We start from the raw sequence: 56104 nt of genomic DNA, 5'->3' as shown, positions 1-56104 counted from the left end.
GCATTGATCTCGCGATGCTCGCCGTAGTCCTTGTCCTCGGCCGGCCCGGCCTCGATGCCGAAACCACCCGCGATCACCGAGATGAACGACCGGTTCATGGCCTTGCACATGATGTAGGACAGGTACGCACCGGAGGAGCCCACCAGGGCGCCGGTGATGATCAGCAGGTCGTTGCCGAGCAGGAAGCCGGAGGCGGCCGCGGCCCAACCCGAGTAGCTGTTGAGCATCGACACCACGACGGGCATGTCGCCGCCGCCGATCGAGGCGACCAGGTGCCAGCCCAGCAGCAGCGCGAGCACGGTGACACCGACCAGGAGCCACAGGTTCGGGGAGATGCAGAACCACACGGTCAGGGCGGCGAACAGCACGAGCGAGCCGACGTTGAGGAAGTTCTTGCCGGGCAGCATCAGCGGCGCGGACTTCATCCGGGCGGACAGCTTGAGGTTGGCCACGATCGAGCCGGTGAAGGTGACGGCACCGATGAAGACACCGATGAACACCTCGGCGGAGTGGATGCCGAGCATGCCCTCGCCGGCGAGTTTGGCGGCCTCGGCCCCGGCGGGATCGCCCTCGACGTGCAGGTAGCCGTTCCAGCCGACGAGGACCGCGGCCAGACCGACGAAGCTGTGCAGCAACGCGATCAGTTCGGGCATGCCGGTCATCTCGACGACCTTGGCGCGCCAGAGGCCGATCGCGGCGCCGATGATCATGGCGACGACCAGCAGGCCCAGGCCCAGCGGCTCGATCTTGTGCTCGAAGGCCAGGGCGATGGTGGCGACCAGGGCGATCGTCATGCCGGCCATGCCGAAGGCGTTTCCGGCCCGCGACGTTTCGTGCTTGGACAATCCGGCCAGAGCCAGGATGAAGAGCAGTGCCGCGACGACGTAGGCGGCGGTGGCAACGTTTTCTAGGGTGAACATGGAATCCATTCCAAAGTCTTTGTGGGCACGCAGGTTCTAGCTGCGGGAGAACATCGCGAGCATGCGGCGGGTCACCGCGAAGCCGCCGAATACGTTGATGCTGGCCAGCAGGATGGCCGCGGTGGCAATTCCGGTCACCAGGGCATCGCCGTGGCCGATCTGCAGCAGCGCGCCCACCACGATGATTCCCGAGATCGCGTTGGTCACCGACATCAGCGGGGTGTGCAGCGCATGGTGCACATTGCCGATGACGTAGTAGCCGATCACGATCGCCAGCGCGAACACCGTCAGGTGGACCTGCAGCGCGGCCGGTGAGATCGCGATGAGGGCGAAGATCGCAGCGGCAACCGTGAAGGTGACCCCGAGCCGGCGCCCGGTGGACATCGGCGGCTTCTCTTCCTTGACCACCGGAGCGGCAACCGGCTGTGCGGCCGGGGCGGCGGAGACCTGCACCGGCGGCGGGGGCCAGGTGGTCTCGCCGTCGCGCACCACGGTCACCGAACGCTGCACGACGTCGTCCCAGTCGAGGACGACCTTGCCGTCCTTCTCCGGGGTCAGCAGCTTGAGCAGGTTCACCAGGTTGGTGCCGTACAGCTGGGACGCCTGGGCGGGCAGGCGGCCGGCCAGGTCGGTGTAGCCGATGATCGTCACGCCGTTGTCGGTGACGATCGCCTGGTCCTTGACGGTGCCCTCGACGTTGCCGCCGTTGGCCGCGGCCATGTCGACGATGACGCTGCCCGACTTCATCGAGGCCACCATCTCGGCGGTGATGATGCGCGGCGCGGGCTTACCGGGGATCAGCGCCGTCGTGACGATGATGTCGACGTCCTTGCACTGCTCGGCGTACAGCTGCGCCTCGCGGGCCTTGTAGTCGTCGTCCATCTCCTTGGCGTAGCCCGTGGCGGAGACCTCAGCGGCCTCGTTCGCGACGGACAGGTACTCGCCGCCGAGCGAGGCGACCTGATCGGCCACCTCGGGCCGCGGGTCGGTGGCGCGCACGATGGCACCCAGGCTGCCGGCGGCGCCGATGGCGGCGAGGCCGGCCACTCCGGCGCCGACCACGAGAACCTTGGCCGGCGGCACCTTGCCCGCCGCGGTCACCTGTCCGGTGAAGAAGCGGCCGAATGCGTGGGCGGCCTCGACGACGGCGCGGTAACCGGCGATGTTGGCCATCGAGGACAGCACGTCCAGCGACTGGGCGCGCGAGATACGCGGCACCGCGTCCATCGCCAGCACCGTGATCGGCCGGGTGGACAGCTTCTCGACGAGCTCGGGCTTGAGCCCGGGTGAGATCAAGCTCACCAGCGTCGCTCCGTCGCGCAGCTTGGCGATCTCGGCATCATCAGGTGCATTGACCTTCAGTACGACGTCGGCGTCCCACGCGTTACCGATCTCGGCACCGGCGTCGGCATAGGCGGCGTCGGAGAAGCTCGAGGCAGTACCGGCGCCGGTTTCTACGACTACCGTGTAGCCGAGCTTGATGATCTGCCCGACCGTCTGAGGTGTGGCGGCGACGCGCGTTTCCCCAGGTAGGGACTCGTGCGGGATCCCGATGAGCATCGAATCCGCTCCGTTTCTGTCTGTTAGGCCTCTTGGTTCAGCCTGGAAGAGTGTCGCATTTGTGTTCAGATAACGCCCATGCCCCTTTTGGGGGATGTGACCCGTGGCGCAGTTTTGCTACAGCCAGTCCCGGCGTTTGAACATCACATACAACAGGATGACGAGCACAACAATCAAAGCGGTACTCGCGATGAACCCGAAAAAACTGTCGATGCCGGGGTACAGAACGTTCTGGCCGTAGAAACCGGTGATGGCGGTGGGCACCGCGATGATGGCGGCCCAGCCGCTGAGTTTCTTCATCACCGTGTTGAGTCGTGCGTCCTGCAACGACAGGTTGGTCTCGAACACCGTGGTGACCATGTCGCGCAGGGATTCGGTCCACTCCGAGGCGCGCAGCACGTGGTCGTAGAGGTCGGCGTAGAGCGGATCGAGGTCGGGCGACGTGGACGTGTCCAGCCTGCGGTGCTGGATGGTGCTGACCACCTCGCGCATCGGCAGCACTGCCCGGCGCAGTTCGACCAGGTCCTTGCGCAGCTGGAAGGTGCGTCGTTGCAGGCCGCGCCGCGGGCCGCCGTCGGTGAACAATTCGTCCTCGAGCGCATCGATGGCGTCGTCGAGTGCCTCCACGGCCTCGAAGTGCCCGTCCACCACGACGTCGAGCAGACCGTGCACCAGGGCGCCGACGCCGTGCCGCTGGCCGCCGAGTTCGTCGAAGCGCCGTGACACCGCGCCGATGTCGAACTCGGTGGCCGCACCGTTGAGGCCGGGCAGTCGGACGGTGATCAGGCCACGCGGCAGGACGAACGCCGAGATGCGGTGCTTCATCAACAGCGAGGTGTCCGGCGGCGCGTCCGCATCGGGCTCCCGGGCGTCGACCGCATACACCGTGAAGAACGTATGTGTTTGATACACCGAGGTTTTGGTGCGTTCCTTGGGGGCGACGGCGTCTTCGACGGCCCACATGTTGAGCCCGAGTTCGTCGGCCAACTCGGCGAGCGCCTCATGGTCGGGGTCGAAGATGTCGGCCCACACCAGGGTGTCCTCGTCGGCCAGACAGTCCGAAATGTCGGAGAACGCGAAGCCGTCGACCGGCATTCCGGAGCGCCACACCCGTCCCTGCACGTGTCTCACGAGGATCCAGTCAAGCACCGCGGGCCCGTTGTCGCCCGGATTCCTTCCGGCGGGCCACTCGGCTGACCTCGGTACTCTCGATGAGGACCTGCCCGATCGCGAACACGAGGCCCACACCCCCATGAAGGATTCCCCACTCGATGGACTGATGGCGCGCGTCGGCGGTGTCAGCGGCATGGTCTACTCGGCGTTGCCGGTGACCGTGTACGCGACGGTCTCGGCGCTCTCGGGGCGGGTGCCCGCGATCATCGCCGCGCTGGTGACGGCGGCCGCCGTGTTCGGCTGGCAGCTGCTGCGTCGCGAATCTGTCCGGCCTGCGCTGTGGGGATTCGTCGGTGTGGCGGTCTGTGCCCTGCTGGCCCTGGTGACCGGCCAGGCCAAGGACTTCTATCTTCCGGGCATCTGGATTTCCCTGACCTCGGCCATCGTGATGACCGGCTCGATCCTCGTCGGGCGGCCGCTCGTCGGGGTCCTCTGGGCCTGGGCCACCGGAAACGACAGCACCTGGCGTCAGGTCCCCGGGGTGCGGCTGGTGTTCACCGTCGTCACCGCGGTCCTCGCGGCGGTGTCCTGGTCGCGGTTCCTGGTGCAGAACTACCTCTACGACACGGGGCAGGAGGGGCTGCTCGCGGTGGCCCGGCTGGCGATGGGCTGGCCGCTGTTCGTCGTCACCACCACGCTGGTTCTGCTCAGCGCCCGTTACGCGATCCGGGCACTGCCGCGCTCGCTTGCGGATGCGTCGTAATTGCCACTGGCTCAGTTGTACTTGTAGAAGCCCTCGCCGGTGGCGAGGCCCAACTTGCCCTTGTCGATGTAGTTCTCCTTGAGCCACGCGGCGAGCTTCTGAGCTTCGGCGTCTCCGTGGGCCATGATGTTGTACGGCGTGGTCAGGCCGATGATGTCGTAGATCTGGAACGGGCCGATGGGCGCTCCGGTGGCGATCCGCCAGGTGTCGTCCACGGCACCGGGGTCCGCGTAGCCGCCGGCTGCGAGCTCGGCCGCCGCGTTGAGGAACGGCACCAGAAGCGAGTTGAGGACGTAGCCGGCCTTCTCCTTGTGCAGCTCGATCGGCACCATCCCGATGGCCTTGGCGAACTCGACCACCTCGGCGAAGACCGCCGGGTCGGTGTCGGTGGTCCCCATGATCTCGGCGGTGTTGAACTGCCACACGCGGTTTGCGAAGTGCAGGGCCAGGAACTTGTCGGGCCGGCCGGTGGAGTCCTTGAGATCACTGGGCAGCAGCGTGGAGGAGTTGGTGGCGAAGATCGTCTTGGCCGGCGCGAGCTCACCGAGCTTGCGGTAGGTCTCCTGCTTGAGGTCGAGGATCTCGGGGATCGCCTCGATCACCAGGTCGGCGTCGGCCACGGCCGCCTTCAGGTCTGACGTCAGGGTCAGCCGGTTCAACGCGTCCCGGGCCTTGCCGTCGCGGGCGTCGGGCACCTCGTTGGCATAGGTTTCGGCCAGCTTGCCGAAACGATCCTTGGCCGCTTCGAGCACCTTGTCGTTGATGTCGTAGGCCGTGACGGAGAAGCTTTTGAACGCGCTCTGGAACGCGATCTGGGAACCGAGTACTCCGGTCCCGAGCACGGTCACCGTCTTGATGGAGGTCGTCACGATGTTTCTCCTTCCACGACAGCGCGCCCGCTGTCGCTGCGGAAACGGAATGAAGGCGCGCCCGGTATCACCGGCGCGTGAGGAGTGGGAAGACTGACGGCCGGTCCTGATTACACCGGGGGATAGGCCGGCGGCGGGTAGACGCCGCGCAGACCCCAGGCGAGCCACGGAAAGAAGAAATCGCTCTCGTCGCTGAGGTCGTAGTCAGGATTCGGATCCATGTCCGCAGTCTAGACGCAGTCGACACGCCGGGAACAGGGTCGTGAAGGGAATTGCCTACACTGTTCAACCATCTAGTTGATTGATTTCCTGGGCAAGGTCCGGGTCATGCTGATAGTGAGTGTGCTATGTCTTCCGATGCAGAGGGCGGCCGGGGCCGCGGAGGCGCGGCCGCCAACGGGACTTCCCGCCGCGACGAACTGCTGAGCGTCGCGGCCAAGCTGTTCGCCGCCCGCGGCTATCACGGCACCCGCATGGACGATGTCGCCGAGGCCGTCGGGCTGAACAAGGCCACGGTCTATCACTACTACTCGAGCAAGTCGCTGATCCTCTACGACATCTACAAGGGCACCGCGGACTTCACCGTCGAGGCGCTGCACGACGACCCCACCGCCTCGGCCCGGGAAACCATCTACAACTTCACCCGCAGGCTGTTGGTCGGCATCGCCAACGACCTCGAGCGCGCCGCGGTGTACTTCCAGGAAGGCCCGTACATCGCGGAGTGGTTCACCGAGGAGCAGGTGGCCTACATCCGACGCGCCGAGACCCAGGTCTACGAGCATGTCCGCGACGTGATCGACCGCGGCGTCGCCAGCGGCGAGTTCTACGACTGCGACTCCCACGTGCTGGCCCTCGGCTACATCGGGATGACGCTGGGGTCCTACCGCTGGCTGCGACCACACGGCCGGCGCACCGCCCAGGAGATCGCCGTCGAGTTCAGCACGGCGCTGCTGCGCGGGCTGATCCGTGACGAGGGAATCCGCAACGAATCTCCGCTCGGTGTCGAGGTCGACGAGAGGGCCTGGAAACATGACTGATCTGTTCCGACTGGACGGCAAGGTCGCCGTCGTCACCGGGGGCGGTCGTGGCATCGGCCTGATGATGGCCCGCGGCCTGCTGCAGGCCGGGGCATCGGTGTACCTGTCCAGCCGCAAAGAGGCCGAGTTGGCCGCCGCGGTGGACGCGTTGTCCCCGCTGGGCCGGGTCGCCGCGGTGCCCGCCGACCTCGGCACTGCCGACGGGGTCGCGACGCTGGCGAGCGCCGTCGCCGAACGTGAGGACGCCGTCCACGCGCTGTTCAACAACGCGGGCGCGGCGTGGGGCGCACCGTACGAGGAGTTCCCGGAATCCGGGTTCGACAAGGTCTACGACGTCAACGTCAAAGGCGTCTTCCTGCTGACTCGCGCGCTCACCCCGTTGCTGAATTCCGCTGCCACCGAAGATGATCCGGCCCGCGTGATCAACACCGGCAGTATCGACGGCATCGTCGCCCCCGGTAAGGGCCGCGACAACTTCTCCTACAGCGCCAGCAAGGCCGCCGTGCACATGCTGACCCGTCACCTCGCGGGCGAACTCGCCCCGAGGATCCTGGTCAACGCGATCGCACCGGGCCTGTTCGAATCGCGGATGACCAAGGAGATGCTGCGGGCCGGGTCGGAAGAGGTAGGGGCAGTTCTTCCCTTGGGCCGCATCGGGCAGCCCGACGACATCGCCGGGATCTCGGTGTTCCTGGCCAGCCGGGCCAGCGCGTACATCACCGGTGCGGTCATCCCGGTCGACGGCGGCGTGAGCACGATCAGCTGACGGGCAGGGTGAACCAGCCCCAGGCCAAGAAGGCGAACACCCCGAGATAGACGATGTCGCCGGCCATGTAGAGCCACTCGCTGCGACGGAATCTGGTCGTCGTCGCACCGGCCATGAACAGCGCCAGGCCGCACGCGGCGACTGGCGTCAGCACCGGTGCGATACCCGTCGCGACGGGTAGCACCAGGCCGATCGCGCCGACCAGTTTGATGGTCCCGATCACCTTGAGGTGGCCGGCACCGAACTCGTCGACCCAATGCTGGGTCGTGCCGATCGACCGGTACCTCTCCCGCGACATCAGGAGCATGGTGCTCCCGCCTGCGGCATAGGCCGCCGCGGCGATGATGGTGATGATCCAGAGGGTGGTGTGCATTTCTCGCTCCGTTTCGTGGTTACGTTCGGGCCTGTTGGTTACGTGGAGCCCCGCGGACTCGTCACTCTTATGACGGATCCGCGCGAGGAGAGGTAACTCATGACGCCCGACGCATCACTGGCCGAGACATTCGAAGAGCAGCGCCCGCGGCTGCTCGCGGTTGCCCACCGGGTACTCGGCTCACGGGCAGACGCCGAGGACGCGGTCCAGGAGGCATGGCTGCGCCTGTCCCGTCAGGACACCGGCTCGATCGAGAACGCTGCCGGGTGGCTGACGACCGTGGTGGGCCGGATCTGCATCGACATGCTGCGGTCGCGGACCAGCCGCGCCGAGGTGTCCCCCGCCGCCGATATTTCTGAACTCGTCGTCACCGAGGATCTGGACACCCCGGAGGACGCCGCGGTGCTCGCGGACTCGGTCGGGCTGGCGATGCTCGTCGTGCTCGGATCGCTGCGCCCCGACGAACGTCTCGCGTTCGTCCTGCACGACATGTTCGCCGTGCCGTTCGCCGAGATCGGGCAGATCCTCGACAGGTCGGGCGATGCGGTCAAGATGCTCGCCAGCCGCGCGCGCCGGAAGGTGCAGGACGTGCCGCCGCCCGCCGGGGACCGCCGCCGCAAGCAGGAGCAGCGCGAGGTCGTCGACGCCTTTCTGGCCGCCGCACGCGACGGTGACTTCGACGCGCTGTTGCGTGTGCTGGACCCCGACGTCAGTTGGCAGCGGTACACGGCCACCGGCGTGACCGTCGGGACCGGATCGGACGCCGTCGTCGCTGCGGTCCGGCGCGGTCAGGGGACCCGCGTCCTGGCCCGCCGGGTGTCGGTGAACGGCGAGCCGGGGATCCTGGCGTGGAGCCCGACCGGTCGTCCGCTCAGCGTGATGGCCTGCGTCGTCGACGGGGGCCGGCTGGTCGGGATCGTGTCGATCCTCGATCCGAAACGGCTGGCTCGGATGTCACTGCCGCAGCCGCCCGCTGACGATTAGCCTGGCCGCATGAAATCGACCATCCTGTCGCGGCGCGACCTGGAGTTCCTGCTCTACGAGTGGTTGGACGTCGAAAAGCTCACGGCGATGGACCGGTTCACCGAGCACTCCCGCGAGACCTTCGACGGGGTGTTGGATCTGTGCGAGCAATTGGCCACCCGGTATTTCGCGCCGCACAACAAGCTCAGCGATGCCAACGAGCCGACGTTCGACGGGCAGAGCGTCACGCTGGTCCCCGACGTGAAAGCGGCGTGGGACGCGTTCGCGGCAGCCGACCTGATCGCCATGGGGATGGACGCCGAGCTCGGCGGCGCGCAGTTGCCGGTCACCGTCGCGCAGGCCGCGTTCGCGTGGATCGCCGCTGCCAATGTGTCGACCTCGGGTTATCTGATGCTGACCATCGCGAATGCCAACCTGCTGGTCCGCTTCGGCTCGGCCGAGCAGATCGAGACGTTCGTCAAACCCATGCTGGCGGGCCGGTTCTCGGGCACCATGGCGCTGTCGGAGACCCAGGCCGGATCCTCACTGGCCGACGTCACCACGCGGGCCGAACCGCAATCCGACGGCAGTTACCGGGTGTTCGGCTCGAAGATGTGGATTTCCGGGGCCGAGCACGAGCTCACCGAGAACATCGTCAACCTCGTGCTGGCCAAGATTCCCGGCGGTCCGGCCGGCACCAAGGGCATCTCGTTGTTCATCGTGCCGAAGTACCTGGCGGACGGAAGCCGCAACGGGGTGGCCATTTCCGGGCTGAATCACAAGATGGGACAGCGCGGTATCACCAACACCGTGCTCAACTTCGACGGCGCGGTCGGCTATCTCGTCGGGGAGCCGCACCGCGGCATCGTCTACATGTTCCACATGATGAACGAGGCCCGCCTCGGTGTCGGGATGGGTGCGGTCGCGCTCGGATACACCGGTTATCTCAAGTCGCTGGAGTATGCGCGCGAGCGTCCGCAGGGCAGGCCGCTGGGCGTCAAGGATCCGACCACCCCGCAGGTGCCCATCATCGAACATGCCGACGTCAAGCGAATGCTGTTGGCGCAGAAGTCCTATGTCGAGGGGGGACTCGCGCTGGCACTCTATTGCGCCAGGCTGGTGGACAGCGGGTCGGCCGATGACACCGCCGTGCTGGACATGCTCACCCCGATCGCCAAGAGCTGGCCGTCGCAGTGGTGCGTGGAGGCCAATGATCTGGCGATCCAGGTGCACGGCGGTTACGGCTACACCCGCGAGTACGACGTCGAGCAGCACTACCGGGACAATCGGCTGAACCCGATCCACGAGGGCACCCACGGCATCCAGAGTCTGGATCTGCTGGGGCGCAAGGTGACCCAGAACGGCGGGACCGGTCTCGTCGCATTGGGGGATCGGATCGCAGCGACGGTCTCGGCGGCTTCGGGTGCGGCGCCCGAGTTGGCCGCTCAACTCGACGCGGCCTGGCAGCGCCTGGTCGCGGTGACGGCCGAGATGTTCGCCCCGGGTGATGTCGAGGCCGCGATGGCCAACAGTGCGGTGTACCTCGAGGCGTTCGGTCATATCGTCGTCGCCTGGATCTGGCTCGAGCAGGTCCTGGCCGCCTCAGGGCATGACGGCGATTTCTACGACGGCAAGCGGCAGGCCGCCCGGTACTTCTTCCGTTACGAACTGCCCAAGACCGCACCGCAATTGGACCTGCTGGCCAGCCTGGACCGCACGACGCTCGAGATGCGGGACGGCTGGTTCTAGCCGAATTCGATGATCTGCCGCACCGCCCGCCCGTCGGACAGTGCGTCCATGCCGGCGTTGATCTCGTCGAGAGTGATCGTGTCGGACACCAGGGTCTCCACGGGTAGCCGGCCGGACCGCCAGAGTGCGACGAAGTGCGGGATGTCGCGGGCCGGCACCGCCGAGCCCAGGTAGCTGCCGATCAGTGACCGCCCTTCGGCTACGAAACCCAACGGCGACACCGAAATTCGGGCGTCCGGCCGGGGCAGGCCGACGGTGACGGTGCGCCCGCCGGGTCCGGTCAGCGCGATCGAGGTCTCCAACGCGGCCGGGTGGCCCGCGGCCTCGATCACCACATCGGCCTTGAGGTCGGCGGCCTGCTCGGGGGTGTAGGTCTCGTGGACGCCGAGCGCGCGGGCCTTGGCGAGTTTGTCGGGCAACTGGTCCACACCGATGACGCGGACGTCGTCGTGGGCCAGGGCGGTCAGGACGGCGGCCATGCCGACGCCGCCGAGACCGACGACCGCCACGGTCTGACCGGGGCGCGGTGCGCCGACGTTGAGCACCGCGCCACCGCCGGTCAGTACCGCACAACCCAACAACGATGCGACAACGGGGTTTACGTCGGAGGGAACGGGCACCACCGACCGGCGGTCGACGACCGCGTGGGTGGCGAATCCGGAAACTCCGAGGTGATGGAACACCGGTTCACCGTCGCGGGTCAGCCGGATGTCGCCGTTCATCAAGGTGCCCGCGCCGTTGGCGGCCGATCCGGGACCGCACGGCGTCAGGCCGTCGGTGGCGCACGCCGGGCACGCGCCGCAGCGCGGCAGGAACGTCATCACGACCCGCTGGCCCACCGGCAGATCGGTATCGCCGGCCTCGACGATCCCGGCGGCCTCATGGCCCAACAGCATCGGGACCGGGCGTACCCGGTTGCCGTCCACGACCGACAGATCGGAGTGACACAAGCCCGCGGCCTCGATGCGTACCAGCAGTTCGCCCGGGCCGGGTTGGTCGAGTTCGAGGTCGCTCACCCGGATCGGGCGGGACTCGGCGTAGGGGCGGGGGAGGCCGATGTGCTCGAGGACGGCGCCGCGGATCAACATGTCACCAGCCTGCACCTGCTGTCAGACTCCAGGTATGACCGACCTCACCCCGGATGACTTTCCGTTGCACTGGCCGGTGCTCACCCGATGGACCGATAACGACATGTTCGGGCACCTCAACAACGCGGTGTACTACGAGTTGTTCGACACCGCGATCAACGCGTGGATCAACACCAACTGCGATGTCGATCCGGTGACCGCGCCTTGGCTGGGGGTGGTCGCCGAGTCCGGGTGCCGCTACTTCGCCGAGTTGAAGTTCCCCGACCCGTTGGTGGTCGGACTGGCGGTGGCCCGGTTGGGGAACAGCAGTGTCACCTACCGGCTCGGGCTCTTCGAGCCGAACGGGCCGGTCGCGGCGGTCGGCCATTGGGTACACGTCTATGTCGATCGGACCACGCGCCGTCCGGTACCGATTCCCGACGTGATCCGCGAGCTGCAGCAGTCGATATGCTCGCCGGATGCCGCTCGTGAGCAAGACCGTCGAGGTTGAAGCCCCTGCCGAGAAGATCCTGGCGATCGTCGCCGATTTCGAGGCCTACCCGCAGTGGAATCCGGAGATCAAGGGCTGCTGGATCCTGGCCCGCTACGACGACGGCCGGCCCAGCCAGCTGCGGCTCGATGTCGAGATCCAGGGTCAGTCCGGCATCTTCATCAACGCCGTCTACTACCCGGCGGAGAGCCAGATCTTCACCGTGTTGCAGCAGGGCGACCACTTCACGAAGCAGGAGCAGCGGTTTTCGGTCGTCCCGCTGGGGCCGAACAACACCCTGCTTCAGGTCGATCTCGAGGTCGAGGTCAAGCTGCCGGTCCCGGCCATGATGGTCAAGAAGCTCATCGGCGACACCCTGGACCATCTCGCCAACGCGCTCGTCACCAGGGTGCAGCAGCTGTCCGCCTAGGCCGCGCGGTCGGCCGCTGCCGCCCGCAATTCCAGTACGCGACTGCGGATGCGGTGTTCGGTGGCCCGCGGCATCTCGGCGGGGCGATACCGGCCGTGCCTGACCCGATAGACCCGGCCGTGGTTCATCTCCCACCGCAGGGCGTCGGAGATCGCCTTGGACGGGCGTCCGGCGGTGGTGAAGCCCTGGTCCTCGAGCGCGTCGACCAGATCGGCCACCGATTGCGTGCCGCGTTGCAGCAGCTGCATGGTCAGCACGTAGCGGAGGTTGGTGCCCCGCAGCAGAAGTTTGTCCCCCATGGCGTCACGGTGCCAAAGGGGTCTGACAGTCACGCCAGTCACAGATTTCTGAGGGATATCCGATGTGCCCGGCTGTGCGCGACAATCCAGCGACAATCGCCACATCGGCATCATTGGTCCCGCAGAACCCATTGCCGCTGAGGATTTTTGCCCATCTGGCTCCACTGGCCTCGCCAGCCCCACCCGCCTCGGGCCCGATTGTCAGCGACTCTGTCGCTCATAGGTGGGCAGCCTGAAATCCGTTGCGTACGAGGCAAATGGGGTTGCAGTGATGGGAGTAAACGAAGAATCCGTGACAGAAGTTGCCGGGGTGATAGATGTGGCGATTGTCGCTGGATTGTCGCTGATAGGTGGGCAGGTCGAACATCCCATTCCCCGCGCCGACACGCCACCGCGGGACACGCCGAATGCCGGCGCCTCAGTCCCACATCCCGATGTCTTCGAGCCGTGCGATGAGGCGCCGGGCGGCGTCGGTGAACTGATTCGCATTGAGCTCGACCGCGGCCGCCGCGTCCCGTCGGCGCAGCGCGTCGATCAGCAGGCGGTGATTCTCGACGGCTTCGGTGCCCCACTCCGGATCCGTCGAATAGATCAGGGCCGGGAGGTACCGCGCGACGTGCAGTAGGAACCAGGCCAGCTTGATCCGGCCGCTGGCGTGGTTGAAGGCGCGGTGAAAGGCGAATTCGGCCGACGAGATCGCCCCGGGATCCCGACCGTCGACGGCTGCCGCGAGTTCGGTGTTGAGCTGCTGCAGCTCGTCGATCTGGGCTCCGGTGATGCGGGTCGTGACGGTGGCGGCGAGCTCACGCGCGATGGTGGCCTGCAGCCAGAAGATGTCCTCGATGTCGGCGCGGGTCAGGGGCACGACGACGTGGCCGCGGTTGGGCTCCAACTGCACCATGCCCTCCCCGCGCAGCGTGCGCAGGGCCTCCCGCACCGGGGTGATGCTGACCCCGAGTGCCGCGGCGGTCTCGTCGAGGCGGATGAACGTCCCCGGTCGCAGGACGCCGGTCATGATCTCGGCCCGCAACTGGACGGCGACCTCGTCGGAGAGTTGTTCGCGCCGTCCTCCGCGACGACGTTGCACGGCCGCTCTGGCAGGTGCATTCACGAGAATCCGGTCGCCTTTCCGGTGGGCTTGTCGCCGAGGCGCCGAGGCCATAGTGTGGCCGGGGCAACACTATGTTTGATCAAATATAAAATTCGTGCAACTCGATACCGATGGAGTACCGATCCGTTGACTGCCGAGCCGTTCCCCACCGAGCAGCCATATCTGGCCCGCCGTCAGAACTGGGCCAACCAACTGACCCGGCATGCCCTCATGCAGCCCGACAAGACCGCCCTGCGGTTCCTGGGGCACACCACCACGTGGGGTGAACTCGACCACCGGGTGACCAAGCTGGCCGGAGCCCTGAGCCGCCGCGGGGTCGGTTTCGGCGACCGCGTGCTGATCCTGATGCTGAACCGGCCCGAGTTCATCGAGGCGATGCTGGCGGCCAACAGGCTCGGCGCCATCGCGGTGCCGGTGAACTTCCGGATGACGCCGCCCGAGGTGGCCTTCCTGGTCAGCGACTGCGAGGCCCGGGTCATCGTCACCGAGCCCGTGCTCGCCGGGGTCGCCACGGCGGTACGTGAACTGGATGCGACGCTGTCGACGGTCATCGTGGCCCAGGAGAGCACCGAGGCCGTCGGCGACGGTGAAGTTCTCGGCTACGAGGATCTGATCGCCGAAGACGGGCCCCCGGCCGACCCGGTCGACGTCCCCGGCGACGCCCCCGCGCTGATCATGTACACCTCCGGCACGACGGGCCGGCCAAAAGGTGCGGTGCTGACCAACGACAACCTGGTCGGGCAGAGCATGACCAACCTGTTCACCACCGGCGTCGACATCAACAACGACGTCGGCTTCATCGGCGTCCCGCTGTTTCACATCGCCGGTGTCGCCGGAAACGTGAACACCGGTCTGACTCTCGGCCTGCCGACGGTCATCTATCCGCTCGGCGCCTTCGACCCGGGTGCGTTGCTGGACGTGCTGGCGGCCGAGAAGGTCACCGCGATCTTCCTGGTCCCCGCACAGTGGCAGGCGGTCTGTGCTGAGCAGAAGGCCAATCCGCGCGACCTGTGCCTGCGGGCGCTGTCGTGGGGCGCCGCGCCGGCGTCGGACACGTTGCTGCGGGCGATGGCCGAGACCTTCCCGGGCAGTCAGATCCTCGCGGCGTTCGGCCAGACCGAGATGTCCCCGGTCACCTGTATGTTGTTGGCGGACGACGCAATTCGCAAGCTCGGTTCGGTCGGGCAGGTCATTCCCACCGTCTCGGCCCGCGTCGTGGACGAGAACATGGACGACGTCCCTGTCGGCGAGGTCGGCGAAATCGTCTACCGCGCCCCGACATTGATGGCGGGCTACTGGAACAACCCCACGGCCACCGCCGAGGCGTTCGCCGGCGGTTGGTTCCACTCAGGGGATCTCGTGCGTCAGGACGAGGAAGGCTACATCTGGGTCGTCGACCGCAAGAAGGACATGATCATCTCCGGTGGCGAGAACATCTACTGCGCCGAGGTGGAGAACGTGCTTGCGGGGCACCCCGTCATCACCGAGGTCGCGGTGATCGGTCGGCACGACGACAAATGGGGCGAGATCCCCGTCGCCGTCGTGGCAATCACCAGAGGCGACGCCCTGAATCTCGGAGACCTCGACGGGTTCCTCAGCGAACGCCTGGCGCGCTACAAGCATCCGAAGGTGCTCGAAATCGTTGATGCGCTACCCCGTAACCCCTCGGGGAAGGTGCTCAAGACCGAACTTCGGGAGCGCTTCGGATCACCCGTCAACGCCCAGTAGCGGCGAGGGCGCGAAAGTAACTCAGGATCAACGGTTTCTGCAGGTCGCGGCGAAAGTTTGCTGGGTTGCCTGCCGTTGTTAACGGTTGATGGCACAATCCACCCGATGAGGTCCATGGCCCGGTTTTTATCAGGTACAGTCCGGTGGTCTCAATTACTACTCGTGAGTAGCGAGAGGCGGATCACGCAGGCTGACAGGCGACGAGGAGGGGGCGTGCGACACGTCCAGGAGGCGCACCGGTGACGGCGCCCGCCGACGGGTTCGTCGGCTACGTACGTGGTCAATTGGAGAAGCCGCTGGCTATGGTCGGTGGCTTCTTCAAGATGACCGTGCTCACCGGAAAAGCTTTCTTCACACGGCCTTTCCAGTGGAAAGAGTTCGTGCTGCAGAGCTGGTTCCTGATCCGCGTGGCATTCCTGCCGACGCTCGCGGTGTCGATCCCGCTGACCGTCCTCATCATCTTCACGCTCAACATCCTGTTGGCGGAGTTCGGCGCGGCTGACGTCTCGGGTGCCGGTGCGGCACTGGGCGCGGTGACCCAGCTCGGTCCGCTCGTGACGGTGCTCGTGGTGGCCGGCGCCGGGTCGACGGCAATTTGCGCCGACCTGGGCGCCCGCACCGTGCGCGAGGAGATCGACGCACTCGAGGTGCTCGGCATCGACCCGATCGAGCGGCTCGTGGTTCCTCGCGTGGTCGCCTCCACCTTCGTGGCCTTCATGCTCAACGGTGCGGTGATCACCATCGGCCTGATCGGCGGCTTCTTCTTCGGTGTCTATGTCCAGAACGTGTCCGCCGGTGCCTACGTGTCCACCCTGACCTTGCTGACCGGATTCCCCGAGGTGATGATCTCCGTCGTCAAGGCCACCCTGTTCGGCCTGCTCGCCGGACTCGTCGGCTGCTACCGCGGCCTGACCGTGGCCGGTGGGTCCAAGGGCGTCGGTACCGCGGTGAACGAGACGTTGGTGCTGTGCGTGGTGGCATTGTTCGCAGTCAACGTCGTGCTCACCACCATCGGTGTGCGGTTCGGAACAGGGCGTTGACATGAGTACCTCAGCAGTCCTTCGGTCCCGGTTCCCCCGGGCGTTCTCGCGCACGTCCGAGATGGCCGGCGCCCCAGGCCGGTTCCTCGACAGCATGGGCCACGTGGCGTGGTTCGTGATCCAGGCCGTCGGCTCCATCCCGCATGCGTTCCGGCACTACCGTCGCGAGGCGTTGCGGCTGGTCGCCGAGATCGGCATGGGCACCGGTGCCATGGCCGTGATCGGCGGCACCGTCGCAATCATCGGTTTCGTGACGTTGTCGGCGGGCTCGCTGATCGCCATCCAGGGCTTCGCCTCGCTGGGCAACATCGGTGTCGAGGCCTTCACCGGCTTCTTCGCGGCCCTGGCGAACATCCGCGTCGTGGCTCCGGTCGTCACCGGCCAGGCGCTGGCCTCCACGGTCGGGGCCGGCGCCACGGCCGAGCTCGGTGCCATGCGCATCAGCGAAGAGGTCGACGCGCTGGAGGTCATGGGCATCCGGTCGATCGCGTATCTGGTGTCCACCCGGATCATCGCCGGATCGATCGTGATCGTCCCGCTCTATGCGATGGCGATCCTGCTGTCCTTCCTGTCCGCGCAGTTCGTCACGACGATCTTCTATTCGCAGTCGGTCGGTACGTACGAGCACTACTTCCATACGTTCCTGCGCGTCGACGACGTGATGTGGTCCTTCGTCCAGGTCATCATCATGTCCATCGTGGTCATGTTGAACCACTGCTACTTCGGCTACTACGCCAGTGGCGGTGCCGTCGGTGTGGGTGAGGCAGTAGGGAGGTCGATGCGAACCTCGTTGATCGCAATCGTGGTGGTCGTCCTGTTGGCATCGTTGGCGCTCTACGGCACCGACCCCAACTTCAACCTCACGGTGTAGCGACATGACGACACCCCAAGCTCCCCTGAACAAGCCGAAGATCCCGCCGTACAAGCTGGCCGGACTGGTACTCGCACTCGTCACCGCGTTGGTCTTCGCGCTGACGTGGATGCAGTTCCGCGGGGTTTTCGAGGAGCAGACGCAGCTCACCGTGTTGTCGAACCGGTCCGGTCTGTCGATGGACCCGGGCTCGAAGGTCACCTTCAACGGCGTGCCGATCGGCAGGTTGACCGCCGTGGACGTGGCCGAGGTCGACGGTGATCAGCAGGCCAGGCTGACCCTGGACGTCAAGCCCCAGTACGTGAAGCTGATCCCGGAGAACGTGACCGCCGAGTTGAAGGCCACGACGGTGTTCGGCAACAAGTACATCTCGTTCACCGCCCCGGACAATCCGTCGGCGCAACGGATCTCCCCGGACAAGCCGATTCGCGCCCAGGGTGTGACGACGGAGTTCAACACGCTGTTCGAGACGATCACCGCGATCTCCGAGCAGGTCGACCCGATCAAGCTGAACCAGACGCTGACCGCCACCGCGCAAGCCCTCGACGGTCTCGGCGACAAGTTCGGCCAGTCCATCGTCAACGGCAACGACATCCTGGCCGACCTCAACCCGCGGATGCCCCAGATCCGCCGCGACATCGCCGGCCTGGCCGACCTGGGCGAGGTCTACGCCAACGCCGCCCCGGATCTGTTCGACGGACTGACGAACGCCGTCACCACCGCCCGCACCCTCAATGATCAGCGTCGCAACCTCGACCAGGCCCTGGTGGCCGCGGTCGGGTTCGGCAACACCGGCGGCGACATCTTCGAGCGCGGCGGCCCGTACCTGGTCCGCGGTGCCCAGGACCTGCTGCCGGTCAGCGAGATGCTCGATCGCAACAGCCCGGCTTTGTTCTGCACGATCCGCAACTACGCCGAGGCCGCACCGACGTTCGCCCAGCAGACCCGCAACGGCTACAGCATCGAGTTGCAGAACTTCCTGGTCGGCGCGGGCAACGCCTGGGTCTACCCCGACAACCTTCCCCGGGTGAACGCGAGAGGCGGGCCCGAGGGCAGGCCCGGTTGTTGGCAGCCGGTCACCAAGGATCTCTGGCCGTCGCCGTACTTGGTGTTCGACGTCGGCGCGTCGATCGCGCCCTACAACCACCTCGAGATGGGAAAGCCGCTCGTCGCCGAGTATGTGTGGGGACGCCAAGTGGGAGAGAACACGATCAACCCATGAGCATCAAGGGCACGCTTATCAAGCTCAGCATCTTCTCGGTGGTGCTGCTCACCTTCACTGCGATCATTTTCGTGGTCTTCGGTCAGATCCGGTTCAACCGGACCTCTGAGTACACCGCGATCTTCAAGAACGTCAGCGGTCTGCGCACCGGGCAGTTCGTCCGGGCTTCCGGCGTCGAGGTCGGGAAGGTCTCGGGCGTCAAGCTGATCAACGGCGGCCAGCAGGCCGAGGTCACGTTCAATGTCGAGAAGTCCCTGCCGCTGTTCGACGAGACCACGGCCGCGATTCGCTACCAGGACCTGATCGGCAACCGCTACCTGGAACTCAAGCGCGGCGAGAGCAGCACGAAGATCGCGCCCGGTAGCACCATCCCGCTGGAGCGCACCGAGCCGGCGCTGGACCTCGACGCACTCGTCGGCGGTTTCCGGCCGCTGTTCCAGTCGCTGACCCCGGAGAAGGTCAACACCATCTCCCAGTCGATCATCACGATCTTCCAGGGCCAGGGCGGCACCATCAACGACATCCTGGACCAGACCGCGCAGCTCACTCAGAGCATCGCCGACCGGGATCAGGCGATCGGTGAGGTCATCAAGAACCTGAACATCGTCCTGGACACCACCGTGGCGCATCAGCAGCAGTTCAACGACACCCTGAAGAACTTCGAGACGCTGATCACGGGGCTGAAGAACCGGGCTGACCCGATCGGATCCTCGGTGGCCGACATCAGCAATGCGGCCGGTTCGCTGGCCGACCTGCTGTCCGACAACCGCCCGCTGATCAAGGACACCATGGGCCAGGTGGAAGCCTTCCAGCAGCCGCTGATCGACCAGAAGCAGGAGCTCAACGACGTCCTGGTGCTGTTCCCCCAGGCGTTGAAGATCATCGGTCGGGCCGGCGGTATCTACGGTGACTTCTTCAACTTCTACGCCTGTGATCTTTCGTTGCGGCTCAACGGGTTGCAGCCGGGCGGGCCCGTCCGAACCGTCAGACTCAGTTCACAGCCGTCGGGTAGGTGCACGCCGAGATGAGGACACTTCAAGGTTCCGACCGCTTCCGCAAGGGGCTGATGGGCGTCATCGTGGTGGCGCTGATCATCGGTGTCGGCTCGACGTTCACCAGCGTGCCGATGCTGTTCGCGGTCCCCACCTATTACGGCCAGTTCTCTGATACGGGCGGCCTCAACACGGGCGACAAGGTGCGTATCGCCGGCATGGATGTGGGCACCGTCAAGAGCATGGACATCAACGGCGACAAGGTCGAGATCGGATTCACCCTGGGCGGGATGACGATCGGCACCGACAGCCGTGCGGCGATCCGCACCGACACGATCCTGGGCCGGAAGAACATCGAGATCCAGCCGCGCGGGAGTCACACGCTGGCGCCGCGCGGGATGTTGCCGCTGGTTCAGACCACCACGCCGTACCAGATCTACGACGCCTTCCTGGACGTCACCCGCAATGCAGCGGGCTGGGACACCAAGTCGGTCAAGGAGTCGCTGAACGTCCTGTCGGAGACCGCCGACCAGACCTCACCGCACCTGAGTGCCGCGCTGGACGGGGTGGCCCGGTTCTCCGAGACGATCGGCAAGCGCGATGAGGACGTCAAGAAGTTGCTGGCCAACGCCAACAAGATCGCCACGGTGCTCGGCGATCGCAGCGTTCAGGTCAACCAGCTGCTGGTGAACGCCCAGACCCTGCTGGCCGCGGTCAATGAGCGCGGCCAGGCCGTGAGCATGCTGTTGGAGCGGGTGTCGTCGGTGTCGCAGCAGGTCGAGGGCGTGATCAACGACAACCCGAACCTCAACCATGTGCTGGAGCAGCTGCGCACGGTCAGCGATCTGCTCGTCGAGCGCAAGCAGGACCTGGCCGACTCGCTGACCGTCGCGGGCAAGTTCATCACCGCACTGGCCGAGTCACTGGCTTCCGGCCCGTACTTCAAGGTGATGCTGATCAACCTGATTCCGCCACAGGTCCTGCAGCCGTTCGTCGACGCCGCGTTCAAGAAGCGCGGCATCGATCCCGAGGAGTTCTGGCGCAACGCCGGCCTGCCCTCGGCACGGTTCCCCGATCCCAACGGCCAGCGGTTCGAGAACGGTGCTCCGCCGGCTGCCCCGACACCGCTGGAAGGCACCCCGGAGCATCCGGGGCCCGCAGTCCCGCCCGGATCGCCGTGCTCGTACACGCCGACCGCGGCCGGAATTCCGTCGCCGGGCAACCCGATGCCGTGCGCCGGAGCCACTCAGGGCCCGTTCGGTGGTCCGCTGTACGGTCCGCCGGATCTCGCGACGTCGGCGCCGAATCCTGACGGCATCGCGCATTCGCCGGGCGTGCCCAGCGCGGCCATCCCCGGCCAGATGCCGCCGGATCAGCCCGGTGCCCCGGTCGAATTGGCCCCCGGCCCGCCCGGCGCCCGCACCGTTCCGATCGCTCCGTTGCCGGTGGCGCCGGGACCCCTTCCGGGTTACGCACCGCACCCGGGCCCGCTCAACGCTCCCCCGGCGCCGCCGGGGCCGGGTCCGGACGCGGGACCGGCGGGTACTGCGCCGCTCCCGGGTAACCCGCCGTTCCTTCCGCCAGGGTCACAGGGCTAGGCCAGGGGGAGATACAGAGACATGTCAACAGTCTTCAACGTTCGAAACGTCAAGTTGCCCAAGACTTCCCGGGCAACCATCATCGTCGCTGCGCTGGCGGTGGTGGCTGCCCTGGTGCTGGGCTACTTCGGCCTGAGCCTGTACAAGAAGATGACCAACACGACGGTCACCGCGTACTTCCCCGAGGTGCTCGCGCTGTATCCGGGCGACAAGGTGCTCATCATGGGCGTCAAGGTCGGCGAGATCGACAGCATCGACACCGACGGCGACAAGATGAAGGTCGTCTTTCACGTCAGCGACAAGTACAAGTTGCCCGAGAACATCACGGCGTCGGTACTCAACCCGAGTCTGGTCGCCTCGCGGGTCATCCAGTTGTCCCCGCCTTACACCGGTGGGCCTCGGTTGCAGAACAACGCGGTGATCCCGATCGAGAACACGCAGATTCCGGTCGAATACGACGAGTTGCGTAACCAGATCACCCGTCTGCTCGACGATCTGGGCCCGACGGCGGAGCAACCCAAGGGTCCGTTCGGTGACATCATCGAGTCCTTCGCCGACGGCTTCGAGGGCAAGGGTGAGCAGCTCAACCGCACCTTGAGCGGGTTGTCGGAGGCACTGACCACGCTCAACCAGGGCCGCGGCGATTTCTTCCAGGTGGTCAAGAGCCTGGCGGTGTTCGTCAATGCCCTGCACAAGAGCGATCAGCAGTTCGTGGCGCTCAACGACGATCTGGCGCAGTTCACCAACTCGTTCACCAACACCGACCAGGAGCTGGCGTCAGCCCTGCAGGATCTCAACAAGGTGCTCAAGACCACCCGTGAATTCCTGGACAAGAACGGCGGCGTGCTCACACACGACATCAACAACTTGTCGGAGGTGACGACGGCGATGCTGCAGCCCGAGCCGCGCAACGGTCTGGAGACGGGTCTGCACGCCTACCCGAACCTGGTCGGCAACGCGCTCAACATGGTCTCGCCCACCCAGGGCGGCGTCATCGGTCTACCGGTTATGCCGGGCGTGACCAACTTCTCCAACCCGCTGCAGTTCGTCTGCAGTTCGATTCAGGCCGGCAGCCGGCTGGGGTACCAGGATTCGGCCGAGCTGTGTGCGCAGTACCTGGCGCCGCTCCTCGACGCGATCAAGTTCAACTTCATTCCGTTCGGCCAGAACCTGGCCAGCACGGCGATGACGCTGCCCAAGCAGATCTCCTACTCGGAGCCGCGACTGCAGCCGCCGGGCGGATACAAGGACACCACCGTCCCGGGCGTGTGGTCGCGTGACACGTTGTTCTCGCACGGCAACCACGAACCGGGCTGGACCGTGGCGCCGGGTATGCAGGGCGTGCAGGTGCAACCGGCAACCCAGCAGATGCTGACTCCGGAATCGTTGTCGGAGCTCATGGGTGGCCCGGACATCGCGGCCCCGCCGGCCCCGCCGGCGTTCGGAGTTCCCCCCGGTGGCAACCTGCCCGGCCCGCCGAACTCGTACGACGAGACCAACCCGTTGCCGCCGCCGTGGTACCCGCAGCCGGGACCGCCGCCGGCGCCTGCGCCGGGTGTGATCCCGGGTGACCCGATGTCGGGTCCCGCACCAGCCGCCTCGGCGCCGGCTCCCGCCGGACCGGCGCTGCCTGCCGAGGTCGGGGGGCAACCGTGATGAGCGAACAGACAGGTCGGATGAAGACACTCAACTGGGGTCGCGCCGGTCGACGCGTCGCAGTGTTGTCGGCGACCGCGCTGATCCTCACCTCGTGTGGGCAGTGGCGCGGCGTCGCCAACGTGCCGCTGCCGGGTGGGCCTGGCACCGAGTCCGGCAGCACCACGCTGTACGTGCAGATGCCGGAGACGTTGGCGCTCAACGCCAACAGCCGGGTGCGGGTGCGCGACGTATTCGTCGGACGGGTCCGCAAGATCGAGCTGATCAACTGGACTCCGACGTTGACCATCGACCTGGAGCCGGGCATCGAGCTGCCGAAGAACACCCTGGCCAAGATCGGCCAGACCAGCTTGCTGGGTTCGCAGCACGTCGAGCTCAATCCGCCGGACAAGAATCCGTCGACGGAGTTGTTGCGCAGCGGGGACACGATTCCGCTGGCGCAGTCGTCGGCGTACCCGACGATCGAGCGGACGCTGGCCGGGATCTCCGGCATCCTGACCGGCGGTGGCATCCCGAACATCGAGACCATCCAGACCGAGGTGTTCAACATCCTCAACGGTCGTGCCGATCAGATCCGCGACTTCCTGGGCCGGCTCGACACGTTCACCGACGAGCTCAATCAGCAGCGCAACGACATCACCCGCGCGATCGATTCCACCAACCGGCTGTTGAACATCGTTGCGGCGCGCAATGACACGCTGGATCGGGTACTGACCGAGTTCCCGCCGCTGATCGAGCATTTCGCCGAGACGCGTGACTTGTTCGCCGATGCGGTGACGTCGCTGGGCCGGTTGTCGAAGGCCGCTGACGACACGTTGTCGAACAGCAACGCCAACCTGCACACCAACCTGCAGAACCTGCAGCGGCCGCTCAAGCAGTTGGCTCGCTCGGCTCCGTATCTGGTCGAAGCGCTCAAGCTGATGTTCACGTTGCCGTTCAACATCGAGGGCGTTCCGAAGGTGGTGCGCGGCGACTACATCAACGTGTCGTTGATGATCGACCTGACGTTGAGTTCGGTGGACAACGCGTTCCTGTCCGGCACCGGTGTCTCGGGCATGCTCCGGGCACTGGAGCAGGCGTGGGGCCGTGACCCGTCGACGATGATCCCGGATGTCCGGTTCACGCCGAACCCGCACGACGCACCCGGCGGCCCGCTCGTGGAAAGGGGGGAGTGAGACATGGTGATGACCCGTTTCATCAGGATTCAGCTTGCTCTGTTCGCGGTGCTGACCGTGATCGCCCTGGTCGTGCTGGCGCTGGTCTACCTGCGGCTGCCCACCTGGGCGGGTGTCGGGATGTACCAGCTGAACGCCAACCTCCCGAATTCGGGCGGTCTGTACGCCACGGCCAACGTGACCTATCGCGGGACCAAGATCGGCAAGGTCACCTCGGTGGAGCCCACCGAACAGGGCGCTCACGTGACGATGAACATCGAGAACCAGTACCGGGTGCCGATCGACAGCAGCGCCAACGTGCACTCGGTGTCGGCGGTGGGTGAGCAGTTCATCGACCTGGTCTCCAAGGACGGGGCCAAGGAATACTTCCGCGCCGGCGACACGATCCAGATCGGCACCGTGCCCGCCGAGGTGGGTCCGTCGCTCGATGCCGCACAGCGGGGATTGGCGGCGCTGCCGAAGGAGAAGATCGCGACGCTGCTCGACGAGACCGCCACCGCGGTCGGTGGGCTCGGGCCGTCACTGCAGCATCTGGTCGATTCCACCCAGGCGATCGCCGGTGACTTCAAGGACAACATCGGGTCGATCAACGACATCATCGAGAACTCCGGGCCGATCATCGACAGCCAGGTGAATTCCGGCGACGCGATCTCGCGGTGGGCCAAGAACCTGAACACACTCGCGGCGCAGAGCGCGCAGAACGATGATGCGCTGCGGGGCGGCCTGCAGCAGGCGGCGCCGACGGCCGATCAGCTCAACGCGGTGTTCGGCGATGTGCAGGAGTCGTTGCCGCAGACGCTGGCCAACCTGGAAATCGTCATCGACATGCTCAAGCGGTACAACAAGAACGTCGAGCAGGTGTTGGTGACACTGCCCCAGGGCGCCACGGGGGCCCAGACCGCGACGATCTTCGCCCCCAGGGGTATGCAGCACTTCGCCCTCGGCATCAACATGCCGCCGCCGTGCCTGACCGGCTTCCTGCCGGCCTCACAGTGGCGCTCGCCCGCGGACACGTCGACGGCACCACTGCCCGACGGTCTGTACTGCAAGATCCCCAAGGATGCGCAGAACGCGGTGCGCGGCGCGCGTAACTACCCGTGTGCCGATGTGCCCGGTAAGCGGGCCGCCTCGCCCAAGGAATGCCACAGCGATGAGCCCTACCAGCCGTTGGGCACCAACCCGTGGTACGGCGACCCGAACCAGATCCGCAACTGCCCGGCCCCGGGCGCGCGTTGCGATCAGCCGGTTGATCCGGGCCGGGTGATTCCTGCGCCTTCGGTGAATAATGGGATGAACCCATTGCCGGCGAGTCAGCTTCCACCACCGGAATCAACGGCGATGCGCAGCGATCCGCTGACCGCGCCGCGGGGTGGCAATGTGAGTTGTAGTGGACAGCAGCCGAACCCCTGCATCTACACTCCGGCAGGAGGTTCGACGGCTACCTATAGCCCATCCAGCGGCGAGGTGGTCGGTCCCGGCGGTGTGAAGTACTCCGTCACCAACTCGAACAAACCAGGAGATGACGGATGGAAGGAGATGCTGGCGCCAGCCAGCTGAACCTCGCCGACCAGCAGGACACGCAAACCACCGAACCGCACGCGGACGACGTCACCCAATTCGTTGACCCGAACTCGGACACGGATGCCGAGGAGGCTCCTCAGAAGTCCGGGCCACGGCCTTCGCGGCTGGGGCGGGGTGCGATGGCGGCGATCCTCGCCGGGCTGTTGATCTTGTCGGCTGCCGTCGGCGTCGGTGGTTACCTCGCACTGCGCGCTCATCAGGACAGCCAACGGATCGCGAGCGACGAGGCCGAGGCCTTGCGGGCGGCTGCCGAGTGCGTGACGGCGACCCAGGCGCCCAATACTCAGGCGATGATCGAGGCCCAGACCAAGATCATCCAATGCGCGACAGGTGACTTCGGCGCGCAGGCCGCCCTCTACAGCGGCATGCTGCTCGATGCGTATCAGGCCGCCAACGTGCAGGTGAAGGTCTCGGACATGCGGGCCGCAGTGGAGAAGCACAACGACGACGGGTCGATGGACCTGCTGGTCGCGGTCCGGGTGCTGGTCACCAACACCGAGAAGTCCGATGAAGAGCAGGGTTACCGGTTGCGGGTGAAGATGGCCCGCGCCGAGGACGGCAACTACAAGGTCGCACGGCTCGACCAGGTCACGTCGTGACCGCTGTACTGGACAACACCGGACCGGTGGCCGTCGAGGGCACCGGGGCGGACCGGGCGCGGCTGGCTTCGTGGCCGGCCCGCGCGGGGGCGTTCGCCATGGACGTGCTGGCGCCTGCCGGGTTGATCGTGACGCTGGCACTGCTGGCGTGGTCGGTCCCGGTGTACGGGTGGTCGTGGTGGGTGTGCACGGTGGCCGCTGTAGCGGTGGGTATCGCGATGCTGATCAACCGCATCGCGCTACCGGCATTCACGGGTTGGTCGCTGGGCCGCTCGGTGTTCGGAATCCGGGTGATGTGGTCGTCCGGCGATGCCGGACTGGTGCGGTTGCTGCTGCGTGACCTCGCGCATCTGCTCGACACCGCGGCCCTGTTCGTGGGCTGGCTGTGGCCGCTGTGGGATTCGCGCCACCGGACGTTCGCCGATCTGCTGACCCGCACCGAGGTGCGCTGCGTCGATCAACCCACGCCCGACGCCCGACGACGTGCCGGTGCGGTGCTGGTGGCGCTCGCGGTGCTCGCCGGAGCCACGGCGGGTCTCGGCTATGCCGCGGTGTATCGGGAGGATCGAGCGTTGGATCAGTCCCGGGAGCAGATCATCAAGGATGGCCCACGAATCGTCGAGCAGTTGCTGAGCTACAGCGTCGACTCGATGGATCAGGATTTCGCCAGGGCCCAGTCCCTGGCTACGGATAATTACCGTCCCCTGGTCGTCGCACAACAGGAAGCGGCCAAGAAGCGCACTCCGACCAACAACGATCTCTTTGCGGTGAGCAGTGCGCTGCTTCCCGGAGCGACCAAGAACAAGGCCGCCATGCTGTTCGCGATGCAAGGACAACGGGGCATCGATCCGAAAGATCTGAAGTTCATCACCGCGACAGTGCGGGTCGATTTCGTCAAGGTCGATGGTCAGTGGCAGGCCGACAACCTGACCGTGCTGAAGCAGCCGTTGTTGAGTGGGGCGGGACAATGAGCCCAAGACGCAAAATCTCCGCGGACGAGCCGGACTACTTCGCGATCGAACCCAAGGAGCCGATCCGCTGGGGGCTGCCGATCGTCGGGATGCTGTCGGCGCTGTTGATCGCTGCGGCGATCGCGGGCTGCACGTTCATGTTGGTGCGGCACGAGTCCGATGAGCGGACCAGCGCCAGGGACGCCGACGCACTCGCCTACGTGACCGAGTTCATGAAGGGTTATATGACGCGGGATCCGTTCCACGCCAATGACTTTGCGGACGATGTCTTGCGCCAGGCCACCGGGGACTTCGCCAAGATGTTCAAAGACAAGCAGGACGAGATCACCGTTCGCGTGGCACAGGCCGAACCCTCAGAGGGCTCTGTGCAGGAGGCAGGCATACAACGCTGGAACGACAATGGCAGTGCCGACGTCCTGGTGGCGACCAAGACAAGTATCCGCACACCTGACGGCAAGTCCACGATCGAAACCGGAGATCGGTGGATCGCAACCACGATTCGGGAAGGACAGCAGTGGAAGATAAGCCAGCTGATTCAGGTTTTCTGACCACCGGCGAGCCCGACAAGCCGCGCCGCAGAATGCGTTTCGGGCGGCGGCGCCGCGCCGAGGACGTGGTGGCGGAATCGGTCGAGACCCCGGTCGACCCGGAGTCCGACGATGCCGAAGCCACGCCGGAGCGGCGGACCCCGACGGGCAAGTCGGGCCGTCAGGCCGGGACCGAGCCTGAGTCGGACACAGAACCTGAAGTGGTCGCAGAACCTGAAGGTGACGTCGAACCGGACGGCGACGCCAATGCCGAAGCCGAAGCCGACACCGAAGCCGACGTGGAGGCGACGGCCACCGAACCGGCCGGGGACGAGATCCTGGTACCGCACCGCGAGGCCGGTCGGCGCCTGACGTACGTTGCCGCGGCTGCTGCGGTGTTGTTCGTGGCAGCCGGGGCTTTCGGCGGTGCGATGCTGCAACCGTATCTGGCCGACCGGGCCTTGGTGGCAACCAAACTCCAAGTGGCGAAGACGTCGGCCGATGCCATCACCACGTTGTGGACCTACAACCCCGACAACATCGACAGCCTGCCCGACCGGGCCGAGAAGTATCTGTCGAGCGATTTCGCCAACGAGTACCGGCAGCTGATCGATTCGATCGTTCCCACCAACAAGCAGGCCAAGGTCACCAACAACACCGAGGTGATGGGGACGGCGGTGGAGACCATCGGCGGCGACGAGGCCACCGCGATCGTCTACACGAACACGGTGTCGACGAGTCCGGTCACCAAGAACATTCCTTCGCTGCGGTATTCGTCCTACCGGCTGACATTGCAGCGCACCGATGGGGATTGGCGCATCACCCAGATGCCCGCATTGACGCAATTGGACCTGTCTCCGCAGCTGTAGCGGCGAGGATGTAGGCATGGCCATCGCCTCGCCGGTGACGCAGCGGTCAACTGTTGTGGCCCTGTTGTTGCTGACCTGTGCGACCGGAATCGTCGACGCGGTCAGTGTGCTGGTGTTGGGGCATGTGTTCGTGGCCAACATGACCGGGAACGTGATCTTCCTGGGCTTCTGGTTCGTCCCGCACTCGGGCGTGGATGTGGCGGGCGCCCTGGTCGCGTTCGCCGGGTTCGTGCTGGGCACCGTGGTGGGTGGTCGGATGCGGCGCCATCTCGACAGTCACGTCCGGAACTGGCTGACCACCGCATTGGGCGTGGAAGTCGTTCTGCTGACCGTGCTTTCGGTGCTCTGCGGCACCGGGGTGCTGGCATATGACGATAATCGGAAATTCATCCTCATCGTTCTCGCGATGACGTTCGGGATCCAGAATGCGACGGCGCGTCAGTTCGGCATCCAGGAGCTGAGCACCACGGTGTTGACCCAGACGATCGTCGGCCTCGGTTTCGACAGCCGGTTGGCCGGCGGCACCGGGGACCGCGAGAAGTTGCGTTACGGCGTCGTGGCGACGATGTGCGGCGGTGCGGTGCTCGGAGGAACGGTGTCGCAGTTCACCGTTGCGCCCGTGATCGCAGCGGCGGCCGTGGTGGTGGCGATCAGCGCGCTGATTTTCAAGTTCGGGCCGGCTGCGGAGCCGATTCCTGCCGAGAGTGTTCGTTGATCCAGGCCGCACCCTCATTGGCGGCGTGCCGCAGGGCGGTGAACTCACCGAAGTAGTCGGCCACCGCGCCAACGCCGGGCAGCATGCCCAGATAGCGGTAAAGCTTTTGCGGGTGAGGCCTTTTCGCGAACTCGTCGCCCACGGCACGCACCGTGCCGGCGAACTCCCAGACCCTCTCGGGCAGGGACTGCGGCGTGGCATCGGCAGCCTGCGCCCCGAGGTCGGCGTCGGGGAGTTGACGATCGCACAACACAGCACCCAGCAACTGCACCTGATCGTCATGGTCGGTGACCCCGTCCTCACGGGCCACGGCGCACAACACGATGGCCTGATTGGTGAAGCCCAGGAAGTCCTGAATCGGCAGCCGGTCCGCGAGGACGCCCAATGCGCCTGGGAACGCGACGAGAATCGTGGTCACCGCCCCGACGCGATGCACCCACCACTTCACGTGGCCGTCCTGATCCATCTCGGACCAAGCCTTGGTACCCGGCACTTCGGCGAAGTTGAGCAATGCGGCCGCGATGTCGAGGGACTTGCCGACGGCGCCGTCGGCGGGCTCCTCGAGATGGGTACGTTTCCTGAGCCCCAGCGGGTCGAATCGGGTGGCAATGTCGAGTGCCGGGTTGATCACCGCCACCGCAGTTCCGAGTGCACCAGAAACGGCAGCGTCTGAAAGGCGAGTGAAAGGCAGCAGGCTTATCCCCATCGCAGCCATCTTGCCGGATGGATGCCGGTCACCAGAACGGTGGCGGTGTGTTGACCTCGGTGCTGAGGCGACGCCCCGACCGGTGTTGCACGAACGTCGGCAAACTACGAAACGAGTGGACGCCTGTGCCGGCACGACCCCGCCCAGATCGATCGATGCAGGTCGAGCAGGTTTCGGTGCCGGGCTGAATCGGTTGACATATCGGCCTTCGATTGACAATGGCAAGAAGCTCGGTGTCTGCATGTAGCAACATTGAGCGGGCGGGCGCAACCAGAAGTATCACGTTGCTTAACTTCAGCGTCAATATCTGGAGGGCCAGAAAGAACCCGATAAAGGTACCTCATCGATGTTTGCGACAAGTTGCAAACGCGAAGATTGAAGTTCTTTCCAGCAATGCAGTGAGGAAGCTCACATCAATGCTAGGTTGCCTGAGAACAGCCTGAGAAGGCGGCCGAAAGGACTGGTCAGATGGCACACAGGCACCGCAAGCAACGGCGTCGCGTCAAAAGGGTGGCAACCCTCGGTGCGGCAACCGCAACGATCACCGCGCTCACGGTGGGCGTTGCACCGCCGACGGCGCAGGCCGCTGCGGTTCAGCGCGACGTTCGGCTGCAGTCCGGGGTCCACCTCTTCCCGCCACCGGATCAGATCCCGGACCTCACCGGAGGGCTGGGTAGCCAGGGCTACGACCTGGCCCAGCAGCTCAGTGCGCAACTCCTGACGGCCATCGTGGAGAACATCAACTTGGCGGCGCTGGCCCAGGCCGCGGGCATCGACCCCGAGAGCATCGTCAACAACCTGGTGGGCAATGCGCTGAACCAGGTGCTGAACGGGGTTCTGGGTGGTGTGCTCGCAGCGGTGCCGATCGACCTTTCCGGTGTGCTGACCGTGGTGCTCACCCCGGCCCTGACGCAGGTGCTGGGACCGATCCTCGGGCCCGCCGCGAGCACCGGGGCGGCCAACTTCCTGGCTCCGCTGCTCGGTGGACTGCTCGGCGGTGCCGACGTCACAAATCTGGGCGCTCTCTTCGCCAAGCTCGGCCTGGACCTGAGTAACCCGCTCGATCTGTCGGGTGACCCGGTCCCCGGGCTGAACGTGGTCACCAGCGGGTGGGCGTTTGACCTGCTCAAGATGTTCGGGCCCGATCTGGGTTGGGTGCCGCCGTTTGCGAACCCGGTCGCCGAGGACATCAACAACACTGAATATCTCCGCGTGGGCGTCAAGGGTCTGCTCGACAGCCTGGGTATCACACTGCCGCCGATAATCGGTGGGTCCGATACGGGCGGCGGCGGGCTCGGTGGGTTGCTCGGTGGTCTGACGAATGCGCTGAAGGACGCGCTCGGGCCGACCCTCGGCGGCGCCCTCGGCGATGTGCTCGGTCCCCTTGTCGGCCCCCTCATTCAGGCTCTTCCCCCCGGCGTCGACCTCAACGACGTGATCGCAGATCTCCCCGATGTGGTGGCGCTGCGTGTGCCCATCGTGGTGGGCATCGGGTTGGGTGCCTTCGCCGCCGGAGCCGCATATCAACAGGTCGTCAATGACCTGCCGAATCAGCCCGGCGGCCTGAACTACACCGGCACCAATCCGCTGCTCGGCAGCTTCACGATCCTGCCGATGTTGTTGCTGGACAACCCAGGTCGTGCCAATGGTGGGATCTTGGCGCGCGCCTACCCGTTCTTCCGCCTGCTCGGTATCGACACAGTCACCCCCGATACGCAGGTTGAGCACAGCGGCGGGATTCCGCTCCTCAACACCGGACTCTCCCTCGGGGGCGCCAATCTCATCCCGATCAAGATCGACGCCACCTTCGAATACCTGCCGGGCTCCGACTTCGCGGCCTGGCCGAACCCGTTCACCCTGGCCAACAATATGGCGGCCGGCATGTTCCCGACCTACATCCTGCGTGGGTTGTCGGTCGATGACCTCGGATCGGTTCTCACCGATCAACTCACACCTCAGCTACTGGCAGCGCTGGGGAACGTCGCCCAGAACGAGCCGCTGGCGCTGAACTTTTATCTGACCATCCCGGCCGGGAGCCTGCCGCTGTTGGAGCCCACGTATCTGATGGTGGACGCCATCAACCTGCTGACCGGGATGAACTTCAACAACCCGATCGGCACGGCGCTCAGCCCGATGCTGACCAGCCTGGTCAACCTCGGGTACACCGACGTGTACTACGACTCGGGCACCGGCGTATATATGCGCACCCTCGATGAGGCCGGTGTTCCCACCGCGTTCGGCACCTTGCCGGCGAATGTCGACTGGGCGCAGGTCCCGGTCCACCTGGTGAACAACCTCGTGTCGGGCATTTCCCAGGCGTTCAGCGATGGCCTGGTCAACCAGAGCCCCGTCCCCAACCCGCTCAAGCAACTGCTCGGCCTGCTCGGCGTAGGTGGCGTGGGTGGCCTGAACGGTCTGCTTCCGGCGGGCGGTTCCGGGCTGAACCTGGCCGGGCTCACCGATACCCTGACAAATCTCGTTCCCGATGCGATCAACGGCCTTGGGGTGCAGAACATTACGAAGACGGATTTCGAACCCCAGGAGATCACGTCCGTCAGCGCAGGCAATGTCGACAAGAAGCCCTTGAGCCTCGACGCCCTCGCGGGTAAGGCGGCCGATATCGATCAGGGCGCCGAGGCCGTCAAGGATGCCGTTGTTGAGAAGGTGGCTCCGGACAAGGAGACGGCCACCGCGACATCCGTTGTCGACGAGGCGAAGTCGAAGGTAGACAGCGCCACCGACAAGGTGGCCGCGGCCGCCGACGATGCCAGTCAGGAGGTGAGGAAGACCGTCAGGCAGGCGCGCGAGCGGATGAAGGCCTCGGCGGAACAGGCCCGGGAGAACACGGCCAGGGCAGCCAGGGACGCCCAGGCCCGGGTGAACCGGATCGCCGAGGACGGTCGCAGGCAGATCCGATCGGCGGCCGAGAATGGCGGGCCCGCGATCGGCAAGGGTGATTCGGACCAGCCCGGCAAGAAGTCCGAGAAGCGGGCCGAGAAGCGGGCCGAGAAGAAGGAACGGAAGAAGGACGCGGCCTGAGTCGATCGGTCCGAAGGTGCGTTGGAGTTAGTTGGGTGCCAACGCACTTTCGGTGAGGCGGGCAATCACCGGAGACAGCAGCTGCGCGTACTCGGCGGTGATGTGGTTGTCGTCGCGGAAGACCAACGTGTTACCGACGATCACCGGGCAGCGCTGGTCGGTGCAGAAGTACTGGTCCAGCCGCGCGTACTGCCCGCCGCCGGCCCGCACCGCCGCCATCTCGGCGGCAATGCCCTTGTCGTTCACGGCGATCGGACGATCGGGCGCGCAGGCTGAGGCGTCGTCCATGTGCGCCGACAAGCAGGTCGGCACCGTGGCGTGCGGGTCCGGTACGGGGCCGAGCACCAGGACCCGCGCGCCGGTTCCGCGCAACTGCGATACCAGTCGCGTCAACCCGTCCAGCCAGGTCTGGTCGTAGCTGACGAAACCGAAATCGGCGCCGTAACGGCGGACCATGTCGAGCACGATCAGCGCGGGACGTTCCTTGGCGATCCGGGTCAGCACGTCGGCCCGCCACTGTTTGCATTCGGTGAACTCGCGTGCGAGGTAGGGGCTGAGGATCGGGAGCTTCATCGGCGGACAGGTGACTTTCGCGAAGGTCTCCAGACGCCAACCCTGTTGCTGTGCCGCCGTTTCCAGGGCGGGTTGCCACATCCCGGCGTGCGAATCGCCGATCAGCGCGACTTTCGTGGCCGACGCGATGTCGCCCGACGCGCAGTCCGGCACCGCCACGTCCTGCCAGGACAGGACGCAACCGTTGACGAACGCCTCGGGCTTGGTGATATTGCCCAGTGGCGGTGACAGATTCGACGGGACCGCGCGCACATCGGCGGAGGCGGCCACTGCCGCTTGGACCTGCTGCTCGGGTGTCAGCGCCGGAGCGGACGCGCCGGCCGGCCCGATTGCCGCGACCGGAACGGCCTCCGGCCCGGATCCCGTGGGTACCGGGCGCACGGCCAGCAGCGCGAGGCCGGCGCAGACCGCGACCCCCGTCGCCGTCGCGCCGACGGCCAGGCTGCGCCACGACGAGCCCCGCAACGCCGCGGCGAACCGAGTCGGGTTCTCGACCAGGTGCAAGGTCAGGACCGCCAGTCCGAGCGACATCACCACCATCGCCAGTCGGCCGGCCAGACCGCCGTCATGGCCGAACAGTGCAGGCGCCAAGAGCAATACCGGCCAGTGCCACAGGTACCACGAGTACGACACCCGACCGAGGCCGCGCATCGCCGGCTTCGACAGGAGTCGTCCCACACCCAGACCGGGTATGGCGCAGCCCGCCCCGATCACCAGGGCGGTTCCCATCACCGGCAGTAGGGCGGCGGTGCCCGGATAGGGCGTGGTCGTGCCGAGTTGTGTGCAGGTGGCCAGGATCAACAACAGACCACCCCAGCCGACCAATGCCGCACAGACCGGCGGCAGGCTGCGCCAGTGCGCCGCCGTCAACGCGATCAGACCGCCGGCGGCCAACTCCCAGGCGCGCGTCGGCAGCGAGAAGAACGCCCACGGCGGCATGGTCTGGGTCCACGACAGCGACAGGGCGAGCGACATACCCGCCACCACGGCCAGCACGCATGTGTAGGGGACGGCGGAACGGGTGCCCCGGCCGCTGCGCGTCAGCAGCCAGGCGGTGCCCAGGATCAGCGCCGGCCACAGCAGATAGAACTGTTCCTCCACGCCCAGTGACCAGTAGTGCTGCAGTGGGGACGCCGCCGTCTCAGCGGCGTGAAGGCCGGTGCCCTCTCCAGCCAGATAGTCGGTGCCCGACGCCGCGAAGCGGTAGTTGCCCGCATACAGCGCACTGGCGATCGCGTCGGCCAGCACCGACCGGGCCTGCAGCGGCGGGAGTAGGAGGGTGGCCGTCATCGATGTCGCCACGAGAACGAGGGCGGCGGCCGGGAGCAACCGTCGGGCCCGGCCGGCGTAGAACTGGGCCATCCGGACGGTCCCGGTGTCTGAGGCTTCGCGCCACAACAGCCCGGTGATCAGGAATCCCGACACGACGAAGAACACATCGACGCCGATGAATCCGCCGCCGAAACCGGGCACCCCGGCATGAAACAGCACCACGGCGAGCACCGCGACCGCCCGAAGCCCTTCGATATCGGGGCGAAACTGTTTGTTCGACAGGGGTTTTCGCCCGCTCGCGGTGCTGTCGCGGCGGGGCGTGGGCTCCGCAAGGCTCGTCACTCTGTTCACTCGAGTAACGATGGTCGCACAACTGGCGCTGTTGACCCCGGATTGACCGGGCCTGTTGCTAGCCTCGTGCCGATGGGACGATCACGCATTGCGGCGCTGGCCGTGCTGTGTGGTCTGCTTTCGGGCTGCTGCGCTCCGACCTCGGTATCCCCCAGGGAATCGGCGGCAGCGGACGGCACCTGCGATCTGAGCGGCCTCCCGCCGGAGGCCGACACGACCGTCGAACTCATCCGAGCCGGTGGACCGTTTCCCTACCCGCGCAACGACGGCGTCACTTTCGGGAACTACGAAGGCCGGCTGCCCAAACACGAGCGGGGGTACTACCACGAGTACACGGTGCCCACACCCGGCAACAAGCATCGCGGCACACGGCGCATCGTCACCGGGGGTGCCCCGCAGACCGATCCGCCCGAGTACTACTACACCGGTGACCACTACGAATCGTTCTGCCTGATCGGAGGCATGTGAAGACGTATCGGATCGACGGGACCCGGATCGGTTCCAAGGCGGACTTCTTCACCGAGATCGGCCGCGCGGTCAACGGCGACGGCGGCTACTTCGGCTCGAACCTGGACGCGCTGGCCGACTGCCTGCGGGGCGGTTTCGGTACCCCCGAGGATCGCCTCTTCCGGTTCGTCATGACCGACTACCGCGACATCAAAGAAGCGCTCGGCGACGACACGTGGGGCACCGTGCTGACGATCTTCACCACTGAGGGCGTCGACCTGTGGCTGGAGAATTGACGTTCAGTTGAAGGCGAGCCAGCTGGGCAGGGCCCGCTCGCGCGAATCGCACAGGACCTGACGGGTATCGCAGTTCCCCCGCGGTGATCCGGCGCCGCTCCACATCCCTCCGGTGTCTCGGCGCAACACGATCGCCGACGAGCCGCCACCGTCGAGCAGGATCGCGTTGTCGGCGCCCAGGCCGCGGAACAGGTCCTGGATATTGTCCGGCGTGTAGCTGCCGCCCTGGAAGACGTAGAGGTGATCGGTGGCCCGGTTGTAGCCGACGGCGGTGCGCGCCGCGCTCGGGCCGTTGTCGTTGAGCTGACCGGTGTCGCCGGGCGCAAGCAGTCCGATACCCGCGACCGCGACAAACCGGGTGTTCTGATCGAGCAGGCGCTGGATCACCGGGGTGGCCGAGTCGAAATCGTCCTTGCTCTTGGGCATCACCACGTAGGGGGCGCCGCCCATGGGCAGGATCATGGTGGCCAACGCCGACCAGTGCTCGTTCCCGCCGGACAGGCCCTGCTTGCCGGCGTAGGCGAGGGTGCCGGTGACAGCGGCGTTGGCCCGGCCCTGGCCGCGCGTGTTGTCCACGTAGGCACCCAGCGGGGACGAGCACTTGGTGTCACGCCAGGAGCCGCCCTTCTGCCCACGCACGTCGAAGAAGTTGGCGTTGACCGCGATGGTCGGCTGGCCCAGGACCTGCCAGGCGGCAAGAGGCGCATAGGTTTCCGACGCCTGCCACAGTCCTTCGCCGGTGCGGGCACCGGGGGTGCGCTCGCAGCGGGACTGATAACCCTGATGGCTGTCGACCAGCAGGCGCGGGTTGAGCCGTCCGGAGGCGTTCTTCATCGCCATCAGGTGGCCGCCGTTGTTCAAGGTGTAGGCGCGGCCGTCGGCCGAAAGGAACGGTGCGGCGAACTGGCCGCCGAAGTTGTAGACGAGGTAGGCGCCCTTGGTATTGGCGATCGCCCCGAGCAGCAGTGTCCGGGCGTCTTCGGCGCGTGCGACGGGCGAACCGGTGGTGGCCAGCGCCGCGCAGACGGCAACGGCAGCCGCAGTAGCGACCGCACGCTGGAGGAGTTTTGCCAGGCCTGGCACGAAGTACACAATAACCACACAGATAACTCTGTCAACATGCGTAACAGCCTGGTCACGGTTGGATCAAGACGGGATCGCACCCGGTTGATCGGTGTTAGCTGGCGCGGCAGCCTCGGGCTTGCGCAGCGCCGCCGGCCGCAAATGTGCCGGCAGTGCACGCAGGCCTGCTGCGCACAGCGCCGTCACGGCAATCGCCCCCGCGGTACTCGCCCACGCGGGGGCGACCGGGAATGCGCCTTCCAGCAGCATCGCCAGACCGAAGATGACGAACAGCGCCGCCGCACCCAGTTGGATCATCCGCTCGGGCAGGTGCTTGCCCGCGATCGCCCCGACCGCGATGGCCAGCGCGTCGGCGGCCACCATGCCGATGGTGGAACCGATCCACACGCCCACCCAGTCGTTGTCGGCAGCGAGCGTGATCGTCGCGAGCATGGTCTTGTCGCCGAGTTCGGCGAGGATGAAGGCCGAGGTGACGGTGAAGAACGCCGGAGCGGTCGAACGTTCGGCTTTGGTCGCCTCATCGTCGGACAGCTTGTCGCCGCGCAGAGTCCACAGCCCGAAGAACACGAATGCCACGCCGGCCAGGATGCCGAGCAGATGTGTCGGCAGTGCCGCGCCGAGGTAGTGACCGACCCCGACCGAGACCAGGTGAACTGCGGTGGTGGCCGCGGTGATACCGATGAGCACCACCCACCAGCGGTAGCGCAGCGCAAAGGTCATTGCCATCAACTGGGACTTGTCGCCGAGTTCGGCGACGAAGATGACGGCGAAGCTCACGAGCAGAGCAGCGAGCACTCAACAACTCCTCGGTCGTTGGCTGCCGTTGGGGGCTGAAACAGATGCCTCCGGCCGGCGAACCAATGGTCTACGGCCGAAGGTCTCGCCCACCGGTCGAGGACCGGTTCGGATAACCGGGCCGATATTGCATCGCTGCGCGGCCAGTATGTCGAATATCCGATTGGGGGCTACTCCCCTTCGCTGTTGTCCACCATACGCACCCCGGAACCGACGGTGCAAACCATTCCACCCGAAAGTGCTTATTCGGCAATAAGTTTGGGAATCAACACGAGAAAGTTCGGGTTCCCTGACAATGTTTGGGCGCAAGCCTCGCCATTGATGGCGGGGTGTGTCCATCCCGTCAGCCGGCGGGGGTAGCCCGGCGGTCAGGGTGGTCGGGTTTGTCCGTCGGCATATTGCTTGATGATCGATAGGGCGCGGCTGCGCAGGAGACGGCGAAGTGGGACGGAGGTGTGGTTCAGGCACCCACATATTCGGCGAGGTGCTGCCCGGTCAGCGTGGCCCGGTTGGCGACCAGATCTGCCGGGGTGCCCTCGAAGACGACGCGACCGCCGTCGTGCCCGGCGCCCGGGCCCAGGTCGATGATCCAGTCGGCATGCGCCATCACCGCCTGATGATGCTCGATCACGATCACCGACTTGCCGGAATCCACCAACCGGTCCAGCAGGCCGAGCAACTGCTCGACATCGGCCAGATGCAGGCCGGTGGTCGGTTCGTCCAGGATGTACGTGTCGCCCTTCTCGCCCATCTGCGCGGCCAGCTTGAGCCGCTGCCGCTCACCACCTGACAGCGTGGTCAACGGCTGCCCCAGGGTCAGATAGCCCAGACCGACGTCGGCCATCCGGGACAGGATCTTCTGCGCGGCAGGCGCTTTTGCCTCACCGTCGGCGAAGAACCGCTCCGCCTGACTGACCGGCATGGCCAGCACCTCGGCGATATCGCGGCCGCCGAGGGTGTACTGCAACACCGAGGCGCCGAACCGCCTGCCCTCGCATTCCTCGCAGGTGGTCTCGACGGTGGCCATCACTCCGAGGTCGGTGTAGATGACCCCGGCGCCGTTGCACGTCGGGCAGGCGCCCTCCGAATTCGAGCTGAATAGAGCGGGTTTGACGCCGTTGGTCTTGGCGAACGCCTTCCGGATCGGGTCGAGCAACCCGGTGTAGGTGGCCGGGTTGCTGCGGCGTGAGCCGCGGATCGGGCTCTGATCGACCACCACCACACCGTCGCGGCCGGCCACCGAACCGGCGATCAGCGAACTCTTGCCCGAGCCCGCGACCCCGGTGATCACCACCAGTGCGCCCAGCGGGATGTCGACGTCCACGTCGCACAGATTGTGGGTGTCGGCACCGCGGATCTCCAACGCGCCGTTGGCTTCCCGCACCGTGTTCTTCAGGGCCGCGCGGTACCCCAGGTGACGGCCGGTGACAGTGTCGCTGGCCCGCAGGCCTGTCACGCTGCCCTCGAAGACCACCTCGCCCCCGGCCGACCCGGCACCCGGTCCCAGGTCGACGACATGGTCGGCGATCGAAATCGTCTCGGGCTTGTGCTCGACGACCAGCACGGTGTTGCCCTTGTCCCGCAATGCCAGCAGCAGGTTGTTCATCCGGGTGATGTCGTGCGGGTGCAGGCCGATGGTGGGCTCGTCGAAGACGTAGGTGACATCGGTCAGCGAGGAGCCCAGGTGCCGGATCATCTTGACGCGCTGGGCCTCTCCGCCGGACAGCGTGCCCGCCGGGCGGTCCAGGGACAGATAGCCCAACCCGATCTCGACGAACGAGTCCAGCGTGTGCTGCAGGGCCGCCAGTAGCGGGGCCACCGATTGATCTTTGACCGTTGCGAGCCAGGCAGCCAGGTCGGTGATCTGCATCGCGCACGCTTCGGCGATGTTGACGCCGGCAATCCTCGACGAGCGCGCGGTCTCCGACAGTCGGGTGCCGTCGCACTCCGGGCAGGTGGTAAACGTGACCGCGCGCTCCACGAACGCCCGGATGTGCGGTTGCATGGCCTCGACATCCTTGGCCAGGAAGGACTTCTGGATCTGTGGGATCAGCCCCAGGTAGGTCAGGTTGACCCCGTCGACCTTGAGCTTGGTCGCCTCCTTGTGCAGCAGTGCGTCGAGTTCCTTCTTGGTGAACTTGTTGATCGGTTTGTCCGGATCGAAGAAGCCGCAGCCCCGGAAGATCCGGCCGTACCAGCCGTCCATGCTGAACCCCGGGATACTCAGCGCACCTTCGTTGAGCGATTTGGTGTCGTCGTACAGCGCGGTCAGGTCGATGTCGTTGACCGCGCCGCGGCCCTCGCACCGCGGACACATCCCGCCGAGGATGTTGAAGTCACGCCGTTCCTTGACGGTCCGGCCGCCCTTCTCCAGCGTCACCGCCCCCGCCCCGCTGATCGAGGCCACGTTGAACGAAAACGCTTGCGGCGAACCGATATGCGGGCTGCCCAACCGGCTGAACAGGATCCGCAGCATCGCCCCGGTGTCGGTGGCGGTGCCTACCGTCGAGCGCGGGTCGGCACCCATCCGCTGCTGGTCCACGATGATCGCGGTGGTCAACCCGTCGAGAACGTCGACCTCGGGCCGCGCCAGATTCGGCATGAAGCCCTGCACGAACGCGCTGTAGGTCTCGTTGATCAACCGCTGGGATTCGGCGGCGATCGTGTCGAACACCAGCGAGCTCTTGCCCGACCCGGAGACGCCGGTGAACACCGTCAATCGGCGCTTGGGCAACTCGATGTCGACGTCCTTGAGGTTGTTCTCGCGGGCACCGGTGACCCGGATCAGATCGTGACTGTCGGCGGGATGCGTCGTGGCGCTCATCGGCTAGGGCAACTCCTGGATTCGGATCATGTTTCCGGCGGGATCGCGAAGGGCGCAGTCACGCACACCGTACGGCTGCTCGGTGGGTTCCTGGACCACCTCGACATCTCCGGCCTGGACCTTGTCAAACGTGCTGTCGAGATCTTTGGTAGCCAGCAGGAGCGTGCCGAAGGTGCCCTTGGCCATCATCTCGGCGACCATGCGGCGCTCGTCGTCGGTGAGACCGGGGGTGGCCGTCGGCGGGTAAAGGACGACAGACGTGTCGGGCTGGTTCGGGGGACCGACCGTGATCCAACGCATCCGGTCCTTGCCGACGTCGAGACGGACCTCGAAGCCGAGGATGTCGCGATAGAACGCGAGGGATTCTTCCGGATCGTCGAGCGGCAGCATGCTTGAGTGAATGGTGAGTTCCATGAATTTCACGCTAGATGGAGGCGGGCGCTGGGCGCTTCTCGATTCCTGACCGGTTTGGTGACCTGTTTCTCCATGCACGACGGCAGGCCGTCGGTCACCGCGGCGGTCTGCTCGCGGTAGCGGCTGGGCGGGATGCCGACGAGTTCGGTGAACCGGGTGCTGAACGTGCCGAGCGAGGAACAGCCGACGGCGAAGCAGACCTCGGTGACGGTCAGGTCGCCACGGCGCAGCAGAGCCATCGCCCGCTCGATACGACGGGTCATCAGATAGGAGTAAGGCGACTCGCCGTAGGCGATCTTGAACTGCCGCGAGAGGTGCCCGGCAGACATATTGACCCCGCGGGCAAGCGCTTCGACGTTCAGCGGCTGCGCGTACTCGCGGTCGATGCGGTCCCGGACCCGGCGCAGGAGCTTGAGATCGCCCAGCTGTTGGTCGGTCACATCGGCGATCGTACGTCTAGGCCCCGGTGCTGACCGGATGCCCGGCGAGCCGCCATTCGACCATTCCGTCGTTGAGCCGGACGGCGCGGCGGCCGTCGGCAGTCAGGGTCCGGACGGCGTCGTGCGCGTACCCGCAGTACTCACCGCGGCAGTAGACGACGATGTCGGCGTCGGTGGGTAGTTCGGTGATGCGGTCGGCGAGTTCATCGACCGGTATCGAGACGGCGCCGGGGATGTGTCCGGCGAGAAACTCCTCGCCGGGCCGGACATCGAGCACCACCACACGCGCGTCGTCGTCCCGGTCGTCAATACGGGACCGCAACTCGTGACTCTCGATGCCGACGCCCGCCGGCCCGCCGAGATAGGTGTCACGAGCCGCGCTGACCTGCGCCCGGCGCCGGTCGGCCACCGTGCGCAGCAGGACCAGCAACTGCGCGACGTCGTCGCCGGCCAGGCGGTAGTAGATCTTGACGCCCTCGCGACGGGTCTCGACGAAGCCGGACTGTTTGAGCACCTGCAGGTGTGACGAGGCGGTGGTCAGGTTCAGGCCTGCCGCACGGGCGAGGGCCTCGACACTGCGTTCAGCCTGGCTCAGTAAGTCGAGCAGCTCGAGCCGGCTGGCGTGGGACAGTGCCTTGCCGCTCGCGGCGAACTCTTCGTACAGATGCGTCTTCGCTGGTGAGCTGCCCATCACCATAGTATTCCATAAATTCATGGAATATCGTATAGTCGTGCCATGAAGTTCGCCGACCGCGTCGAACTCGGCCTGCGAGAAAACTGGCTGCAGTTCACCCTGCTGGTGATCGTCAACGTCTGCGTCGGCGCCCTGGTGGGCCTGGAACGCACCACGGTTCCGCTGATCGGATCCGAAACCTTCGGGCTGACAAACGATTTGGCCGTGTTCTCGTTCATCATCGCCTTCGGCGTGACCAAGGCGCTGACCAATCTCGCGGCGGGGGCGCTGACTGCGCGATTCCGCCGCAAGCACCTGCTGCTCGCCGGATGGGCTGCCGGTGTCCCGGTGCCGTTCATGTTGGCGTGGGGTCCGTCCTGGAGCTGGATCGTGGCCGCCAACGTGCTGCTCGGTCTCAACCAGGGTCTGGCCTGGTCGATGACGGTCAACATGAAGATCGACCTGGTGGGTCCGGAGCGGCGGGGCCTGGCCACCGGACTCAATGAGGCGGCCGGGTACGTGGCGGTGGGTGCCACGGCCCTGCTGACCGGGTACCTCGCCAGCGCCTACGGACTACGTCCGGCGCCCGAGCTCATCGGCGTCGTGTTCGTCGTCGCCGGGCTTGCGCTGTCCCTGGTCGTTCGAGACACCGCCGCACACGTTGCGCTGGAACTGGAGCGACACTCGCATCCGGCTCCCGCCGGCGACGGGGGCCTACGGACGATCTTCGCGCGTACCAGCTGGGGCGACCGCAGCCTGCGGGGCGCCAGCCAGGCCGGCCTGATCAACAACCTCAATGACGGCCTCACCTGGGGTGTGTTCCCGCTGTTGTTCACCGATTACGGCTTGGGCCTGGCCGCGGTCGGCCTGATCAAGGGTCTCTACCCGCTGCTGTGGGGGCTCGGCCAGATCCCGACCGGGCACCTCGCCGACCGGATCGGCCGCAAACCCCTGATCGTCGCCGGAATGCTGGTTCAGGCAGCCGGATTCGGGTTGGCCTTGGCGCTGCTGAACTGGCCGCTGTTGGCCGGTGTCACCTCGGCGATAGCCCTCGGTATCGGCACTGCGATGGTCTATCCGGCGCTGATCGCTGTGGTCTCTGATCACGCCCATCCGAGTTGGCGGCCCAATGCGCTTGGTACCTACCGGTTCTGGCGGGATGCGGGGTACGCCGTCGGCGCCCTGGTGGCCGGTGCGATGGGCAACTGGCTCGGACTGGAGTCTGCGGTCGTCGTGGCCGGCGTGCTGACCGCCATCTCCGGCCTGCTCGCGGCCCGGTGGATCACCGACCGGCCCCGCGCTGCCGCTGACGTCTAAGCCGGTGCGGTCAGGCGGTACACCGCGGTGATCAGTGCGATCGCGCTACACGCCGCCCAAACCCGCATTCATCTCCCAGACCAGGATCTCGGCGTCGGCGTCGGCGGTGACCCGCCCACCCGAATCGGTGAGCCGGGCGGCGTCACCCTCGGCGAGCGGGCCGGATCCCTCCAACGTGACCGTGCCGCGCGCGACGAACAGGTGGACGAACCGGGCCCGCGGAAGGGTGACCGAATCACCGGGCTGCAGACGCGCGCCGTACAGCGTGGCATCGCGGTTGCCCACGGTGACCGCCGCGTCGATGGCGCCGGAGGCGATCGGCGTCAGCGTGTTGGTCAGCTCGATCTCCTGCTGCTGATAGCTCGGCGTCACCCCGGCGGTGTCGGGCAGAACCCACATCTGCACGAAATGCACGGGCTCGCTGTCAGATCCGTTCTTCTCCGAATGCTGCACCCCGGTGCCCGCCGACATCCGCTGGGCCAGACCCGGGTAGATCACCCCGGAGTTTCCCATCGAATCCTCGTGGGCCAACTGACCCGACAACACCCAGGTGACGATCTCCATGTCGCGGTGCGGGTGGGTATCAAATCCTGCAGCCGGTTCAACAATGTCGTCGTTGTTCACCAGCAACAGGCCGTGGTGGGTGTTGGCCGGGTCGTAGTAGTCGGCGAAGGAAAACGAATGCCGTGACTGCAGCCAGTCGGTCGTGCTCGCGCCGCGGTCCGCGGAGCGCCGGATGTCGACAGTGGACGTCCCCGAAGCCATGGAGTCAGCCTACCGACGGCCTTTACTGACCAACCGGTGGTTCGGGGAGGGCCGGGGCTTAGTGTGTTGGGCGTGGAACTCAACGGAGCAAGCGCCATCGTCACCGGTGGCGCATCAGGTATCGGCGCGGCGACTGCCCGCCAGTTGGCTGCCAAGGGAGCCCGCGTTGTCGTGGCTGACCTGCAGGCGGACAAGGGCGAGGCGCTCGCCCAGGAGATCGGCGGCGTCTTCGTCACCGTCGACGTCACCAACACCGACCAGATCATCGATGCGGTCAAGACCGCCGCGGACCTCGGCCCGCTGCGCGCGCTGGTGAACTCGGCCGGCGTCGGCTGGGCGCAGCGCACCATCGGCAAGGACGGCGAGTTCTCCTCGGCTCACGACCTCGGCCTGTACAAGAAGGTGCTCGACATCAACCTGGTCGGCACCTTCGACTGCATCCGCATCGCGGCCACCCAGATGAGCAAGAACGAGCTCAGCGACACCGGTGAGCGCGGCGCGATCGTCAACATGACCAGCGTCGCGGCTTTCGACGGCCAGATCGGCCAGGCGGCGTACTCGTCGTCCAAGGGCGGCGTGGTCGGCCTGACCCTGCCGGTGGCCCGTGATCTGTCCGCTGTGGGCATCCGGGTCAACACCGTGGCCCCCGGCCTGATCGACACCCCGATCTACGGCGAGGGCGAGGCGTCCGAGGCGTTCAAGGCGAAGCTCGGTGAGTCGGTGCTGTTCCCGCATCGCCTGGGCAAGCCCGACGAGCTGGCCTCGATGGTCGTCGAGCTGCTGACCAACTCGTACATGAACGCCGAGGTGGTCCGCGTCGACGGCGGCATCCGGATGCCACCCAAGTAATCCTCGCGAACAGACGCAAAAGCACCCCAAAACCGTTGTTTTGGGGTGCTTTTGTGTCTGCTCGTTATAGCTTCCGATACGAGATGCGCCGACGAACGGAGATCATGGTGCGGGGTAGAGCTTCGATCGGTAAGCGATGGCTGGCCGCTTCTGCGGCGGTGGCGGTCACCGCCGCGACGACATTCGGTGCGACGGCCCATGACGCCGCGGATTCGAATGAAACTTACAGCACTGCAGTGCAACTCGCCGGCACCACGTTGGGTGTGGGCGGCACTACCGAAGGCTGGGGACTGAGCATCCCGTTCAACTTCAACGGCACCATCATGCCGGAAGGCGATCTCTACTGGGGGGTTGCGTATCCGGGGATGTTTCTCGTCGACATCCCGGTGATATCGGACCTGCCGGTGCTGTCGGATCTGCCGTATTGGCCGCAGAGTATGGGTAGTTCGGTTGACAAGGGGGTGGCCGCGCTGGGGAAGGCGGTCGCCAAGATGCCGCCGGATGAGAAGACCACCATCATCGGGATGTCGCAGGGTGCCATGGTGGTGGAAAATGTCCGCGCGGACATGGCGGACGATCCGAACTACGTGCAAAATGCGCAGAATTACGAGTTCATTCTGCTGGGCAACCCTTACCGGCCGGCGGGCGGCATCGCCACGCGTTTGACGGGCTTCATGGACGCCCCGATATTCAACCTGCTCGACTTCTCGCGCGAGCGGCCCGCGTCTACCGACAGCCCGTTCAAAACCACCGATTACAGCAATCAGTACGACCCCGTCTCAGACTTCCCGGCGTACTTCAATCCGCTGGCGCTGGCCAATGCCGGGGTCGGATTCTTCTTCCAGCATGCGATCCCGGGGTATTTCTTCGACGATCCGAACGCCGCGAACCGGGTTGAGACAACCGTCGGCAATACCACTTACGTGCTTTTGCCCCAGCATCTTCCACTGCTGTACCCGATGCACGTGGCCGCTTCGCTGGTCGGCATGGAGCGGTTCGTCGATTTCATGGAACCCACTCTCCGGGTCCTCGTCGAGATGGGCTACGACCGTACTGCAGACCCGAGCAAGGTCCAGCCGTTCAGCTTCTTCACGCCGCGGTCCAAGATCGAGGCGGGGCTCAGGCAGTTACCGGGAGCGATCGCCGAGGGAGCCGAAATCTTGGCGGGAAAGCCCTACACGCCGCCGGCACCGCCTGCGCCGATCGTTTCCGGCGCCGACCCCGGTGCCGTTGCTCGAGGCGTGGACGCATCAGAGGTGGCTGCGCAAGGGGAAGCCACACCGCGGGAAGCCCTTCGGCAGGTGGCGGCGCGCACAGTGCCCGGTACCACCCCGGTCAGCACCAAAGACCTCAGCACCGAAGGCACAGTGGCTTCCACGCCGGATGCCAAGCCCGAGGCGCCGGCCCGTCATGCCGCCGACAAGATCCGAGTCCGTATTGAGAAGGCTGTCGACAACAAGATCGGCAAGAACTTCAAGATCGGCAAAGGCTTGAACAGGGCCGACGACGAAAGGACGGCCGGTGCCGACAAGCCCGACCGGGCCGGGCGAGTCGCCAAGTCCAGGAGGTAATCCTGCTCCAAATGAAAACCACCCCAAAACCGTTGTTTTGGGGTGGTTTTCCGTCTGTCCGCGTAGGGAGGGTTTACCAGTCAGATTCGTCGAACGTGATGACACCGCGAATGTTGTTGCCGTCCAGCATGTCCTGGTAGCCGGAGTTGATGTCCTCGAGCTTGTAGGTCCGCGTGATCATGTCGTCGATGTTGAGCAGGCCCGACTTGTACAGTGCGGTGAGCCGAGGCGTTTCGACGTGCGAGTTGCCGCCGCCGAAGATGTTGCCCTTCAACGTCTTCTGCAACATGGTGAACAGGAACAAGTTGAGCTTGACGTCGGCGTCCATCATCGAACCCATGCCCGTCACCACGCAGGTGCCGGTCTTGGCGGTGAGGATCATCGCCTCTTCGATGTACTCGCCCTTCATCTCACCCACGGCGATGATGACCTTGTCGGCCATCAGGCCCCAGGTCGTGTCGATCATCGGTGCGATGGCTTCCGCCATCGACGGGTAGACGTGGGTGGCGCCGAACTTGATGGCCTGCTCGCGCTTCCACTCGTTCGGGTCGATCGCGATGACATGCTTGGCGCCCGAGATCACCGCACCCTGCAGTGCGCTCATGCCGATGCCGCCGACACCGACGATGACGACGGTCTCGCCGGGCTTGACGTCGGCGACGTTGGTGGCCGAGCCGAACCCCGTCGGCACCGCGCAGCCCATGATGGCCGCGGTCTCGAACGGGATGTCCTTGTCGATCTTGACGACCGAATCCTTGTGCACGGTCATGTACGGCGCGAAGGTGCCGAGCAGGTTCATCGGCGAGACCTCACGGCCGCCGGCGGTGATGCGGCTGGTGCCGTCGGCGATGGCCTTACCGCCGAGCAGCACGGCGCCGCGGTCACACAGCGAGCGGAAGCCCTTCAGACACGGCGGGCAGGCACCACAGGCCGGGATGAAGGCGAGGATGACGTGATCGCCCTCTTCGATGCCGGTGACGTTCTTGCCGACCTTGGTGACGACGCCGGCGCCCTCGTGGCCGCCGAGCGCAGGCAGCGCCATCGGCGTGGCACCGGTGGTCAGGTGGTAGTCCGAGTGGCACATGCCCGCGGCGTGCATCCGGATCTGTACTTCGTCGGCGACAGGGTCACCGAGGTCGATCTCATCGACCTTGAATGGCGAGTTGAGTTCCCACAGCAGGGCGCCCTTGGTCTTCATGGAAGGCAATAATAGAACAGGTTGCAATACTGTAAGGTAACCACCCTCTGAACTGGTATTTGTCTTGCTTCGTTTCGTTGTCGAGTGGCCCGTTGTGACACGCGTCAGGTGCATTTGTGTGCATCAGGTGGCCACTCGGCGATGAACTCCCCGCCCGACGCGGGTCTAGATGACATGACCGAAATCAACGCAAGCATCGTCCCCAACCTCTGGTTCGACCGTGAGGCTGAGCAGGCCGCGAAACACTACATCGACGCGTTCGGCGGCAACGGCCGCATCGTCAAGACCATCGCTTCGCACCCGGATTCGCCGTCTCCGCAGGACGTGCCGGTGGTGGTCGAGTTCGAGCTCTCCGGACAGCGCTTCGTCGGCATCAACGGCGGCCCGCACTTCCACTTCACCGAGGCCGTCTCCCTGGAGGTGCGCGTCACCGGACAGGAGCTGCTCGACCAGATCTGGGCGGCGCTGGTGGAGGGCGGCGAGGAACTGCCGTGCGGCTGGCTCAAGGACAAATACGGGCTGGCCTGGCAGATCACCCCGACCGACTACTACGACCTGCTGGCCAAAGGTGATGACGCTGCCAACGATCGGTTGATGTCGGCGGTGCTGAAGACCGTCGGCAAGTTCGACATCGCCGAACTGCAGGCGGCTTACAACGGTTCGTAACCTCCCCAGTGGCCAGTTATCGCACGTTGATGCCTATTCGGTGTGCAGTAAGTGGCCGCTCAGCGGGCGGGGGGATATCCCCAGAGCGACGTTGATCCACAGCAGGTGCGCCACCGCGAGAGTCTCGGGGGAGTGTGTCGCACGGCGTCGCGACGGTAGCGCCATGGACTACCCCTTTCTCGGAACAGAGGCGTTGGCCGCAGGAACGGTGACCAGGCGGAGACTCGCAAGTCGTTATGCGGCGGTCTACCGCGACGTCTACCTCGCCAAGGACGTAGAGATGACGGCGACGAAGCGCGCGGTGGCTGCGTGGCTGTGGTCTGGGCGCCAGGCGACGTTGACGGGTCTCTCGGCGTCGGCGGTCTACGGCACGCAGTGGATCGATCCGGCAGCGCCTGCCGAGCTCTACCGTCGCAATGGAAAGCCGACGACGGGGATCGTCGTACACCGTGACGAGTTGTATGCCGAGGAGACCCGCGTGTTCACCGGTCTCCCGGTGACAACTCCCGGGCGTACGGCTTTCGATCTGGGCCGACGCCCGGGGCGGGACGAGGCTGTCATTCAGCTCGATGCCCTCGCGCAGGCGACCTGCGTGTGCGCGGCCGATATCGCGCCACTTCTCGAGCGGCATCCAGGGGTGCGAGGACTGGTTCAGCTCCGCGAGGTGCTCGACCTGATGGATGGCGGTGCGGAATCGCCGCCGGAAACCCGCACCCGCCTGGTGCTCATCGACGCCGGGCTGCCGAAGCCGCAGACGCAGATCGTGGTGCATGGGAACTTTGGTGCCAGACGGTCTGCGCGGATAGACATGGGCTATGCCCAGTTCAAGGTCGGGGTCGAATACGAGGGCGCCCAGCACTGGACCGATCCTCGGGTGCGGGCCAACGACATCGACCGCTACGCCGAGCTCGCTGCACGGGGTTGGCTGATCGTCAGGGTCAGCTCCGACATGCTGAGGTATCGCCCACATGTCATCGTCGCTCGGGTTTGTGCGGCATTGCAGGCCCGAGGCGCCGGGTGGCCAGTTATTGCACGGATTTCAGAAGATCGTGTGGCGTAACTGGCCACTCGACGTCCGAGGCTCCAAGGCGCCGAGGCGCTCAAAGCGCAGCCGGCAGCCCGAACTTCTCGAACAACGAGGGCTCCATGAACGCCACCACATGCGAGATGCCGTCCTGGCCGATGTCGAGGACATGGAGCTGAAAGGCGTCGTGCCGGCCCGTACCGGGATTCAGCAGGTACATCGCCGCGGCGGGCTGGCCATTGGCGCTCGTCGCGACGAACCGCATGTCCCCGGGCTTCTCGGCGGGGCACTTGTAGCGGGACAGATCGCCGATGGCCTGCGGTCCCTGATACCAGGTATCGAACGGCGGCATCTCCCAGATCGCCTCGGCGGTGAACAACTCGACCAGCGTGTCGATGTCGTAGGCCTCGAAGGCGGCCATGTACCTGTCCAGCAGGTTCTGTGCGTGCGGGGAGTCGGGCGGGTCGATCGCATCGTCCTGGCTGGGGCCCACCGCGTTGAGCTGGGCCCGCGCGCGCTGCAACAGGCTGTTGACCGCCGCTGTCGACGTTCCGATCGCCTCACCTACTTCGGAGGCCTTCCACTGCAGTACCTCGCGCATCACCAGCACCGCCCGTTGGCGCGCTGACAGGTGTTGCAGCGCGGCGACGAAAGCCAGTCGCACCGAGTCGCGCGTCCCCACGATCGTGCTGGGATCCGCGGGGTCGTCGGTGGAATCGGGAAGCGGCTGCAGCCACGGAATCTCGTGGCGTTCGGAGATCTCATCGGTGGGCGACGAACTCGGAGTGCCCAGGCCGGAGGGCAGCGGACGGCGTTGCCTGCCCTCCAACGCCGTCAGGCACGTATTGGTGGCGATGCGATACAACCAGGTGCGCACCGAGGACTTCCCCTCGAAACCCCCGTACGCCTTCCAGGCGCGCAGATAGGTTTCCTGCACCAGATCCTCGGCATCGTGCAGCGAGCCGGTCATCCGGTAGCAGTGCGCCAGCAGCTCACGGCGGTAGCGCTGGGCGTCGGCCAGGAATACGTCGGCCGGATTGTCATCTTCGAGGCGGTGAGCGAGGACCGTCACATTCGCGAGCTTACGCAGCACCGCTGACAACTTCGAGCGGAAAATGTCCGACCAGTGCGGCTACGCTCGCCAGGGTGACCAGCACGCGTAGTGAGCAGACCTTTGACGGCGTCGGCGGGGTCCGCATCGTCTACGACGTATGGACGCCCAAGACCGCGCCGCGCGGCGTCGTCGTCCTCTCTCACGGCCTGGGTGAACACGCCGGGCGGTACCACCACGTCGCGCAGCGGTTCGGGCAGGCGGGACTCGTCGTATATGCCCTGGACCACCGCGGTCACGGTCGTTCCGGCGGCAAGCGGGTGTACCTACGTGACATGTCCGAGTACGTCGGCGACTTCCACACGCTGGTCGGCATCGCCGCCTCCGAGTACCCACAACTCCCGCGCGTCGTGCTGGGGCACAGCATGGGCGGCGGCATCGTGTTCAGCTACGGCGTCGAATACCCCGACGAATACACCGCGATGGTGCTGTCCGGGCCCGCGGTTGCCGCGCAGGCCGCGGTGTCGTCGGTGCTGGCGGTCGCGGCCAAGGCGCTCGGCAAGATCGCGCCTGGACTGCCGGTGGAGAACCTCGACGCCAATGCGGTGTCCCGTGACCCCGAGGTGGTCGCGGCGTACAACGCCGATCCGTTGGTGTGGCACGGCAAGGTCCCGGCAGGCATCGCCCGGGCGCTGATCATCGTGGGGGAGACCATGCCGCAGCGGGCCTCGGCCCTGACGATGCCGCTGCTGGTGGTGCACGGTGAGAAGGACCGGTTGGTGCTCGCCGAAGGGAGCCACCGCCTGGTCGAATGTGTGGCCTCCGAGGATGTGCACCTCAAGGTGTATCCGGGTCTGTTCCACGAGGTGTTCAACGAGCCCGAGAAGGAGCTGGTCCTCGACGACGTGACGTCCTGGATCGAGACACACCTGTGAGAAGGCTTGTGGCAGCGCTGTTTTCGGTGCTGCTGATGGCTGGCTGCGGGGCAACCGGGTCGGAGGAGGGCCGGCAACCGGCGTGGACCGATACCGAGGTCACGTTCGACGCCGACGGTCTCACCATCCACGGCACCTACCGGACCGAGGACGCGTCGGGTCCGGCCGCACTGCTGATCTCGGAGAGCGGACCCACCGACCGCAACGGCGACAATAAGGTCGTCGGCCCGATAGGCAATATGCGCCAGCTCGCAGAAACGTTGTCGGACAAGGGCGTCGCCACCCTGCGCTACGACAAGATCGGCACCGGAGCCACCGCGCTCGGACCCTTCGAGAACAAACCCACCGAGGTGGTCAGCGGCGTCTACACTTCCGGCGCGGCCGCCGCACTGCGCTTCCTGGCCGCCCAACCCGACACCGACGCGGCCAAGCTGTCGATCTACGCGGTGGGCGAGGGCGCCATTCACGCGATGACGCTGGGCGGTGCCGCTGATCCGAAGGTCGGATCGCTGGCCCTGTTTCAACCGTTGTCCGGCCGCTACCTGGACATCATCACCAACCGGGTGCGCGCCGGGGCCGCCCCCGAAGTGCTGACCGCCTGGCTGGCCGCGGTGGACGAGATCCGCACCAGGGGGACCGTGCCCGCCGATCTCCCCGAAGGCCTGAGCGCGATCGTCAACAAGAACAACCTCAACGCCATTGTCGCGGCCGACAAGATCGACCCGCTGCAGTTGGCCGCCGCACTGCCGGACGGTATGCCGGTGCTGCTCACCTGCTCGGACTCCGACGCCCAGGCCGGCTGCGAGATCGAACGCCCCCTGATCGGCGCACTCCGGCACACCGCGCTCACCGTCGTCGAGCTCAAGGGGGTCAACCACGTGCTGCGTGACGATCCCACCGACAACATCGCCGATTACGGCAAGCCCGGGCCGTTGTCACCCCAGGTGGTGGACGCGATCGGCACCTTTGTCGGTGCCGGTGGCTAGGTTTGTCGTGTGAGTGGCGAGCAGGAAGCGGAGCGGATCGCGGATGGCTGACGACAAGATGTTGGCGCGGATCGCAGCGCTGCTGCGTCAGGCTGAGGGCACCGACAACACCCACGAGGCCGAAGCGTTCATGGCGGCAGCTCAACGGCTGGCCACGGCGACGTCCATCGATCTGGCACTGGCCCGGTCCCACTCCGCCGAACGCACCAGGGCGCAGATGCCCGTGCAGCGCACCATCACCATCGGGGAGGCCGGCACCAAGGGGCTGCGCACGTATGTGCAGTTGTTCGTGGTGATCGGGATGGCCAACGACGTGAAGTGCGACGTCGCCTCCAACTCGACGTTTGTCTACGCCTACGGGTTCGCCGAGGACATCGACGCCACCCACGCGCTCTACACCAGCCTGGTGCTCCAGATGGTGAAAGCGTCCCAGAGCTACATCGGCTCGGGTGCGCACCGCCCGACACCGACCATCACAGCCCGGCTCAACTTCCAGTTGGCGTTCGGCGCCCGCATCGGGAAGCGGCTGTCGGAAGCCAAGGAGGAAGCCCAGCAGGAGGCCGGCCGCAATGATCGCCCCGGAACGGCAATCGCGTTGCGGAACAAGGATATCGAGCTGAAAAGCTTCTACCGATCGGCATCGCAGGCCCGGGGTACGTGGCGGGCCAGCAGTGCATCGGCCGGATACTCGTCGGACGCCCGCCGGGCCGGGGACCGAGCCGGCCGGCACGCCCGGATCGGGCCGCAGCACGAGATCTCCGGCGCGCGCGGCGCCCTGGAGAAGTGAGCACCAAGGACGCCCAGCGGGCCAGGGTGTACGCCGCCGAGCAGTTCGTGCGCACCATGTTCGACCGTGCGGCCCAACATAGTTCGCGTGCCGTCGACTTTTTCGGCACGTCGCTCACCCTGCCGCCCGAGGCGAAATTCGGGTCGGTGGATTCGGTGCAGCGCTACGTCGACGACGTGATCGCCCGAGTCGGTGCTGATCCGGTCGCCGTGCGCCGACGTCGAGGGGTGACTGCCGCGCACTACGAACTGGTCAACGGCAAGGCCGTCATCGCCGTGCCCGAGCGCGATACCTGGGCCCTGCGAGAGTTGGTGGTACTGCACGAACTTGCCCACCACGTCAGCCATGCGGACCCGCCCCACGGCCCGGCCTTCGTCGTCACCTACTGCGAACTGTGTTCAACGATCATGGGGCCGGAGGTCGGGCTGGTGCTGCGGATGGTGTACGCCAAGGAAGGCGTCCTCTAGCCTGGCGCACATGACCGAACCCCGCGATGTCGACGCCATGTTCAACGAGGTGCTGCGCACCGAGGACGAGGCGCTGATCGAGGCACGTCAATCCGCACACGACGCCGACATGCCCGCCATCGAGGTGTCCGCTCAGCACGGCAAACTGCTGTCGCTGCTCGCGACGATCTCCGGGGCGCGTCGGGTGCTGGAGATCGGCACGCTGGCCGGCTACAGCACGATCAACCTGGCCCGCGGGGTGGGACCGGACGGCAGCGTCGTCACCCTCGAGTTCGAGCCCCGGCACGCCGAGGTGGCTCAGGCCAATCTGGCGCGGGCCGGCGTCGCGGACCGGGTGGAGGTGATCGTCGGCACCGCGCTGAACACGCTGCCGCTGCTGGCCGAGCGCGGTGACGTGTTCGACCTCGTCTTCATCGACGCCGACAAGGAGAACAACGTCGGATACGTGGACTGGGCGATCAAGCTGGGCCGGCCGGGCTCGATCATCGTGGTGGACAACGTCACCCGGTTCGGTCGGGTACTCGCACCGGCCCCCGACGACGCACAGGCGCAGGCCGTGCGGGACATGCTGGAGATGATGGGCGCCCATCCGCGGTTGGATACCGCGGCCATTCAAACCGTGGGCACCAAGGGCTGGGACGGTTTCGCCGTCGCGCTGGTCAGGTAACCCGCTCTAACCGCCCACTCAAACGCCACGAGCGTGCGCAGTCTGCTGGTGTTCGTCGGTGTGTCGACCAACAGACCCGCACGCTCGTGGTGCTTAAGAGAGGGTGTCCTGCGGTTCGCGCTGGATCGGCTGCGGCCACGGCGCCGGCACGGGACGCTGACGCACCCGCTGCGGCCACCAGAACCATTTGCCCATCAGTGCGGCGATCGACGGGGTCATGAAGGATCGGATGACCAGGGTGTCGAACAGCAGACCCAGACCGATGGTGGTGCCCACCTGGCCGATCACGGCCAGTTCGCTGATCGCCATCGACATCATGGTGAAGGCGAATACCAGGCCCGCCGAGGTGACCACCGAACCGGTACCGCCCATGGCGCGGATGATGCCGGTGTTGAGCCCGGCATGGATCTCCTCTTTGAACCTGGCGACCAGCAGCAGGTTGTAGTCCGCGCCCACGGCCAACAGGATGATCACCGACATGGCCAGCACCATCCAGTGCAGCTCGAGCCCGATCAGGTGCTGCCAGATGAGCACCGACAGTCCGAACGAGGCGCCGAGGGACAGCACCACGGTGCCGACGATGACCGCGGCGGCGATCATGCTTCGGGTGAGGATCAGCATGATGATGAAAATCAGGCACAGCGAGGCGATTCCGGCGATCAACAGGTCGTAGTTGGCGCCTTCCTGCATGTCCTTGAACATGGCCGCGGTGCCGGCGAGATAGATCTTGGAGCCCTCCAGCGGGGTGCCCTTGATGGCCTCCTTGGCGGCCAGCTTGATCGGGCCGACGTGCGCGACCCCTTCGGGGCTCATCGGATCGCCCTCATGGCTGATGATGAACCGCACCGCGTGCCCGTCGGGGGACAGGAACATCTTCATGCCGCGTTTGAAGTCCGGATTCTCGAAGGTCTCCGGCGGCAGATAGAACGAGTCGTCGTTCTTGGCATCGTCGAAGGCCTGACCCATGGCGGTGGAATTCTCCTGCATGGCCGCCATCTGATCCTGCATGCCACCTTGGGTGGCCTGCATGGTCAGCATCATCGTCTTCATCGTCTTCATCGTCGTGATCATGGGCTGCATGTTCGCGATCATCAGCGGGATCAGCGCATTCATCTTGTCCATGTCAGGGACGATCTGCTCGAAATCCGCTGTCATCGTGTCGACGCCGTCAAGGGTGTCGAACACCGACCGGATCGACCAGCACATCGGGATGTTGTAGCAGTGCGGTTCCCAGTACAGGTAGTTGCGGATCGGGCGGAAGAAATCGTCGAAATCCGAGATGTGGTCCCGCAGTTCCTTGATGTCGTCGACCATTCCGTGCATCTTGCCGACCATGCTGTTCATCACGTCGCGCATCTGTTCCATGAGCGCGATCATCTGGGTCATCGTGTCGACCGTGATCTGCATTTCGTCGGCCTGCTTGAGCATGTCGGCCATCCGGTCCTGCATGTACTTCTGATTCATCGTCTGGGTCGTGCCCTGCATGCTGATGTTGAACGGGATCGAGGTGTGCTCGATCGGCGTTCCCTGCGGGCGGGTGATGGCCTGGACCCGGGAGACACCCGGCACGCCGACAATGCGTTTGGCGATCCGCTCGATCACCAGGAAGTCCGCCGAGTTGCGCAGATCGTGATCACTTTCGATCAGCAGCAGTTCGGGGTTCATCCGGGCCGGGGAGAAGTGGCGGTCGGATGCGGCGTAACCGGTGTTGGCGGGTAGGTCCGGCGGGAGGTAGTCGCGGTCGTTGTAGTTGGTCCGGTAGCCCGGCAACGCGAGTAGACCGATCAGGGCCAGCGCGATGGTGGCGACCAGGATGGGCCCGGGCCAGCGCACCACGGCGGCACCGATCTTGCG

The 56104-nt window shown here is 65.9% G+C and carries 55 protein-coding genes (2 of these 55 running past the window's edge); 34 read left to right on the top strand and 21 right to left on the bottom strand.

What is annotated here, in order from left to right; translation table 11 throughout:
• The 3 genes from pntB to G6N44_RS16860 all read right to left on the bottom strand — a co-directional run.
• Positions 1 to 920: the 5' portion of a Re/Si-specific NAD(P)(+) transhydrogenase subunit beta gene (gene pntB / locus G6N44_RS16870; protein WP_163665863.1), read on the bottom strand. Its footprint begins 520 nt before the window's first position; 920 of the gene's 1440 nt are visible here — the first part of the coding sequence; it begins with the start codon at positions 918 to 920; its stop codon lies beyond the left edge, outside the window.
• A 36-nt stretch (positions 921 to 956) separates the two neighbouring features.
• Entirely contained in the window at positions 957 to 2480 is a 1524-nt protein-coding gene (locus G6N44_RS16865; protein WP_163665861.1) for a Re/Si-specific NAD(P)(+) transhydrogenase subunit alpha, read from the bottom strand.
• A 117-nt stretch (positions 2481 to 2597) separates the two neighbouring features.
• Entirely contained in the window at positions 2598 to 3611 is a 1014-nt protein-coding gene (locus G6N44_RS16860; RefSeq protein WP_163665859.1) for a magnesium transporter CorA family protein, read from the bottom strand.
• Between the two features lie 121 nt (positions 3612 to 3732).
• On the opposite strand from G6N44_RS16860, the gene G6N44_RS16855 reads away from it, so the two are divergent.
• Positions 3733 to 4356, top strand: a complete 624-nt coding sequence (locus tag G6N44_RS16855) for a DUF3159 domain-containing protein (protein WP_163665857.1) — start codon at positions 3733 to 3735, stop codon at positions 4354 to 4356.
• Positions 4357 to 4367: 11 nt separating this feature from the next.
• On the opposite strand, the gene G6N44_RS16850 is transcribed toward G6N44_RS16855, so the two are convergent.
• Entirely contained in the window at positions 4368 to 5225 is an 858-nt protein-coding gene (locus G6N44_RS16850; protein WP_163665855.1) for a 3-hydroxyacyl-CoA dehydrogenase, read from the bottom strand.
• A gap of 110 nt (positions 5226 to 5335) precedes the next feature.
• On the bottom strand, positions 5336 to 5446 hold the full coding sequence (locus tag G6N44_RS16845; RefSeq protein ID WP_003883225.1) for a hypothetical protein: 111 nt from the start codon (positions 5444 to 5446) through the stop codon (positions 5336 to 5338).
• 126 nt (positions 5447 to 5572) lie between these two features.
• On the opposite strand from G6N44_RS16845, the gene G6N44_RS16840 reads away from it, so the two are divergent.
• Complete coding sequence (locus tag G6N44_RS16840; RefSeq protein ID WP_163665853.1) at positions 5573 to 6262, top strand: TetR/AcrR family transcriptional regulator; 690 nt, start codon at positions 5573 to 5575, stop codon at positions 6260 to 6262.
• Positions 6255 to 7028, top strand: coding sequence for an SDR family oxidoreductase (locus G6N44_RS16835; RefSeq protein WP_163665851.1), 774 nt, complete (start codon positions 6255 to 6257; stop codon positions 7026 to 7028). Before G6N44_RS16840 ends, G6N44_RS16835 begins: the two co-directional genes overlap by 8 nt.
• On the opposite strand, the gene G6N44_RS16830 is transcribed toward G6N44_RS16835, so the two are convergent.
• Positions 7021 to 7401, bottom strand: coding sequence for a DoxX family protein (locus G6N44_RS16830; RefSeq protein ID WP_163665849.1), 381 nt, complete (start codon positions 7399 to 7401; stop codon positions 7021 to 7023). The two genes, G6N44_RS16835 and G6N44_RS16830, sit on opposite strands and share 8 nt — an antisense overlap.
• Positions 7402 to 7500: 99 nt before the next feature.
• Between G6N44_RS16830 and G6N44_RS16825 the strand changes: the two genes are divergently transcribed.
• On the top strand, positions 7501 to 8385 hold the full coding sequence (locus G6N44_RS16825; RefSeq protein WP_163665847.1) for a sigma-70 family RNA polymerase sigma factor: 885 nt from the start codon (positions 7501 to 7503) through the stop codon (positions 8383 to 8385).
• A gap of 9 nt (positions 8386 to 8394) precedes the next feature.
• Positions 8395 to 10113: an acyl-CoA dehydrogenase gene (locus tag G6N44_RS16820; RefSeq protein WP_163665845.1), complete on the top strand. Its 1719-nt coding sequence runs from the start codon at positions 8395 to 8397 to the stop codon at positions 10111 to 10113.
• Here G6N44_RS16820 and G6N44_RS16815 read toward each other — a convergent pair.
• Complete coding sequence (locus G6N44_RS16815) at positions 10110 to 11201, bottom strand: alcohol dehydrogenase catalytic domain-containing protein (RefSeq protein WP_163665843.1); 1092 nt, start codon at positions 11199 to 11201, stop codon at positions 10110 to 10112. The genes G6N44_RS16820 and G6N44_RS16815 overlap by 4 nt on opposite strands.
• Positions 11202 to 11235: 34 nt before the next feature.
• Between G6N44_RS16815 and G6N44_RS16810 the strand changes: the two genes are divergently transcribed.
• Both G6N44_RS16810 and G6N44_RS16805 read left to right on the top strand, forming a co-directional pair.
• On the top strand, positions 11236 to 11691 hold the full coding sequence (locus tag G6N44_RS16810) for an acyl-CoA thioesterase (RefSeq protein ID WP_163665841.1): 456 nt from the start codon (positions 11236 to 11238) through the stop codon (positions 11689 to 11691).
• Positions 11660 to 12100 (top strand): SRPBCC family protein, encoded by a 441-nt coding sequence (locus tag G6N44_RS16805; protein WP_163665839.1) that lies wholly within the window; start codon positions 11660 to 11662, stop codon positions 12098 to 12100. The genes G6N44_RS16810 and G6N44_RS16805 overlap by 32 nt, the downstream gene beginning before the upstream one ends.
• Here the strand turns inward: G6N44_RS16805 and G6N44_RS16800 are convergent.
• Positions 12097 to 12399 (bottom strand): hypothetical protein, encoded by a 303-nt coding sequence (locus G6N44_RS16800; protein WP_163665837.1) that lies wholly within the window; start codon positions 12397 to 12399, stop codon positions 12097 to 12099. The two genes, G6N44_RS16805 and G6N44_RS16800, sit on opposite strands and share 4 nt — an antisense overlap.
• A 418-nt stretch (positions 12400 to 12817) precedes the next feature.
• Positions 12818 to 13510, bottom strand: coding sequence for a GntR family transcriptional regulator (locus G6N44_RS16795; protein ID WP_163665835.1), 693 nt, complete (start codon positions 13508 to 13510; stop codon positions 12818 to 12820).
• A gap of 126 nt (positions 13511 to 13636) precedes the next feature.
• Here G6N44_RS16795 and fadD5 point away from each other — a divergent pair, with 126 nt between their 5' ends.
• The 14 genes from fadD5 to G6N44_RS16725 all read left to right on the top strand — a co-directional run bounded on the left by fadD5 (position 13637) and on the right by G6N44_RS16725 (position 29054).
• A complete protein-coding gene (gene fadD5 / locus G6N44_RS16790; RefSeq protein WP_163665833.1) occupies positions 13637 to 15238 on the top strand; it encodes a fatty-acid--CoA ligase FadD5 in 1602 nt (533 codons plus the stop codon).
• A gap of 302 nt (positions 15239 to 15540) precedes the next feature.
• Positions 15541 to 16278 carry an MlaE family ABC transporter permease gene (locus tag G6N44_RS16785; RefSeq protein ID WP_276039621.1) on the top strand — a complete coding sequence of 246 codons (738 nt, stop codon included), beginning with the start codon at positions 15541 to 15543 and terminating at the stop codon, positions 16276 to 16278.
• 1 nt (position 16279) lies between these two features.
• Complete coding sequence (locus tag G6N44_RS16780; protein ID WP_163665830.1) at positions 16280 to 17149, top strand: MlaE family ABC transporter permease; 870 nt, start codon at positions 16280 to 16282, stop codon at positions 17147 to 17149.
• 4 nt (positions 17150 to 17153) lie between these two features.
• On the top strand, positions 17154 to 18371 hold the full coding sequence (locus G6N44_RS16775) for an MCE family protein (RefSeq protein ID WP_163665828.1): 1218 nt from the start codon (positions 17154 to 17156) through the stop codon (positions 18369 to 18371).
• Positions 18368 to 19399 (top strand): MCE family protein, encoded by a 1032-nt coding sequence (locus tag G6N44_RS16770; protein ID WP_163665826.1) that lies wholly within the window; start codon positions 18368 to 18370, stop codon positions 19397 to 19399. The genes G6N44_RS16775 and G6N44_RS16770 overlap by 4 nt, the downstream gene beginning before the upstream one ends.
• On the top strand, positions 19396 to 20961 hold the full coding sequence (locus tag G6N44_RS16765; protein WP_163665824.1) for a virulence factor Mce family protein: 1566 nt from the start codon (positions 19396 to 19398) through the stop codon (positions 20959 to 20961). Before G6N44_RS16770 ends, G6N44_RS16765 begins: the two co-directional genes overlap by 4 nt.
• Positions 20962 to 20982: 21 nt before the next feature.
• On the top strand, positions 20983 to 22617 hold the full coding sequence (locus G6N44_RS16760) for a virulence factor Mce family protein (RefSeq protein WP_163665822.1): 1635 nt from the start codon (positions 20983 to 20985) through the stop codon (positions 22615 to 22617).
• A gap of 20 nt (positions 22618 to 22637) precedes the next feature.
• Positions 22638 to 23792, top strand: a complete 1155-nt coding sequence (locus G6N44_RS16755) for a virulence factor Mce family protein (RefSeq protein ID WP_163670064.1) — start codon at positions 22638 to 22640, stop codon at positions 23790 to 23792.
• A 3-nt stretch (positions 23793 to 23795) separates the two neighbouring features.
• The gene (locus G6N44_RS16750) at positions 23796 to 25349 is read left to right on the top strand and encodes an MCE family protein (RefSeq protein WP_163665820.1); all 1554 of its coding nucleotides are present in this window, start codon (positions 23796 to 23798) and stop codon (positions 25347 to 25349) included.
• Positions 25319 to 25972, top strand: coding sequence for an Rv1363c family protein (locus tag G6N44_RS16745; RefSeq protein WP_163665818.1), 654 nt, complete (start codon positions 25319 to 25321; stop codon positions 25970 to 25972). The genes G6N44_RS16750 and G6N44_RS16745 overlap by 31 nt, the downstream gene beginning before the upstream one ends.
• Entirely contained in the window at positions 25969 to 26943 is a 975-nt protein-coding gene (locus G6N44_RS16740) for an RDD family protein (RefSeq protein WP_163665816.1), read from the top strand. The genes G6N44_RS16745 and G6N44_RS16740 overlap by 4 nt, the downstream gene beginning before the upstream one ends.
• A complete protein-coding gene (locus G6N44_RS16735) occupies positions 26940 to 27491 on the top strand; it encodes an Rv1363c family protein (protein WP_163665814.1) in 552 nt (183 codons plus the stop codon). Before G6N44_RS16740 ends, G6N44_RS16735 begins: the two co-directional genes overlap by 4 nt.
• Positions 27458 to 28339 (top strand): mammalian cell entry protein, encoded by an 882-nt coding sequence (locus G6N44_RS16730; protein ID WP_163665812.1) that lies wholly within the window; start codon positions 27458 to 27460, stop codon positions 28337 to 28339. Before G6N44_RS16735 ends, G6N44_RS16730 begins: the two co-directional genes overlap by 34 nt.
• 16 nt (positions 28340 to 28355) lie before the next feature.
• On the top strand, positions 28356 to 29054 hold the full coding sequence (locus G6N44_RS16725) for a YoaK family protein (protein WP_163665810.1): 699 nt from the start codon (positions 28356 to 28358) through the stop codon (positions 29052 to 29054).
• Here the strand turns inward: G6N44_RS16725 and G6N44_RS16720 are convergent.
• Positions 29005 to 29691 (bottom strand): hypothetical protein, encoded by a 687-nt coding sequence (locus G6N44_RS16720; protein ID WP_235682755.1) that lies wholly within the window; start codon positions 29689 to 29691, stop codon positions 29005 to 29007. The two genes, G6N44_RS16725 and G6N44_RS16720, sit on opposite strands and share 50 nt — an antisense overlap.
• A 537-nt stretch (positions 29692 to 30228) precedes the next feature.
• On the opposite strand from G6N44_RS16720, the gene G6N44_RS16715 reads away from it, so the two are divergent.
• On the top strand, positions 30229 to 32799 hold the full coding sequence (locus G6N44_RS16715; protein WP_163665807.1) for an alpha/beta hydrolase family protein: 2571 nt from the start codon (positions 30229 to 30231) through the stop codon (positions 32797 to 32799).
• Positions 32800 to 32826: 27 nt separating this feature from the next.
• Here the strand turns inward: G6N44_RS16715 and G6N44_RS16710 are convergent, their stop codons facing one another.
• On the bottom strand, positions 32827 to 34986 hold the full coding sequence (locus G6N44_RS16710) for an acyltransferase family protein (protein ID WP_163665806.1): 2160 nt from the start codon (positions 34984 to 34986) through the stop codon (positions 32827 to 32829).
• Positions 34987 to 35067: 81 nt separating this feature from the next.
• On the opposite strand from G6N44_RS16710, the gene G6N44_RS16705 reads away from it, so the two are divergent.
• Complete coding sequence (locus tag G6N44_RS16705) at positions 35068 to 35463, top strand: guanyl-specific ribonuclease (protein WP_179964395.1); 396 nt, start codon at positions 35068 to 35070, stop codon at positions 35461 to 35463.
• On the top strand, positions 35460 to 35738 hold the full coding sequence (locus G6N44_RS16700) for a barstar family protein (RefSeq protein WP_163665805.1): 279 nt from the start codon (positions 35460 to 35462) through the stop codon (positions 35736 to 35738). Before G6N44_RS16705 ends, G6N44_RS16700 begins: the two co-directional genes overlap by 4 nt.
• 3 nt (positions 35739 to 35741) lie before the next feature.
• Here the strand turns inward: G6N44_RS16700 and G6N44_RS16695 are convergent, their stop codons facing one another.
• The 6 genes from G6N44_RS16695 to G6N44_RS16670 form a co-directional block, all read right to left on the bottom strand.
• On the bottom strand, positions 35742 to 36845 hold the full coding sequence (locus G6N44_RS16695) for a phosphodiester glycosidase family protein (RefSeq protein ID WP_179964585.1): 1104 nt from the start codon (positions 36843 to 36845) through the stop codon (positions 35742 to 35744).
• A 39-nt stretch (positions 36846 to 36884) separates the two neighbouring features.
• Positions 36885 to 37616, bottom strand: coding sequence for a TMEM165/GDT1 family protein (locus G6N44_RS16690; protein ID WP_163665803.1), 732 nt, complete (start codon positions 37614 to 37616; stop codon positions 36885 to 36887).
• Positions 37617 to 38076: 460 nt separating this feature from the next.
• Positions 38077 to 40440 (bottom strand): ATP-binding cassette domain-containing protein, encoded by a 2364-nt coding sequence (locus G6N44_RS16685; protein ID WP_163665802.1) that lies wholly within the window; start codon positions 40438 to 40440, stop codon positions 38077 to 38079.
• A 3-nt stretch (positions 40441 to 40443) separates the two neighbouring features.
• Positions 40444 to 40854, bottom strand: coding sequence for a VOC family protein (locus G6N44_RS16680; RefSeq protein ID WP_163665800.1), 411 nt, complete (start codon positions 40852 to 40854; stop codon positions 40444 to 40446).
• 5 nt (positions 40855 to 40859) lie between these two features.
• Positions 40860 to 41294, bottom strand: coding sequence for a helix-turn-helix transcriptional regulator (locus G6N44_RS16675; protein WP_163665798.1), 435 nt, complete (start codon positions 41292 to 41294; stop codon positions 40860 to 40862).
• A 16-nt stretch (positions 41295 to 41310) separates the two neighbouring features.
• Positions 41311 to 41985 (bottom strand): ArsR/SmtB family transcription factor, encoded by a 675-nt coding sequence (locus G6N44_RS16670; RefSeq protein ID WP_197907465.1) that lies wholly within the window; start codon positions 41983 to 41985, stop codon positions 41311 to 41313.
• Between the two features lie 45 nt (positions 41986 to 42030).
• On the opposite strand from G6N44_RS16670, the gene G6N44_RS16665 reads away from it, so the two are divergent.
• A complete protein-coding gene (locus tag G6N44_RS16665) occupies positions 42031 to 43284 on the top strand; it encodes an MFS transporter (RefSeq protein ID WP_163665796.1) in 1254 nt (417 codons plus the stop codon).
• 45 nt (positions 43285 to 43329) lie between these two features.
• On the opposite strand, the gene G6N44_RS16660 is transcribed toward G6N44_RS16665, so the two are convergent.
• On the bottom strand, positions 43330 to 44049 hold the full coding sequence (locus G6N44_RS16660; protein WP_163665794.1) for a pirin family protein: 720 nt from the start codon (positions 44047 to 44049) through the stop codon (positions 43330 to 43332).
• A gap of 72 nt (positions 44050 to 44121) precedes the next feature.
• Here G6N44_RS16660 and G6N44_RS16655 point away from each other — a divergent pair, with 72 nt between their 5' ends.
• Together G6N44_RS16655 and G6N44_RS16650 are read left to right on the top strand one after the other, a co-directional pair.
• A complete protein-coding gene (locus tag G6N44_RS16655) occupies positions 44122 to 44898 on the top strand; it encodes an SDR family NAD(P)-dependent oxidoreductase (RefSeq protein ID WP_163665792.1) in 777 nt (258 codons plus the stop codon).
• 158 nt (positions 44899 to 45056) lie between these two features.
• Positions 45057 to 46469: a PE-PPE domain-containing protein gene (locus tag G6N44_RS16650; protein ID WP_163665790.1), complete on the top strand. Its 1413-nt coding sequence runs from the start codon at positions 45057 to 45059 to the stop codon at positions 46467 to 46469.
• A gap of 73 nt (positions 46470 to 46542) precedes the next feature.
• Here G6N44_RS16650 and G6N44_RS16645 read toward each other — a convergent pair whose 3' ends face one another.
• Complete coding sequence (locus G6N44_RS16645) at positions 46543 to 47667, bottom strand: NDMA-dependent alcohol dehydrogenase (RefSeq protein ID WP_163665788.1); 1125 nt, start codon at positions 47665 to 47667, stop codon at positions 46543 to 46545.
• A 174-nt stretch (positions 47668 to 47841) separates the two neighbouring features.
• Here G6N44_RS16645 and G6N44_RS16640 point away from each other — a divergent pair, with 174 nt between their 5' ends.
• Together G6N44_RS16640 and G6N44_RS16635 are read left to right on the top strand one after the other, a co-directional pair.
• Complete coding sequence (locus tag G6N44_RS16640) at positions 47842 to 48333, top strand: VOC family protein (RefSeq protein WP_163665786.1); 492 nt, start codon at positions 47842 to 47844, stop codon at positions 48331 to 48333.
• A 163-nt stretch (positions 48334 to 48496) separates the two neighbouring features.
• Positions 48497 to 49393, top strand: a complete 897-nt coding sequence (locus G6N44_RS16635) for an endonuclease domain-containing protein (RefSeq protein ID WP_163665783.1) — start codon at positions 48497 to 48499, stop codon at positions 49391 to 49393.
• Between the two features lie 40 nt (positions 49394 to 49433).
• Here the strand turns inward: G6N44_RS16635 and G6N44_RS16630 are convergent, their stop codons facing one another.
• Positions 49434 to 50459 (bottom strand): sigma-70 family RNA polymerase sigma factor, encoded by a 1026-nt coding sequence (locus G6N44_RS16630; protein WP_163665782.1) that lies wholly within the window; start codon positions 50457 to 50459, stop codon positions 49434 to 49436.
• A gap of 44 nt (positions 50460 to 50503) precedes the next feature.
• On the opposite strand from G6N44_RS16630, the gene G6N44_RS16625 reads away from it, so the two are divergent.
• The 5 genes from G6N44_RS16625 to G6N44_RS16605 are packed head-to-tail and all read left to right on the top strand — an operon-like array spanning position 50504 to position 54250.
• Positions 50504 to 51343 (top strand): alpha/beta hydrolase, encoded by an 840-nt coding sequence (locus tag G6N44_RS16625; protein ID WP_163665780.1) that lies wholly within the window; start codon positions 50504 to 50506, stop codon positions 51341 to 51343.
• A gap of 35 nt (positions 51344 to 51378) precedes the next feature.
• Complete coding sequence (locus tag G6N44_RS16620) at positions 51379 to 52329, top strand: hypothetical protein (RefSeq protein WP_276039631.1); 951 nt, start codon at positions 51379 to 51381, stop codon at positions 52327 to 52329.
• Between the two features lie 43 nt (positions 52330 to 52372).
• On the top strand, positions 52373 to 53116 hold the full coding sequence (locus G6N44_RS16615) for a DUF2786 domain-containing protein (protein ID WP_163665776.1): 744 nt from the start codon (positions 52373 to 52375) through the stop codon (positions 53114 to 53116).
• Positions 53113 to 53583, top strand: coding sequence for a TIGR04338 family metallohydrolase (locus G6N44_RS16610; RefSeq protein WP_163665775.1), 471 nt, complete (start codon positions 53113 to 53115; stop codon positions 53581 to 53583). The genes G6N44_RS16615 and G6N44_RS16610 overlap by 4 nt, the downstream gene beginning before the upstream one ends.
• 10 nt (positions 53584 to 53593) lie before the next feature.
• The gene (locus tag G6N44_RS16605) at positions 53594 to 54250 is read left to right on the top strand and encodes an O-methyltransferase (protein WP_163665774.1); all 657 of its coding nucleotides are present in this window, start codon (positions 53594 to 53596) and stop codon (positions 54248 to 54250) included.
• A 93-nt stretch (positions 54251 to 54343) separates the two neighbouring features.
• Here the strand turns inward: G6N44_RS16605 and G6N44_RS16600 are convergent, their stop codons facing one another.
• Positions 54344 to 56104, bottom strand: partial view of an MMPL/RND family transporter gene (locus G6N44_RS16600; protein WP_163665773.1) — the 3' portion only. Its footprint extends 1146 nt past the window's final position; only the last 1761 of its 2907 coding nucleotides appear in the window; its start codon lies off the right edge, out of view; the stop codon is at positions 54344 to 54346.

The sequence above is a fragment of the Mycolicibacterium alvei genome, from assembly GCF_010727325.1.
Lineage (GTDB): Bacteria > Actinomycetota > Actinomycetes > Mycobacteriales > Mycobacteriaceae > Mycobacterium > Mycobacterium alvei.
This window is presented reverse-complemented; position numbering and strand designations above follow the sequence as displayed.

What these genes read in the sequence shown, in the direction of transcription:
- G6N44_RS16865 (WP_163665861.1), bottom strand. Translation starts at nt 2,480, where the DNA reads ATGCTCATCGGGATCCCGCACGAGTCCCTACCTGGGGAAACGCGCGTC.
- G6N44_RS16855 (WP_163665857.1), top strand. Translation starts at nt 3,733, where the DNA reads ATGAAGGATTCCCCACTCGATGGACTGATGGCGCGCGTCGGCGGTGTC.
- G6N44_RS16845 (WP_003883225.1), bottom strand. Translation starts at nt 5,446, where the DNA reads ATGGATCCGAATCCTGACTACGACCTCAGCGACGAGAGCGATTTCTTC.
- G6N44_RS16840 (WP_163665853.1), top strand. Translation starts at nt 5,573, where the DNA reads ATGTCTTCCGATGCAGAGGGCGGCCGGGGCCGCGGAGGCGCGGCCGCC.
- G6N44_RS16835 (WP_163665851.1), top strand. Translation starts at nt 6,255, where the DNA reads ATGACTGATCTGTTCCGACTGGACGGCAAGGTCGCCGTCGTCACCGGG.
- G6N44_RS16830 (WP_163665849.1), bottom strand. Translation starts at nt 7,401, where the DNA reads ATGCACACCACCCTCTGGATCATCACCATCATCGCCGCGGCGGCCTAT.
- G6N44_RS16825 (WP_163665847.1), top strand. Translation starts at nt 7,501, where the DNA reads ATGACGCCCGACGCATCACTGGCCGAGACATTCGAAGAGCAGCGCCCG.
- G6N44_RS16820 (WP_163665845.1), top strand. Translation starts at nt 8,395, where the DNA reads ATGAAATCGACCATCCTGTCGCGGCGCGACCTGGAGTTCCTGCTCTAC.
- G6N44_RS16815 (WP_163665843.1), bottom strand. Translation starts at nt 11,201, where the DNA reads ATGTTGATCCGCGGCGCCGTCCTCGAGCACATCGGCCTCCCCCGCCCC.
- G6N44_RS16810 (WP_163665841.1), top strand. Translation starts at nt 11,236, where the DNA reads ATGACCGACCTCACCCCGGATGACTTTCCGTTGCACTGGCCGGTGCTC.
- G6N44_RS16805 (WP_163665839.1), top strand. Translation starts at nt 11,660, where the DNA reads ATGCCGCTCGTGAGCAAGACCGTCGAGGTTGAAGCCCCTGCCGAGAAG.
- G6N44_RS16800 (WP_163665837.1), bottom strand. Translation starts at nt 12,399, where the DNA reads ATGGGGGACAAACTTCTGCTGCGGGGCACCAACCTCCGCTACGTGCTG.
- G6N44_RS16785 (WP_276039621.1), top strand. Translation starts at nt 15,541, where the DNA reads ATGGTCGGTGGCTTCTTCAAGATGACCGTGCTCACCGGAAAAGCTTTC.
- G6N44_RS16780 (WP_163665830.1), top strand. Translation starts at nt 16,280, where the DNA reads ATGAGTACCTCAGCAGTCCTTCGGTCCCGGTTCCCCCGGGCGTTCTCG.
- G6N44_RS16775 (WP_163665828.1), top strand. Translation starts at nt 17,154, where the DNA reads ATGACGACACCCCAAGCTCCCCTGAACAAGCCGAAGATCCCGCCGTAC.
- G6N44_RS16770 (WP_163665826.1), top strand. Translation starts at nt 18,368, where the DNA reads ATGAGCATCAAGGGCACGCTTATCAAGCTCAGCATCTTCTCGGTGGTG.
- G6N44_RS16765 (WP_163665824.1), top strand. Translation starts at nt 19,396, where the DNA reads ATGAGGACACTTCAAGGTTCCGACCGCTTCCGCAAGGGGCTGATGGGC.
- G6N44_RS16760 (WP_163665822.1), top strand. Translation starts at nt 20,983, where the DNA reads ATGTCAACAGTCTTCAACGTTCGAAACGTCAAGTTGCCCAAGACTTCC.
- G6N44_RS16755 (WP_163670064.1), top strand. Translation starts at nt 22,638, where the DNA reads ATGAAGACACTCAACTGGGGTCGCGCCGGTCGACGCGTCGCAGTGTTG.
- G6N44_RS16750 (WP_163665820.1), top strand. Translation starts at nt 23,796, where the DNA reads ATGGTGATGACCCGTTTCATCAGGATTCAGCTTGCTCTGTTCGCGGTG.
- G6N44_RS16745 (WP_163665818.1), top strand. Translation starts at nt 25,319, where the DNA reads ATGGAAGGAGATGCTGGCGCCAGCCAGCTGAACCTCGCCGACCAGCAG.
- G6N44_RS16735 (WP_163665814.1), top strand. Translation starts at nt 26,940, where the DNA reads ATGAGCCCAAGACGCAAAATCTCCGCGGACGAGCCGGACTACTTCGCG.
- G6N44_RS16725 (WP_163665810.1), top strand. Translation starts at nt 28,356, where the DNA reads ATGGCCATCGCCTCGCCGGTGACGCAGCGGTCAACTGTTGTGGCCCTG.
- G6N44_RS16715 (WP_163665807.1), top strand. Translation starts at nt 30,229, where the DNA reads ATGGCACACAGGCACCGCAAGCAACGGCGTCGCGTCAAAAGGGTGGCA.
- G6N44_RS16705 (WP_179964395.1), top strand. Translation starts at nt 35,068, where the DNA reads ATGGGACGATCACGCATTGCGGCGCTGGCCGTGCTGTGTGGTCTGCTT.
- G6N44_RS16685 (WP_163665802.1), bottom strand. Translation starts at nt 40,440, where the DNA reads ATGAGCGCCACGACGCATCCCGCCGACAGTCACGATCTGATCCGGGTC.
- G6N44_RS16680 (WP_163665800.1), bottom strand. Translation starts at nt 40,854, where the DNA reads ATGGAACTCACCATTCACTCAAGCATGCTGCCGCTCGACGATCCGGAA.
- G6N44_RS16670 (WP_197907465.1), bottom strand. Translation starts at nt 41,985, where the DNA reads ATGGGCAGCTCACCAGCGAAGACGCATCTGTACGAAGAGTTCGCCGCG.
- G6N44_RS16665 (WP_163665796.1), top strand. Translation starts at nt 42,031, where the DNA reads ATGAAGTTCGCCGACCGCGTCGAACTCGGCCTGCGAGAAAACTGGCTG.
- G6N44_RS16660 (WP_163665794.1), bottom strand. Translation starts at nt 44,049, where the DNA reads ATGGCTTCGGGGACGTCCACTGTCGACATCCGGCGCTCCGCGGACCGC.
- G6N44_RS16645 (WP_163665788.1), bottom strand. Translation starts at nt 47,667, where the DNA reads ATGAAGACCAAGGGCGCCCTGCTGTGGGAACTCAACTCGCCATTCAAG.
- G6N44_RS16640 (WP_163665786.1), top strand. Translation starts at nt 47,842, where the DNA reads ATGACCGAAATCAACGCAAGCATCGTCCCCAACCTCTGGTTCGACCGT.
- G6N44_RS16635 (WP_163665783.1), top strand. Translation starts at nt 48,497, where the DNA reads ATGGACTACCCCTTTCTCGGAACAGAGGCGTTGGCCGCAGGAACGGTG.
- G6N44_RS16620 (WP_276039631.1), top strand. Translation starts at nt 51,379, where the DNA reads ATGGCTGGCTGCGGGGCAACCGGGTCGGAGGAGGGCCGGCAACCGGCG.
- G6N44_RS16615 (WP_163665776.1), top strand. Translation starts at nt 52,373, where the DNA reads ATGGCTGACGACAAGATGTTGGCGCGGATCGCAGCGCTGCTGCGTCAG.
- G6N44_RS16605 (WP_163665774.1), top strand. Translation starts at nt 53,594, where the DNA reads ATGACCGAACCCCGCGATGTCGACGCCATGTTCAACGAGGTGCTGCGC.